We start from the raw sequence: 55,650 nt of genomic DNA on the forward strand, positions 1-55,650 counted from the left end.
GGACAACCACTTCCAAGTGATCGGCAAGCAGGCCCAGGTGGAGGCGGCTGCCGTCATCCTCAAGCACCTCTATGTGGAAACCCAGCCCCTCAAGGGGAGCAAGGTGAGCGACATCACCCCCGAGATGGTGCACCTGGCGGTGCAGGAGTCCCGCGTGCTGGAGCAGGACGACGAACCTGCCCCTTCCCTGCCCTACGGCAAGGAGGTCACGGTCAAAACCAAGCGCGGTCTCATCAAGCCCCGCAGCCCGAACCAGGCCCAGTACATCGCCAATATCGTGCGCCACGACATCAGCTTCGGCATCGGGCCCGCCGGGACCGGCAAGACCTATCTCGCCGTGGCCGCCGCCGTGGATGCCCTGGAGCGCCAGGAGATCCGCCGCATCCTGCTGACCCGCCCGGCGGTGGAAGCCGGTGAGAAGCTCGGCTTTCTGCCCGGCGATCTTTCCCAGAAGGTGGACCCCTACCTGCGCCCCCTCTACGACGCCCTGTTCGAGATGCTGGGCTTCGAGCGGGTGGAGAAGCTGATGGAGCGCAACGTCATCGAGGTGGCGCCGCTTGCCTACATGCGCGGCCGCACCCTCAACGACGCCTTCATCATCCTGGACGAGGCCCAGAACACCACCACGGAACAGATGAAGATGTTCCTGACCCGCATCGGCTTCAACTCCAAGGCGGTGGTGACCGGCGACATCACCCAGGTGGACTTGCCCCGCAGCACCAAATCCGGTCTGCGCCACGCCCTGGAGGTGTTGCAGGGGGTCGATGGCCTCTCCTTCAACTTCTTCGAGTCCAAGGACGTGGTGCGCCATCCCGTGGTGGCCCGCATTGTGCAGGCCTACGAGGCATTCGATGCCCAGCAGGCGGCCGAGAAGAGCGCAGCCACTCCCCGCAACGAGAACACCAGCAAAGAGAGTGCCCAATGAGCGTGACCCTGGATCTGCAACTGGCCTGCGCCAGCCCGGACGGCCTGCCGACCGAGGCCCAGCTGCAAGGCTGGCTCGACGGCACCATTCTGGGCTTCCAGCCCGAGGCCGAGGTGACGGTGCGCCTGGTGGACGAGGCGGAGAGCCGCGAGCTCAACCACACCTATCGCGGCAAGGACAAGCCCACCAACGTGCTCTCCTTCCCCTTCGAGGCGCCACCGGGTCTCGAGCTGCCCCTGCTCGGGGATCTGGTGATCTGCCGCCAGGTGGTCGAGGCCGAAGCCGTCGAACAGGGCAAGCCCCTGATGGCCCACTGGGCTCACATGGTTGTGCATGGCAGTCTGCATCTGCTAGGTTATGACCATATCGAGGACGAGGAAGCCGAGGAGATGGAGCAGCTCGAGCGCGACATCATGCAGGAACTGGGCTTCGCCGATCCTTATCTGAACGACGAAGAGTAACGAACCGGATGGTCATCGTCTTGAAACAGCCGATGCCCATCCTCATATAGCCACAACGATTTCAAGTGTGTTCATACGAGTAACCAAGAGAGAAAATGACCGACGATCACCCTAGTACCGGCTCGCCGAAGAAAACCTGGCTCGACAAACTCAGCCAACTCTTCCAGGGCGAGCCAAAAGACCGCAATGATCTGGTAGAGGTCATCGCCGATGCCGAAGAGCGGGACCTCATCGATCAGGACACCAAGGACATGATCGAGGGCGTGCTCGAAATTGCCGAGCTGCGCGTGCGTGACATCATGATCCCCCGCTCCCAGATGGTGACCATCGAGAAGTCCCAGCCGGTGGACGAGTTCCTGCCGGTCATCATCGAATCCGGCCACTCCCGCTTCCCGGTGATCAACGAAGACAAGGATCACGTGGAGGGCATCTTGCTCGCCAAGGATCTGCTGCCGTTCGGTTTTGGCGGCCAGCATGCCAGCGAACCGCTCCAGCTGGAGAAGATCCTGCGTCCCACGGTGATCGTGCCGGAGAGCAAGCGGGTCGATCGCCTGCTCAAGGAGTTCCGGGAAGAGCGCTACCACATGGCCATCGTGGTGGACGAATTTGGCGGTGTCTCTGGCCTCGTGACCATCGAGGACATTCTGGAGCTCATCGTCGGCGAGATTGACGACGAGTTCGACGACATCGAGGACGAGCCGGAAGAGATCCGCCGCATCAGCAAGCGGGTCTTCTCGGTGAGCGCGCTGACAGAGATCGAGGACTTCAACGACTTCTTCGGCACCCAGTTCAGCGATGAAGAGGTGGACACCGTCGGCGGTCTGGTGATGCACGCCTTCAGCCACCTGCCCAAGAAGGGGGAAGAGATCGAACTCGACGGCTACCTGTTCAAGGTGATGCACGCCGATCGCCGTCGCCTGCAACAGTTGCAGGTGAAGATCCCCGAGCATCATGCGGCGGCGCAGCCGGAGTCCTGATCCCGCCCAGCACCACGCACATCCCGCGCCCCTCTCGTCAGGGGCGCTTTTTTTACCTCTCTCCCGCCGCGCGACCGCCCCTGGGCCCACGCCGACCGCGAGGCTCGCCGTTGACCCGGTTTGCGGTTAAGATGTCGGCCATTGTGTTTCCATTCAGTCCAATTCGAGCCCCGATCCCCCGTGAAATCGAAACTCCTGACCAGCCTGTTTGCCATTGCCAGCGGCGCCATCGCCGTGTTGGCCTTCTCCCCTTTCGGCTACTGGCCCCTGGTGATCCCCTCCCTGCTCGGCCTTTACGCCCTGCTGGACAAGGCCACCCCCAAACAGGCAGCCTGGCGAGGCTTCGGCTACGCCATGGGTCTGTTCCTGCCCGGGCAGTGGTGGATCCACGTCAGTATGACGGAGTTTGGCGGCATTCCGCTGCCAGCCGCCTTCGTGCTGCTGGCCGGGCTCTGCGCCTATCTCTCCCTCTATCCGACCCTGGCCTGCTGGCTCTTCGCCCGCTTCTTTGCCGGCCGCCACTGGAGCCGCTGGCTGCTCGCCTTCCCGGCGCTCTGGCTGATGGCCGACTGGTTGCGGGGCTGGGTGATGACAGGCTACCCCTGGCTCTGGTTCGGCTACACCCAGATAGACGGCCCCCTCAAGGGCTTCGCTCCCCTTCTCGGGGTGCAGGGCATCACCCTCGCCCTGCTGCTCACCGCCTCCGCCCTCTGGCTGGTATGGCAACACCGCAAGCCGGCCTGGCTGCTGCTCCCCGTCGCCCTGGTGGGCGCCGCCCAGGGGCTGATGCAGCTCAACTGGGTGACCCGGGGTGAACCGGTCAAGGTCGCGCTGGTGCAGGGCAACATCGAGCAGTCCCTCAAGTGGGATCCGGAGGCCCTGGTGCCGACCGTGCGCAAGTATCAGGATCTCAGCCGCGAGAACCAGGATGCCGACATCATCGTCTGGCCGGAGTCCGCCATCCCGGCCATCGAGAAGGAGATGGGTACCTATCTGGAGAGCCTGGACAAGGCGATGAAGGTGAACGACACCGGCCTGCTGGCGGGGATCATCCATTACGATCTGAAACAGCAGCGCTTCTTCAATACCGTGCTCGGCATGGGGGTACAGGATGCTGAGGGCAAGGAGTCCTACTACTACGAGCACAAGAACCGCTACTACAAGTACCACCTGCTGCCCATCGGCGAGTTCGTGCCCTTTGAAGATCTGCTGCGTCCCATCGCCCCCTTCTTCAACCTGCCCATGTCCTCCTTCAGCCGGGGTGACGAGGTGCAGCCGAACCTGATCGCCAAGGGGCTCAAGTTTGCCGCCGCCATCTGTTACGAGATCATCTTCCCGGACGAGGTGCGCCGCAACGTGCAGCCGGATACCGACTTCCTGCTGACCGTCTCCAACGACGCCTGGTTCGGCACCAGCATCGGCCCCTGGCAGCACATGGAGATCGCCCGCATGCGCGCCCTGGAGCTGGCCCGCCCGCTGCTGCGCGACACCAACACCGGCATCACCATCGTCACCGAAATAGACGGCAGCATCATCGCCCAGATCCCGCAGTTCGAGGCTGGAGTATTGCGTGCCGAGGTACGCCCCGCCCACGGCCAGACCCCCTATCTGCGTTTTGGCAGCTGGCCCATGTATGGCCTGGCCGCCGCCCTGCTGGGGCTGGCCCTGTGGCTGCGCCCCCGCGCCCACCCCTGGGCGCGCAAGGGCTAAGACCACACAACCCCGATAAACAAAAGAGGCGCCCTTGGGCGCCTCTTTTTATGGTTTGGCTTATGGCTTAGCACAGTCTGGCGGCTCAAGGAGACAGCGGCTCGCGATGATATTCATCGGCCCCGCACTCGGGGCAGGTGCCAAGCTGCTCCGGGTGCAGCACGGTATGGCGCCACTCGCAGTGATCGCACACCAGCACCCCGAGTCCCACCCAGTCCCCCGCCCGGTAGACCCCCTTGTGCTCCAGCTCGTCCGCCAACTCCTGCCACTCCACCTGGGTGCGGTCGGTCACGTCTGCCAGCCAGGACCAGGCGGTGTCCTTGAGCGCCAGCATGAAGGCAGACTCCTCCACCTGATCATCCTTGCGCCCTTCGTCATAGTTACCCAGATCCCGCTTCACATACTCGGCGATGAGCGCCAGCTCGTCCTGGGTCAGATCCCCGGCCGCCTCCAGATAGGCCTGCACCTTGGCGATCATCCGGTTGAGGCGCTCTCCCTGAAACGCTTCCGTCTCTTCCCACTGCTTCTTGAGCTGGGCGATAAAGGCTTCATACCCTTGTCGATGTTTGTCCATGGCCATCACTCCTCTGCTGAATCCCGATCGAGCCAGACCCTGACCTCGGGCTCGGCGGATACGGGCGGCGGTTGCCATTCTCACTTCATTGCGACTCTCGCGGCTCTGCAAATCCTCGCGGGTACCGGACCTGGCCCGAGACCGGGCGGATGCTGGCGGTTGTTGCCGCCGCAGGATATGGGTATTCTATCGGGATTTCCCAGCCGTTTTATCTATTCATTTCACAGATCCGGATGTCACCAATGCAAGAGCAATACGTTCCCCAATCCATAGAACCAGCAGTGCAGAAGCACTGGGATGCCAAGAAAACCTTCAAGGCGGTGGAGAAAGTAGACAAGGAAAAGTTCTACTGCCTCTCCATGTTCCCCTATCCGTCTGGTCGTCTACACATGGGGCACGTTCGCAACTACACCATAGGTGATGTGATCTCCCGTTATCAACGGCTCAATGGCAAGAACGTGCTGCAACCCATCGGTTGGGACGCCTTCGGCCTGCCGGCAGAAAACGCCGCCATCAAGAACAACACGGCGCCGGCTCCCTGGACCTACGAAAACATCGAATACATGAAGAACCAGCTGAAGATGCTGGGTCTGGGCTATGACTGGGATCGGGAGCTGGCCACCTGCAAGCCGGACTACTACCGCTGGGAGCAGTGGTTCTTTACCAAGCTCTACGAGAAGGGCCTGGTCTACAAGAAGACCTCCTCCGTCAACTGGTGCCCGAACGACATGACGGTGCTGGCCAACGAGCAGGTAGTGGACAACTGCTGCTGGCGCTGTGACACCCCGGTGGAGCAGAAAGAGATCCCCCAGTGGTTCATCAAGATCACCGACTACGCCGAAGAGCTGCTGAACGATATCGACAATCTGGAAGGCTGGCCGGAGATGGTCAAGACCATGCAGCGCAACTGGATTGGCCGCTCCGAAGGGGTCAACATCAGCTTCAATATCGACGGTCAGGCCGAGCACCTCGAGGTCTACACCACCCGTCCGGACACCTTCATGGGTGTGACCTATGTGGGCATCGCCGCCGGTCACCCGCTGGCGCTGCAAGCAGCCCAGAACAATCCGGAGCTGGCCGCCTTCATCGAAGAGTGCAAGAACACCAAGGTAGCCGAGGCTGAACTGGCCACCATGGAGAAGAAGGGCATGGCCACCGGCCTCTACGCCATTCACCCGCTGGATGGCCGCAAGGTGCCGGTCTGGGTCGCCAACTTCGTGCTGATGAACTACGGCACCGGCGCCGTGATGGCGGTACCGGGTCACGACCTGCGTGACCACGAATTCGCCACCAAGTACGGCCTCGAGATCAAGCCTGTCATCAAGCCGGTTGATGGTGACGTCGACGTGAGCGAAGCGGCTTATACCGAGAAGGGCGTGCTGTTCAACTCCGGCGAGTTCGACGGCCTCGACTTCCAGGGTGCCTTCGATGCCATCGCCAACAAGCTGGAAGGGCTCGGCAAGGGCAAGCGCACCGTCAACTACCGTCTGCGCGACTGGGGGGTTTCCCGTCAGCGCTACTGGGGTGCCCCCATCCCGATGCTGACCCTGGCTGACGGTACCGTGGTGCCGACCCCGGAAGATCAACTGCCGGTACTGCTGCCGGAAGACGTGGTGATGGATGGCATCCAGAGCCCGATCAAGGCCGACGCAGAGTGGGCCAAGACCACTTACAACGGCCAGGAAGCGTTCCGCGAGACCGATACCTTCGACACCTTCATGGAGTCCTCCTGGTACTACGCCCGCTACTGCTCCCCGGACTACGACAAGGGCATGCTGGATCCGGCGGCTGCCAACCACTGGCTGCCGGTGGATCAATACATCGGCGGCATCGAACACGCCTGTATGCACCTGCTCTATGCCCGCTTCTTCCACAAGCTGCTGCGTGATGCGGGCCTCGTGAACAGCGACGAGCCGTTCAAGCGCCTGCTCTGCCAGGGCATGGTGCTGGCCGACGCCTTCTACTACAAGGATGAGAAGGGCGGCAACGTCTGGGTCAGCCCCCTCGACGTCAAGGTGGAACGTGATGACAAGGGCCGCATCACCAAGGCGGTCGACCTCGAAGGCCGTGAAGTGATGCACTCCGGCATGACCAAGATGTCCAAGTCCAAGAACAACGGCATCGACCCGCAACTGATGGTGGAGCGTTACGGCGCCGATACCGTCCGTCTGTTCATGATGTTCGCCTCTCCGGCCGAGATGACCCTGGAGTGGTCCGACTCCGGCGTAGAGGGTGCCCAGCGCTTCCTGCGTCGCCTGTGGCGCATCACCTTCGAGCACGTATCCGGTGGCGCCGTTGCCGCACTGGACGTCGCCGCCCTCACCAGCGACCAGAAAGCCGTGCGCCGCGAGCTGCACAAGACCATCGCCAAGGTGAGCGACGACGTGGGTCGCCGTCAGACCTTCAACACCGCCATCGCTGCCATCATGGAGCTGATGAACAACCTGGCCAAACTGGGCAGTGACGCTCAGGATCGCGCCCTGATGCAGGAAGCGCTGGAAGCGGTCGTGGTCATGCTCTACCCCATCACCCCGCACATCGGCTTCGAGCTGTGGAAAATGCTGGGCAAGGAAGGGGACATCGATGTCGCGGCCTGGCCGGTGGCTGACGAAGCGGCCATGGTCGAGACCGAGAAGCTGGTGGTGGTGCAGATCAACGGCAAGATGCGCGGCAAGCTGACCGTGCCGGCCGAGATAAGCCAGGCCGACGTCGAGAAGCTGGCCATGGCCGATGCGTCCGTACAGAAGTTCACCGACGGTCTGACCGTGCGCAAAGTCGTGTACGTGCCGGGCAAACTGCTCAACATCGTGGCCAACTGATGACGCCTCCCCTGGCGGCGGCCGACGGTCCGGGCCAGGGGCTGACGACACACGGATGATGACGGCGGGCCCTGCGCCCGCCGCTCTTCCCTTCATGCAAAGAGGATTTTTTATGGGCACCATCTTCACGCGCTGGATGGCCATCGTGCTGGCAGGACTGTTGCTGCAGGCCTGCGGTTTTCAGATGCGGGGCACCGCCATTCCCCCCGAACTGATGACCATGAAAGTGGTCGGTGACAACAAGAGCGACTTCTACCGACTGGTCACCACCCGTCTCAAGGCCGCTGGCGTGCAGCTCGCCGACAAGGAGGGCATACCGGTGCTGACCCTGGCCGGGGTACGTAGCCGCAGCCAGGTCGCCTCCGTCGACTCCATCGGCCAGGACCGCGAATACCTGCTGAGTTACAGCACCCAGTTCACCGTGGTCATGCCGGGCAAACCGACCCAGGTCTTCCCCATCACCTTCAACCGCAGCTTCCTGAACAAGCCGGATGCGGCACTCGCCTCCTCCCGCGAGCAGGAGCAGCTGGGCAAGGAGATGCAGGAGCAGGCCGCCAACCTGGTTATTCGCCAGCTCAGTCAGGTCAAGTTCTGATGCGCGTATCTTGATGAGAGGGTGTTGATGAGAGTCTATCCCGAGCAGTTTGCGGATCATCTCAAGGCAGGGCTCAAGCCCTGCTATCTCATTTTTGGGGACGAGCCCCTGCTCAAGCTGGAAGCCGTCGACGCCGTGCGCCAGGTGGCACGCAAACAGGGCTTCGATGAACGCCACAGCTTCGTGGTGGAACAGGGGCTGGACTGGAACCAGGTCTACGATGCCTGCCAGGCCATGAGCCTGTTCTCGGCCCGCCAGATCATCGAGCTGGAGCTGCCCGCAAAGATCGACAAGGATCTCGCCGCCCGCATCAGCGACATTGGCAAGCAGCTCCACCCCGACCTGCTGCTGGTGCTCTCGGGCCCCCGCCTCAACCAGACCCAGATGAAGGCGGCCTGGTTCGACAAGCTGAGCCAGAGCGGCACCTATGTGCCGGTCAACCACCCCGAACCCCGCTTCTTCCCGCGCTGGATGAGCGCCCGCTTTCAGCGCTTCGGCCTCAAGGCGCTGCCGGATGCGGTCAACTTCATGTGCCACGCCTACGAGGGCAACCTGCTGGCCGCGAGCCAGGAGATCGAGAAGCTGACCCTGCTCTCGCCGCCCCAGCCCATCAGCGTCGCCTATCTGCAGGAGACCATCATCCGCCACGCCCACTTCACCCCCTTCCAGCTCGTCGATACCCTGCTGGAAGGAAAGGTGAACCGGGCCCAGCGCATCCTGCTGGCCCTGCGCGCCGAGGGCACCGAACCCGGCATGCTGGCCTGGACCCTGTGCCGCGAACTGGAGCAGCTCACCGAGCTGGCGCTGGCCGCCCGCGCCGGACAGCCCCTGGTGGAGCATTTCAGCCGCCTGCGCATCTGGCAGAGCCGTCAACAGCTCATCCAGCAGGCGCTGACCCGGCTTCCCTTCCCCAAGATCCGGCAGCTCTGGCAACTGATGGCCCAGCTGGACCATGCCCAGCGCCATTTCGACACCGAACAGGCCTGGCTGATGCTGCAAACCATCGCCCTCGGCTTTCGTGACGGAACCCCGCTCCCCCTGCTGGAGACGGAATCATGCTGACACCGCCCATCGGGATCCTCGGCGGCACCTTCGATCCCATTCACATCGGCCACCTGAGACCCGCCATCGAGGCCCGGGAGGCCCTGGGTCTGGCCGAGGTGCGCCTGCTCCCGAACCATATCCCGCCCCACCGGGCCAATCCGCTCTGCTCCAGCGAGCAGCGGCTCGCCATGGTCCGGCTCGCTGCGGCGGACAACCCGGGATTCGTGGTGGATGAGCGGGAGCTGAAACGCAACACTCCCTCCTGGACCATCGACACCCTTGTCGAGTTGAGGAGCGAGCTGCCGGACACCCCGCTCTGCTTTTTGATGGGGATGGATTCCCTGCTCGGCCTGCCGGGCTGGCACCGCTGGCAGGAGCTGCTCGATTACGCCCATCTGGTGGTGAGCTGCCGCCCAGGCTGGCAACCGGATTATCCCGTCCAGGTGGCCGAGCTGCTGGCCCGCCACCAGACCCGGGACATTCAGGATCTCCATCGCCAGCGCCACGGTCATGTCTGGCTTTGTGACAACCTGCCCGTCGAGCTGTCGGCCACACGCCTGCGTGCCCTGCTCGCGGCAGGCCAGGATCCCAAATACCTGCTGCCCAACCCGGTCGCCGACTATATCCGGCGCCACGGGCTCTACCGCTCATCGGCAACGCAGTAAACGGCGCCACGCAGGCGGGTCAGCCGACACGTCCGGGCGCACCGGGCCCGGCCCTGACTATTGCCAGGCCGGGTTGCACACTATAGTGATCGTCAAGGGGCCCCTCCCCCACGGGACGCCTCCCCGGGCGATGCTCCCTTTGCCAGGCTGGGAAACGGGAGTGACCATGATATAATCCGCCGCCCTCTGGCGCCGGAAGATAGGAGAAGACATTGCAAGGCCAAGAATTGCTCGCCTTTATCGTCGACAAGATCGATGACATGAAAGGCCGCGACATCATCACCCTCGATGTGCGCGGCAAATCCAGCATCACGGACACCATGATCATCTGCTCCGGCAACTCCAATCGTCACGTCAGTGCCATCGCCCACAACCTCGCCAGCGAGGTCCGTCATGCGGGGCTCGACCTGCTGAGCGTGGAGGGGGAACTCACCGGTGAGTGGGTGCTGGTGGACATGGGGTCGGTCATCGTCCACGTGATGCAGGATGAGTACCGCGACTTCTACCAGCTGGAAAAACTCTGGAGCGGCGCCGCCCAGGTCAATTCGCAATAAAGGGCGACAGCGTAACCAAAGATGAAGATCCAGTTGATTGCCGTGGGCACCAAGATGCCTGCCTGGGTAGAGCATGGCTTCGAAGAGTACCGTCGCCGCTTCCCCAAAGACATGCCGTTCGAGCTGGTCGAGATCGGCGCAGGCAAGCGCGGCAAGAATGCCGATATTCCCCGCATCCTGCAAAAGGAAGGGGAAGCCATGCTGGCCGCCGCCGGCCGCTCCCGCATCGTGACCCTGGACATTCCGGGCAAGCCCTGGACCACGGAGCAGCTCGCCGTGCAACTGGAAGCCTGGAAGCTGGATGGCCGGGACGTGGCACTGCTGGTGGGTGGCCCGGAGGGGCTCTCCCCCGAGTGCAAGGCTGCCGCGGAACAGAGCTGGTCGCTCTCGCCCCTGACCCTGCCCCATCCCCTGGTGCGGGTACTGGTGGCCGAGAGCCTCTACCGCGCCTGGAGCATCACCACCAATCACCCTTATCACAGAGAGTGACCCATGCCGACCCTGAGCATGCATTTCTCCTCTCTCACCCGCACGTCAGCCACAAGGTAACGGCATGCTGAAGAATCGCATTGAAATGCGCGATCACAGTGCCGAGGGACGTCTGTTCTTCCGGCGCACCCTGGTCGCCTACATCGGCATGGTCACCCTCATGCTGGTGCTGCTGGCTAACCTCTACTACCTGCAAGTAGAGTCTTACGAAACCTATCAGACCCGATCCAACGACAACCGCATCCGTGTGGTACCGGTGGCGCCGCCCCGTGGCCTCATCTACGACGCCAACGGTGTCCTGCTGGCGGAAAACCGCCCTGTCTACAGCCTGGAGATCGTGCCCGAAGAGACCGAGAACCTGGAGAAGACCGCGGACGACCTCATCACCCTGCTGGCCCTGCCGGAGGGGACCAAGGAGAAGTTCCTGGCCGAGGTCAAGCGTCAGCGCCGCTTCAAGCCCGTGCCCCTGTTCGAGAAGCTGACCGAATACCAGGTCGCCCTCTTCTCGGTCAACCAGCACAACTACCCGGGGGCCAGCATCGAGGCCTACCTCAAGCGCTACTACCCGTTCGGCGACACCCTGACCCATGCCCTGGGCTACGTGGCCAAGATCAACACCCGTGACGTGGAGCGCCTCGAGAAGGAGGAGAAGCTCGCCAACTATGCCGCCACCAAGGACATCGGCAAACAGGGGGTGGAGAAGTACTACGAGGATCAGCTGCACGGCGTGGCAGGTTATCAGGAGGTCGAGGTGAACAACCGCGGCCGGGTGGTGCGCACCCTGAAATTCCAGCCCCCCGAGCCCGGCAAGGACATCTACCTCAACATCGACATCCGCCTGCAGTTGAAGGCCCAGGAGCTGCTGGCCGGCCGCCGGGGCGCCATCGTGATGATGGAACCCAACACCGGCGCCATCCTGGCCATGGAGTCGAGCCCGAGCTACGACCCCAACCTGTTCGTGACCGGCATCTCCAGCGCCAACTACTCGGCGCTGCTCAACGATCCCGCCCGGCCGCTGGTGAACCGCACCACCCAGGGCATCTATGCCCCCGCCTCCACCGTCAAGCCCATGATGGCGGTGATGGGGCTCAACGAGGGGGCGATCACTCCCAATTACCGCTACTTCGGCGGGCCCAGCTTCTCCATCCCGGGCACCACCAAGAAGTTCCGGGACTGGCGCCGCTGGGGCCACGGCTGGCTCGACGTCTATCGCGCCATCGAGGTCTCGGCGGATACCTATTTCTACGATCTCGCCTACCGGGTCGGCATCGACAAGATCAACAGCTACATGACCAAGTTCGGCTTCGGCCAGTACAGCGGCGTGGACCTCTATGAAGAGACCCGGGGCGTCATGCCCTCCCGGGACTGGAAGATGGCCCGCTGGCGTCAACCCTGGTACCAGGGGGACACCATCTCCATCGGCATCGGCCAGGGCTACTGGAGCGCCACCCCGATCCAGCTCGCCAAGGCCATCAGCATCCTGACCCAGAACGGTCACGACGTGACGCCGCACCTGCTCAAGAGCACCGCCTCGTCCGATGGCGTGGTCAACGCCCCCATCAACCCGAACGTGGCCATCGCCGCCAAGAGCGATACCTACTGGCAGGTGGCCAAGGACGGCATGTGGCGCGTCATCAACGGCCACGAAGGGACGGGGCGCCGCGCCTTCGCCAATACCCCCTACAAGGCGGCGGGCAAGTCCGGCACCGCCCAGGTTGTGGGCCTGAAAGAGAACCAGGTCTACAACGCGGCCACCACCAAGGTGGAGCACCGCGACAACGCCCTGTTCGTCGCCTTCGCCCCCTTCGAGGCACCCAAGGCGGTGGTCGCCCTGGTGCTGGAGAACGCCGGGGGCGGCAGCGCCATGGCGGCACCGGTCGCCCGCCACATGCTGGATGCCTATCTGCTGCCGCCGGAACCCCAGTTGCCACCGGCACCGGAAAAGCCGTCCCAACCGAGTGAGGTCGTTTCCCAATGAGTAATTCTGCCCGCCAGCAGAGCATCTGGTACAAGCTGCACATCGACCTGCCGCTGCTGCTCGGCCTGCTGACCCTGATGGCCCTCTCCATGGTGGTGCTCTACTCCGCCTCGGGCCAGGATCTCGACTCCATCGTGCGCCAGCTGGTGCGCGGCGCCCTGGCCTTCGGTCTGATGATCGGCATGGCCCAGCTGCCGCCCTCCCTCTATGCCCGCTGGTCGGTGCCCCTGTTTGCGGTGGTGGTGCTGCTGCTCATCGCGGTGGACGTGTTCGGCCATATCGGCAAGGGGGCCCAGCGCTGGCTCGATCTCGGCTTCATGAAGTTCCAGCCCTCCGAAGTGATGAAACTCTCCATGCCCATCATGGTGGCCGCCTGGCTCAGCCGGCACTCCCTGCCGCCAAAGTTCAGCCATGTGATGATCGCCCTGGTGATGGTGCTGCTGCCCACCCTGCTGATCGCGGCCCAACCCGATCTCGGCACCTCCATCCTGGTAGCCGCTTCCGGCTTCTTCGTCATCTTCCTGGCGGGGATCAGCTGGTGGCTCATCGGGCTCGCGGTCTTGCTCATCTGCGCCTTCATGCCGGTACTCTGGTTCTTCCTGATGCACGACTACCAGCGCCAGCGGGTGCTGATGCTGCTGGACCCGGAGAAGGACCCGCTCGGTCGCGGCTATCACATCATCCAGTCCAAGATTGCGATCGGCTCCGGCGGCGTGTTCGGCAAGGGGTGGCTGCAAGGCACCCAGTCCCAGCTCGAATTCCTGCCAGAGCGCCACACCGACTTCATCTTCGCCGTCTTCAGCGAGGAGTTCGGTCTGGTGGGCGTGGCCCTCTTGCTGGTCATCTACCTCTACATCATCAGCCGCTGCCTGTTTATCTCCATGCAGGCCCAGAACAGCTTCGAACGCCTGCTGGGGGGCGCCCTGACCCTGACCTTCTTCGTCTATGTGTTCGTCAACATGGGCATGGTAAGCGGCATCCTGCCGGTGGTAGGGGTTCCCCTGCCACTGGTGAGCTACGGCGGCACCTCCATGGTAACCCTGATGGCGGGCTTCGGCGTTCTGATGTCCATCCAGACCCACAGGCGGCTGCTCGCCTGATGCGGCTCGGCTGGCTGGCTCTATCTCTGTGCACCTTGACGGCGGGTGCTGCCGTCTCGCCGGCCCGGCTCAGCCTGCTGGCCGAGCAGCAGCAGGTACCGCTGGCAGAGTTGCAGGCCGCCGCCGCCCAAGCCAGCCTGCGCCAGGAGGTGCTGGACACCATCCGCCGCCCCTGGGAAGCCAAGCCCTGGCACCGCTACAGGCCGCTGTTCGTCACCCCGGAGCGCATCCGGGACGGAGTGGGATTCTGGCAGCGCCATGCCGCCACCCTGGCACGGGCCGAGCAGACCTACCAGGTCCCCGCCTCCCTCATCGTCGCCATCATCGGCATCGAGACCTTTTACGGTCGACAGATGGGGCGCCACCCGGTGCTCGACAGCCTCTACACCCTGGGATTCCACTACCCCGAACGGGCGGATTTCTTCGCCAAGGAGTTTGCCCAGCTGGTGCTGCTTGCCCGGGAAGAGAAGTGGCCGCTCACCACCCTCAAGGGCTCCTATGCCGGTGCCATGGGCATGGGCCAGTTCATGCCCTCCAGCTACCGCCACTACGCGGTCGACTTCGACGGAGACGGCAAGCGGGATCTCTTCGCCAACCCGGCAGATGCCATCGGCAGCGTGGCCAACTACTTCGCCCTGCACCACTGGCGCTGGGGCGAGCCGGTGGTGGAGCCCGCCTTGATCGGATTGGCGCCAGTAGGTACCCTGCTTGCACCCGAGCCCGAGCTAAGACACCGCTGGGCAGATCTGGCCGCTGCGGGCATTGAAGTCGCCACACCGCCGTCACCCGAGACGCCGGTAAAACTGCTGGCGATGGAGCAGGCCGAAGGACCGGAATACTGGGTCGCGCGCCACAATTTTTACGTGATCACCCGCTACAATCGCAGCCCTCTCTATGCGATGGCGGTGCATCAACTCAGTCAAGCAATCCAGGACGCTTATGCATTACAGCCACAAACTTCTTCCCCTCAGCCTGACCTTGTTGCTGGCCGCCTGTAGCAGCCAACCCGAACCCCAGCCGCTGCCGCCAGAGCCCGTCCCCCAGGAGAAGCCCCAGGTCATCGAGATCCCCCAGGCGACCGGCGCCATTCCCCGCCCCGAACCCATGAGCGAGAGCGGCAACCGGGACTACTGGATCGGCAAGCAGAAGTTTGAGGTGTGGCGCGACGTCAAGCACTACAGCGAGGAAGGCACTGCCAGTTGGCTCTCCCGGGATCTGGACGGCAACAAGACTGCCAACGGTGACGTGCAGAACAGCACCCTGTTCAGCGCCGCCCACCGCAACCTGCCCCTGCCAAGCTACGTGCGGGTCACCAATCTGGACAACGGTCTGGAGACCATAGTTCGCGTCAATGATCGCGGCCCCTTCGGCAGCGATCGCCTCATCGATCTCTCCCACGCCGCCGCCGCGCAGCTGGAGATGGTGGAAGGGGGTGAGGCCCGGGTGCGCCTCGAACTCATCACCGATCAGCCGGATCAGATGGTGGAGATGGTGCCCATGACCCCGATGACGCCCATGGAGCCTGCGGCGCCAGCCGCCAATTCCTTCGTGAACGAGACGCCGGCCCCCACGGCACCGGCCAAGGCCGCCCCTGCTCCTGCTCCTGCCGCTACGGCGACCACCACCGTCTCCCCCCCCAAGGCCGGTGCGACCCAGGGCAAGATGATCCAGGTGCTCGCCAGCGGCTCGCAGGCGCGGGCTGAGGCCATGGGCAAGGTAATGACCCAGCGCTATGGCGTGCCGTACCAGGTGGTGGCACATGGCGCCGTCTTCCGCGTCCTGCTCGGGCCCGTGGCCAGCGACAAGCAGGCCCCCCTGCTCGAGCAGATACGCCAGGGCGGGTTGGAGCAGGCCTTCATCGTGCCCTGATACCCGCCCCGGCCTCGCGCCGGGATACGACGCGAGGTCGGGGGCCATCCCATAAAATCCCGTCCAGGTCGCATCTCGGACTATGACCGACACGCACATCTGGTATAGTGGGGCCCGCTTTTTTTCAACTTGGGTACATCCCATCCAGGCACCAGGAATTTCAAGATGTCCAAATTTGCCCGCTCCGTTATTCTGGCCTCCCTGTTAAGCGCCACCGCTCAGGCCAACCAGCCTGTTCCGACCCCGGATTCGGCCCTGCCGAGTGCCCAGCCGGTCCCCACTTTGAACAGCGCCCCCATGGTGGTGCCTGCCGCGCCCGAGATCTCCGCCAAGGCCCACATCCTGATCGACTACTTCTCCGGCCAGGTGCTGGCCGAGCAGAACGCCGACGAGCGTCTGCCCCCCGCCAGCCTGACCAAGATGATGACCTCCTACATCGTCGGCGACGAGCTGCACAAGGGGAACATCAAGGGCACCGACATGGTGACCATCAGCCAGAACGCCTGGTCCAAAAACTACTCCGACTCCTCCAAGATGTTCATCGAGGTGGGCAAGCAAGTCTCCGTCGATGATCTCAACAAGGGCATCATCATCCAGTCCGGCAACGACGCCTGCGTCGCCATGGCCGAGCACCTGGCGGGCAGCACCGACTCCTTCGCCAGCCTGATGAACGCCTGGGCCGCCAAGCTCGGCATGAAGGACTCCCAGTTCAAGAACCCCCACGGCCTGGATGAAGAGGGCCACTACAGTACCGCCCGCGACATGGCCCGCCTGGGTCAGGCTCTGATCCACGATCAGCCGGAGGAGTACAAGATCTACTCCCAGAAGTCCTTCGTGTTCAACGGCATCACCCAGCACAACCGCAACCGCCTGCTGTGGGACCAATCCCTGCAGGTTGACGGCATCAAGACAGGCCACGTCAGCCAGGTAGGCTACAACCTGGTCTCTTCCGCCACCAACAACGAAGGCATGCGCCTGATCGCCGTCGTCATGGGGGCCAACAGCGAGGCTTCTCGCGCCGCCGAGAGCAAGAAGCTGCTCACCTACGGCTTCCGCTTCTTCCAGAGCCTGACCCCCTACAAGGCGGGCACCGAACTGGTCACCCAGAAGATCTGGATGGGCGACAAGTCTGAAGTGAAGCTGGGGGTCGACAAGGACGTCTCCGTGCTGGTCACCCGTGGCCAGGGCAACAACCTCAAGGCGGACTTCCAGCTGGAGAGCGAGCTGAAGGCGCCCCTGGCCAAGGGCCAGCGCGTCGGCACTGTGTACCTCAAGCAAGGGGACAAGGAGATCAAGCAGGTTCCCCTGGTTGCCCTGGAAGAGGTGCAGGAAGGTGGCCTGATGAGCCGCCTGTGGGATTACCTGGTGATGCTGGTCTCCAGCTGGTTCAAGTAACAGACCCTTCCTCAAGCAGCGGCGCCAACAGGCGCCGCTGCTGTCTTTTGCGGTCTGTCCAGTCAATAACCCTGTAATCTGCAGGTTCCGCCGACTGACGATTTGTGGTAAAAAGCAGCATTTCCACGTCTTGCCACACCGCCGGGTCTTGATCCCGAGGCGGCTCATGCCCATATAGACTGGGAACTGTCCCCTGGGGGCAGATGAGGGGACCGTTTCGGCGGCCCTCAAAGACGTAAAGATGACGTCGCTTCCCGGCGACCCAGAAAGGTGAAGTAGATGAATACCAAGTTTGATGAACTGCTGGAGTTCCCCTGCAAGTTCCCGTTCAAGGTGCTTGGCGTGGCCGATCCCGCCCTGCCCGACATGGTGGTGGAAGTGCTGCAGCAACATGCTCCCGGCACCTACAGCCCGACCGTTCAACCGAGCTCCAAGGGCAACTATCACTCGGTACGGGTGACGGTCACCGCCCAGAGCAAGGAACACATCGAGGCCATGTATACCGCCCTTGGCAAGATCGAGCTGGTTCGTTACGTCCTGTAAGTTGCCTCTCTCGCCCCGCCACCGGGGCGACTGATTATTTGCCGCCCGGTCGCAGCGGCGACCGTACCGACACCGCGCCGCCAGTGAGGAAAGATGTCACTCGAAACGCCCGCCGAGCCACAACCGTCAGCCGGCCAACTGCTCGTCAGACAGCTGGGCCGTCGCCCCTACCAGCCGGTGTGGGACGCCATGAAGGCGTTCACCGACAATCGCACCCCCGACACCCCGGACGAGTTCTGGGTAGTGGAGCATGACCCCGTCTACACCCAGGGTCAGGCCGGCAAGGCCGAACACCTGCTCGCCCCCGGCAACATCCCGGTGGTGCAGAGTGATCGCGGCGGCCAGGTGACCTATCACGGCCCGGGCCAGCTGGTGCTCTACGTTCTGGTGGATGTGCGCCGCAGCAAGCTCTCTGTACGGGAGCTGGTGACCTGCCTCGAAACCGCCATCATCAACACGCTCGCCAAAAGCCATATCGAGGCCTACGCCAAGGCCGATGCCCCGGGCGTCTACGTGAAGAGCGATCTGGGTATGGAAGCCAAGCTGGCGTCCCTGGGTTTGCGCATTCGCAAGGGGTGCTCGTTCCACGGGTTGGCCCTCAACGTCAACATGGACATGACTCCCTTCCTGCGCATCAATCCGTGCGGCTATGCGGGCATGGCCATGACCCAGACCAGCGCCCTGGGCGGCCCGCAGAGCGTCGCCGAGGCACAGTCCCTGCTGGTGACGGAGCTGGCCCGCCTGATTGGCTACCAAGAGATCACGAATACCGAAGAGGCGGCATGAGCAACCCCATGCCCCGTGGTCACGAGGGAGCCGCAAGGCCCCTGGTGACCGTCAACCAGACAATAACAAACACCGAGAGTGAATCATGAGCAAACCCGTTCGTATGGAGCCGGGCGTCAAGCTGCGCGATGGCGACAAGATGGCCCTGATCCCGGTGAAATTCATGCCGGATCCCAACGAGGAAGTGCTGCGCAAGCCGGAGTGGATGCGGATCAAGCTGCCGCCGTCGAGCCAGAAGATCGAGCACATCAAGAGCACCCTGCGCAAAAACAAGCTGCACTCTGTGTGTGAGGAGGCCTCCTGCCCCAACCTGGCGGAGTGCTTCAACCACGGCACCGCGACCTTCATGATCATGGGCGCCATCTGCACCCGTCGATGCCCCTTCTGCGACGTGGCCCACGGCCGCCCGCTGGCGCTCGATCCGGACGAGCCGAAGAAGCTGGCGCTGACCATCAAGGAGATGGGGCTGAAATACGTGGTGATCACCTCGGTGGACCGCGACGATCTGCGGGACGGCGGTGCCCAGCACTTCGCCGACTGCATCAAGCAGATCCGCGAGCACAGCCCGCAGACCCGCATCGAGATCCTGACCCCGGACTTCCGTGGCCGGATGGAGCAGGCGCTGGAAGTGTTCCGCGAGACCCCGCCTGACGTGTTCAACCACAACCTGGAAACCGCCCCGCGCATGTACCGGGTCGCCCGGCCGGGTGCCGACTACAAGTGGTCGCTGGAGCTGCTGCGCCGCATCAAGGAGATGCACCCCCATGTGCCGACTAAGTCCGGCGTCATGATGGGTCTGGGCGAAACCAACGAAGAGATCGTGCAGGTACTCAAGGACTTGCGCGAGCACGGCGTCAACATGCTGACCCTGGGCCAGTATCTGCAGCCGAGCCGCCACCACCTGCCGGTGAAGCGTTATGTGCCGCCCGCAGAGTTCGACGAACTCAAGGATGTGGCCATGGATCTCGGCTTCAGCCACGCCGCCTGCGGTCCCTTCGTGCGTTCCTCCTACCACGCAGACCTGCAAGCCAAGGGGGAAGAGGTCAAATAAGCCTCTTTTCCTGCTGGCAGAAAAAAGAGCGCCCCTGGGCGCTCTTTTTTTATCGCCGTCACCTCGCAGGCAGCGGTTGTCCCTTTGTGATTGACGCCGTTCTGGCGTAACGTGGCCACTCCCCTTCTCTGGAGTGCTGTGCCGGATGCCGACTCTCACCGTTCGCCTGATCCCCCTGCGTGACGCAGACTTTCCCGCCTATCGCGACTACTTCATCGAGGATTACGCCCAGGATCTTGCCAGCAACCACGGGATGGCACTGCCTGACGCCCACCGTCAGGCCGACGCCTCGTTGCAGCAGCTCCTGCCCACTGGGTGTCGCCACCCCGGGTCATCACCTGCTCGCCATGGTACCTGAAGCCCCGAACGCGCCGGGCGAGCCTCTGGGCTATCTCTGGCACGCCATCGACGGCGCCGCCGGCACCACCTTCATCTACGACTTCTATGTGACACCGCCCCATCGTGGTCGCGGCCTCGGCAAGGCAGCCATGGCCGCCCTGGAAGCGCAGCTCGCCCCCCTAGGCATCCACCAGATCAAGCTGAGGGTGGCCCATGACAACCCGAGGGCACTGGCGCTCTATCAGGCGCTGGGCTTCACCATCACCGGCTACAACATGGCAAAGCGTCTGGATTGAGCACCTTCATTGGGCCACCACCCGGCCCATGGCTCAGAGCGAGATGCCGGAAAAGGACATGAAGCCGAGGGACATCAGCCCGGCCACGATGAAGGTAATGCCGATACCCCGCAGCCCCTCGGGCACATCCGAATACTTCATCTTCTGGCGCAACCCCGCAATGGCGACGATGGCCAGCAACCAGCCCAGCCCTGAGCCCGCCCCGTAGACCACGGATTCGATGAAGTCGTAATCCCGCTGGGCCATGAACATTACCCCGCCGAAGATGGCGCAATGCACCGTCAGCAGCGGCAGATAGATGCCGAGCGCGTGATGGAGCGCCGGGAAATGTTTGTCCAGCACCATCTCCATCACCTGCACCAGGGCCGCCAGCACCCCGATATAGACGATGAAATCGAGAAAGCCCAGATCAAACTCCCCGAGGAAGGTACTCTCGGGACGCAGGATATGGCGGTAGATCAGGTTGTTGAGGGGGATGGCGATCACTATGACCGCCAGCACCGTCATGCCCAAACCGAAGGCGGTATTGATGTTTTTCGAGACGGCCAGAAAGGTGCACATGCCAAGGAAGAAGGCCAGCGCCAGGTTTTCCACAAAGATCGACTGGATGAAGAGATTGACGTAATAGTCCATGAATGAGTTCACCACTTGGTTGCAATAAGAGCACGTCCGCGCCCGGCCAACGGCCAGTCGCGAAGATGACGTCACGGATGACGTTTACAGAGAGAGCTGGCGCAGCACCCGGTAATGACCACGGCAGCCGCCAGACTGCCGAGCAGCCCGGTCAGCGGTACTCAATGACGGGGATCAAACGGGCGGGCGCCCGGCTGGTGAACCTAGTCGCCCTGGCAGAAGCGATATTGCAGGTGGTGGCAGCGAAGCCGCCGTGTGTGCAGAGCGCCGAAGTAGTCGGGCCGCTGCCTGAGATAGATGAGAGGCAGGAAAAACAGCAGGCCGCAGAGCAGGCCGAGGATCTCGTGCTGGAACCAGGCCAGCAGCATCTGGTAGAGCTCGGCATGAGCGGCCCCTTCCAGTCGCCGTCCCTGTTCGAAACCGAGCCGCCACTGGGAGGCGGGCGGCAGGCTGACGTTGTCGGCAAGCCCCGGGTTCGCTGGCTCATGGAACAGCATCGGCCGCTCCTGCCCTTGCGTCTCCATTCCCGGCGTTGCAACGACCCCTGCCGCCGCCGCAGCGGCAAGCCAGAGAAGGCAGGCGATGGCAAGCACCATCGGCCATGACGAGGGGCGGCGAGAGGATGACAAGGGGGCGGTCCGTCAAGAAAAATTACAGGTGGAATATATCACAATACCGTCACTTATTGCATTTTCCACCATGAGATATCAGAAAGGTTGATATTAAACACCGCCCCATTCCCTAAAACCGACAAGGTTGCACCACCTTGAGAAAGCGACTTTCATCTTCCTCAAGGTGAGGGCTCACCCCTGCTCGAAGGCCTGGTGGTAGCGCACTTCACCACTGGGCATGGCAGCGCCGAACAAGCGGGCCATGAAGTACTCGGGCGGCACGCCGGGCAGCGTCAACCCCGGCTCGGGCACGAAACCGAAACGGCCGTAGAAGCCGGGATCCCCCAGCACCACGCAGCCGGCCGCCCCCATCCCCTTGAGCTCGGCCAGACCCGCGTCCATCAGCCGTGACCCCAGCCCCTTGCCGTGCAGCGCAGGGGAGACCGAAATGGGGCCAAGACCATACCAGTGCGGGCTGCCATCGCTGATGGTGACCGGCGAGAAGCAGAGGTGGCCGACCACTTGCCCCGCCAGCTCCGCCACCAGCGACAGGCTGAGTGCCCCGGCCTGGCGCAGGTCACGCACGATCAACTGCTCGTTGTGATCGGTATGGGGGGCATTGAGGAACGCGGCCACGGTCAGCGCTTCAATGGCGTCGTGATCGGCGCCTGCTTCGGGCCGAATGATGATGTTCATTGGTTTTCTCCGTTTGTTATCTTGCAATGGATGGCCTGATCAGACTGCCTGCAGGCAGCAGATCACATAGCCGTAGCTGCCCAGGTATTGGCGGTGGATGGCCACTTCCCGGCTCAAGTCCTGCCAGGCTGGGCTATCCCCCAGCTCGGCACTGTGGCGCGCCAGATTGCGCTCGATGGGATCCAGATAGTTGTGCCAGGCCCTTTGCGGCAACTCGGTGTGCCACAGGCAGCGATAACCCGCCTCCTGCACCGCTTTGAGCAGGCCCGCCAGGGTCTGCATGGCGGGATAATCCCGCTGCCAGAACGCCAGCGCCTCCTCTGGGGGCGTGTCCGTCAGCCACACCAGGTCGCTCAGCACCAGGCAGGCATTAGGATCGGCAAGGTACGCCCGCCAGGCTTTGAGCGCATTGGCCACCCCTATGGTGTACGCGCTCCCCTCGGCCCAGATGAGATCGGCGGGGGCAAGATCTGCCGGCAGCGCCGCCATGTTGGCGCACAGAGTAGTGACCTGACTCAGCCCCGCCGCGCTGGCCGATCTCGCCACGGCGGCCAGCGCCTCCTCGTCCAGATCGATGGCCACGATGGTGGCGTCCGTCACCTGTGCCAGCGCCAGAGTGGCGGCGCCGCGCCCACAGCCCATGTCGAGGATCCGGCGAGGCTGGCTGGGCAGCGCGGCAAATTGCTGCTGGGTGAAGAGGCTATCGCCCGGCCCCCAATAGCTCATGCCATCCAGCAGCAGCTTGAAATCCCGGATGTAGCGCTCATGTTCATTCATGTCTTTGCTGAGCCACTGCAGGTGGTAACGCGCTTTTTCACTGAATCCCTGCTTCATCACCCAGGCAAAGTAAGCCTGCGGGGCTTGATGCTGCAGTTGCCGCTGCCAGGCCTTGAACTCGTCGCCGGAGTGCGCACGCAAACCGGCGAGATCCGCCAGCAGATCCCGGGCGCGTTGCATCCGCGCCAGCTCTTCATCCAGCTCCCTGACCCGGGTTTCCAGCGTTGCCTGCTCCAGCTCGCCCGCCAGACAGGCGAGGCACTGCTTGAGGCTGAGCCCGCCGGCCTGCAGGGCCTGTACCATCCGCAGACGCTGCAGATCGTCATCGTCGTAGTGGCGATAGCCGTTGGCGGCCCTCGTGCCCGCAATCACCCCCAGCTTCTCGTAATAGAGCAGGGTGGAGCGGGCCAGGCCGCAGCGCCGGGCCAGTTCAGATATTTTCATGACAACCACTCGCTGAGGGGTCCGTGACCCGATGAAGGGAAGCTTAAACTGTGAAGCAATAGACGGGTCAACGACAACATCCGGGTTCACACCATAAAAAAACGGCCACCCTGAGGTGGCCGTCATCGACAGCAAGAGAGACTCGCGGGATCAGAGGCCGGCGGCTTCCAGATGCTCCACCAACAACTGCACGCTGCGGTTGCCACGCCACTCGTTGACGTCGAGCCGGTAGACCAGTCGCACCCGCTTCACCGAGGCATCGGGCCAGCGCTGCAAGTCGACGCCAAAGGCGATGGCATCCACCGCGTGGCCGGAATCCGTGGTCAGCATCATCTTGAGGTGCTTCTCCCCCACCAGCCGCTGCTGCACCAGCACGAATTCCCCGTCAAACAGCGGCTCGGGAAAGGCCTGGCCCCAGGGGCCGGAGGCGCGAATAAGCTCCGCCAGCTCGAGGGTGAGCTCGTCCGGCAGCAGCTCGCCATCGGTGAGCAGCACCCCGGTCAAGAGCTCAGGGGTCACCAGCTCGCCGATGACCGCCTCGAAGGCCCGGCCGAAGGCCTCGATATTGGCCTTGGGCAGGGTCAACCCGGCCGCCATGGCGTGGCCGCCAAACTTGCCCATCAAGCCGGGGTGGCGGGTATCGAGTAGTTCCAGCGCATCGCGCAGGTGCACCCCCGGGATGGAGCGCCCGGAGCCCTTGAGCTCGGTCTCGCTGCTCTCGGCAAAGGCGATGACCGGGCGGTAGTACTTCTCCTTCACCTTGGAGGCCACCAGCCCCACCACCCCCTGATGCCACTCGTTTCGGTGCAGCACGATGCCGGAGGGCACCTCGCCGTCACGAAAACGGATCTGCTCCAAAGTGGCGAGCGCCTCCTGCTGCATCCCCTGCTCGATCTCCTTGCGCTCCTGGTTGAGGCTGTCCATTTCGGAGGCGAACTGGCGCGCCAGGTTGATGTCGTCACAGAGCAGACAGGCGACCCCGAGGGACATGTCATCGAGCCGGCCCACCGCGTTGAGGCGCGGCCCCAGCGCAAAGCCGAGATCGGCGGCGCACAGGCGACGACCGTCGCGGCCCGACACATCCACCAGCGCCTGGATGCCGGGGCGACAACGGCCGGCCCGGATCCGCTGCAACCCCTGATGAACCAGGATGCGGTTGTTGCCATCGAGCGCCACCACGTCGGCCACGGTGCCGAGGGCCACCAGATCCAGGTAATCCGCCACGTTGGGGGCGCGCAGCCCCTGGCGCTCATACCAGCCGCTCTGGCGCAGATGGGTGTTGAGGGCCGCCATCAGATAGAAGGCGACCCCGACCCCGGCCAGGGACTTGGAGGGGAAGTCGCAGCCATGCTGGTTGGGGTTCACTATCGCGTCGGCGTCAGGCAGCTCCTGACCCGGCAAATGGTGATCGGTAACCAGTACCTGCATGCCTGCCGCCTTGGCCGCCGCCACCCCGGCGATGCTGGAGATCCCGTTGTCCACCGTGATCAGGAACTCGGCGCCGCGGGCCACCGCCAGCTCGACGATCTCCGGGGTGAGGCCATAACCGAACTCGAATCGGTTGGGCACCAGAAAATCGATGTGGTGCCCCCCCATGGCGCGCAAGGCCAGCACGCACAGGGCCGAGCTGGTGGCGCCGTCGCAGTCGAAGTCACCGACGATGAGAATGCGTTTTTGCGCCGTCAGCGCCTCGGCCAGCAGCGGCACCGCCTGCGCCATGCCGAACAGACGCTGGGGCGGCAGCAGCTGGTTGGCGCTGCGCTCCAGCAGGGCAGGGTCTTCTACCCCGCGGCTGGCGAAGATCTGGCGAAGCAGCGGGTGCAGGGTGGCGGGCAGATGGGAATCATCAACTCGCGGACGACGACGGATTTGCAGGGGCATTGATGTGATCCAGTATCTTGAGCAGTTGTTCGGGGCTCTGGTAACCGCGCACCAGGTCGCCATTGGGCAGGACCCAGCTCGGTGACGCCTTGATCCCGAGCCACTGGCTCAGGCCGATATGATGGGCAAGGATCGCATTACAGCCGCTCTCAGGCAAACGATCGCTGAAGTTGAGTTCGCGCAGCAGCCCGGGATCGCACCAGCTAGCCTGATCCGAGGCGGCGACAGGCGCAGGCAGCAGTTGTACGCTCACGCCCCTCGCCTGCAAGCGGGGCAACTCCTCCAGCGCGATGCGGCAAGGACCGCAGGCGAGATCGGTAAACAGGGTGAGGCGGTGGCGTTCAGGGGTGGCCTTGAGCCAGAGCCGGGCCTCCCCTATCTGGGAGAGCGCCAGCCTGCGTTGCTGCTGCTGGCTGAGCCGGGTGAGGTTTCTCATCTCGTGGGCCAGATCCAGCATGGAGCCCTGCAGCACATAGTCTCCCCTGGCATCGCTGTAGAGCAGTCCCTGGGCCGTGCCCAGCAGATAGAGGCCCGGCATGGGGGTCTCGTCCACCAGGTAGACCTGCACACCGAGGCGCTGCTCTATGGTCTGTTTCAACACATGGGGGTCCATCCCCGCGCTGGCCGCAAAAGCGCACAGCAGCATCATTCCCAGCAGTAAATATCGCATTAGCTCATTCACTTGGCATGATTGAAGGGTCTCATAAGGTAACCCAGACAATTCCCTCTCACAAAGACCTTAATTAGTGATCGATTAATAACGTCCGCAAGAAAAAATCACGGGATGACAGGTTGCCAATCGGGCTTGAGCCCCGCAAGCTAATCAGGACGACGGGAGACATCTTTAGTCATCCCTCTGTTTTGCTGATGTTTTATTATTCAAATCGACGTGCGCTCAGGTGGCACTTCGTCCATTTATAGGGGGAAAAATGAGTCTGATTCAAGAGTTCAAGGCCTTTGCATCCAGGGGCAATGTGATCGACATGGCGGTCGGTATCATCATAGGTGCCGCCTTTGGCAAGATTGTCTCCTCCTTCGTGGGAGACGTGATCATGCCCCCCATCGGGCTGATCCTGGGGGGCGTGGATTTCAGCGATCTCGCCGTGACCCTGAAGGCCGCCGAAGGGGATGCCCCTGCCGTGGTCATCGCCTACGGCAAGTTCATCCAGACCTGTATCGACTTCCTGATCATCTCCTTCGCCATCTTCATGGGGCTCAAGGCCATCAACACCCTGAAGAAGAAGCAGGAAGAGGAAGCCGCCGCCCCGGCCGGCCCCACCAAGGATCAGGAGCTGCTGACCGAGATCCGCGACTTGCTGAAATCCCAGCAGGGGAAATAACCGTTTCCTCCCTGTCGTGTGCTCAAAAAAACCGCCTTCGGGCGGTTTTTTGTTGCAAGGCCGATGAGGCGATCAGGCTCTGGGGTGGTGCTGGCCGTGCAGTGCCTTGAGCCGCTCGTTGGCCACGTGGGTATAGATCTGGGTGGTGGAGAGATCCGCGTGGCCCAGCAGCATCTGCACCACCCGCAAGTCGGCGCCGTGATTGAGCAGGTGGGTGGCGAAGGCGTGACGCAGGGTGTGGGGGGAGAGTTCCCCCCTGATGCCGGCTCTCAGGGCATAGAGTTTGATGCGGTGCCAGAAGGTCTGGCGGGTCATCATCCGGGCCCGCTTGGAGGGGAACATCACGTCCGAGCTGGTGCCACCCAGCAGCAGGGTGCGCCCCTCCCGGTAGTAGCGCTCCAGCCAGTGCACCGCCTCCTCCCCCATGGGGACCAGGCGCTCCTTGTTGCCCTTGCCCACCACTCGCACCAGCCCCTGGCGCAGGCTGACGTGTTCGGCGGTCAGCCCCACCAGCTCGGACACCCGCAGCCCGGTAGCATAGAGCAGCTCGAGCATCGCCTTGTCCCGCAGCTCCAGCGGGTCGTCCACCAGGGGCGCTTGCAGTAGCGCCTCCACCTCGGCTTCGCTCAGATCCGATGGCAGCTTTTTGGGGAGCTTTGGCCCCTCCAGCAGCACGGTGGGATCGTCGCTGCGCAGCTTCTCGCGATTGAGGTACTGGTAGAAGCGGCGCAGGGCCGAGAGGAAACGGGCCGTGCTGCTGGCCGCGAACTGATGGTCCACCCGCCAGGCGAGGTAGTGCTGGATGTCGTCCAGCCCCGCCAGCAGCAGGGAACCGCCTTGCTCATCGAGCCAGAGGGCAAATTTTTCCAGGTCGGTGCGATAGGAGCTGACCGTGTTGTCGGAGAGCCCACGCTCCAGCCAGAGGGCGTCGAGAAACGGCTCGATCAGGGGATGGGATTCTGCTTTGCTCATGGTGCGCCGCGCTCAGGGAAACAGGTCGCCATTGTAACGTGCCGACCCACCCGGGCCGCAAGGCAAGGCTGCACATCCCCTCAGGCGGTGAAGAGCCCGGCGCAATCTGCTAGACTGGCGCCCTCCCCCCGGGCGCCGGCGCCGCTGTGCCGGTCACGCCCCTTGCCGACTGCGATCAAGAGAAGAGCGATGAAGATAGGTTTGTTTTATGGCTCCACCACCTGCTACACCGAGATGGCCGCCGAGAAGATCCGCGCCCTCATCGGCCCCGAGCTGGTCGATCTCCACAACATCAAGGATGTGCCCCTCGCCCGCATGCAGGAGTACGACATCCTGATCCTGGGCATCTCCACCTGGGACTTCGGCGAGCTGCAGGAGGACTGGGAATCCCGCTGGGAAGACATCGCCGACCTGCATCTGGAGGGACGCATCATCGCCCTGTTTGGCATGGGCGATCAGCTGGGCTATGGGGAGTGGTATCAGGATGCCCTCGGCCTGCTGCACGATCAGCTGGTCCCCAAGGGGGTCAAGCTGGTGGGCTACTGGCCCAACGAGGGGTACGAGTTTGACGCCTCCAAGGCGCTCATCGACGATGGCCGCCACTTCGTCGGGCTGGCCCTCGATGACGCCAACCAGTACGACCAGACCGAGTCCCGTATCGAGCAGTGGGTCGACCAGATCCTGAGCGAGATCCACGAACTGCTCTGACCCTGGCCGCCTGGATGTTCGACGACGCCAGCCAATGGACGACCAGACCGACCCCGCATCGAGCAGTGGGTCGACCAGATCCTGAGCGAGATCCACGAACTGCTCTGATCCTGATCGCCTGGATGTTCAACGACACCGGCCAATGGGCGACCAGACCGACCCCGTATCGAGCAGTGGGTCAACCAGATCCTGAGCGAGATCCACGAACTGCTCTGACCCTGACCGCCTGGATGTTCGACGACGCCAGCCAATGGACGACCAGATCGACCCCGTATCGAGCTGTGGGTCGACCAGATCCTGAGCGAGATCCACGAACTCCTCTGACCCTGATCGCCTGGATGTTCGACGACGCCAGCCAATGGACGACCAGATCGACCCCGTATCGAGCAGTGGGTCGACCTCATATCAAGCGAGCGCCATGAGCGGCGCCAACCTCCCCTGCCGGTAGCCTGCGCTCGGGCTACCGGGCGCATAAATCGCACCGATTTTCTCGTTTGGTATCATCGGCTGACGCTATAGCGACTTTTTGCTTCTGGTCTGCAACAATGAGGTCGACACCCCATAACAACACAACGCCGGGTGTCGGAAGCAAACGGACAGACCAGAAAAGGATATTCTATGACTTCATTCTCCCTGTTGGCCCCCGCCATCGCCCGCGACGTGCTCGATCACGCGCTGGCGCTGGGTGCCGACTTCGCCGAGCTGTTTGTGGAGCGCAAGCGCCGCAGCCAGCTCAGCCTGCTCTCCAGCCAGATAGAGAACATCAGCGGTGGTCTCGACTTCGGTATCGGCGTTCGCCTGTGCTACGGCCACAAGGTGCTCTACGGCTACACCAATCTGGCCGATCGCAACGAGCTCTTGCGCATCGTTACCCTGCTGGCGGCCAAGGACAGGCGTGACCCCGTAGTCACCGCCACTGCCTTTGACTTCACCCCCCTGACCGACCGCAACCCGATCGCTCTGCCGCTGTCGGCCGACAAGCTGCTGGAGCAGAAGATCGCCTACCTGCATGCCATGGACGCTGCGGCCCGCGCCGAGAGCGACAAGGTGAGCCAGTTCTCGGGCAACGTGCTCGGCTGGGAGCAGGAGTTAGAGATCTTCAACAGCGAAGGAGTCCAGGTGAGCGATCGCCGCCACTACAACCGCATCATGGCCCAGACCATCGCCCTGGACGGGGGCGAGCAGAGCGTAGGTTATGAAGCCCCGGGTGCCATGAAGGGATGGGAGCATGCCGAGAGCATCGATCCCCGCGAGCTGGCTCTCACCGCCACCCGCCAGGCACTGGTGAAGCTGGGAGCCGCCCCCTGCCCGAGCGGCAAGCTGCCGGTCATCATGGAGAGCGGCTTTGGCGGCGTCATCTTCCACGAGGCGTGCGGTCACCTGCTGGAGACCACCTCGGTGGCCAAGAAGGCATCCGTGTTCCACGACAAGATGGGCCAGCTCATCGCCAACCCCGCGGTCAGCGCGGTGGACGAGGGCTTGCAGGGCAACGCCTGGGGCTCCATCAACGTCGATGACGAGGGGATGGCGACCCAGCACACCCAGCTCATCAAGGACGGCGTGCTGACCGGCTTCCTGGTGGACAGAATGGGGGCCCTTCGCACCGGCTACGCCCGCACCGGTTCCGGGCGCCGGGAATCCTACAAGTTCGCCCCTGCCTCCCGCATGCGCAACACCTATATCGAACCGGGCAACTACAGCCTCGACGACATGCTGGCAACCGTGGAACACGGCATCTATGCCAAGCGGATGGGGGGTGGCTCTGTGCAGCCCGGTACCGGCGAGTTCAACTTCAACGTGCAGGAGGCCTACCTCATCGAGGGGGGCAGGATCACCCGGCCCCTCAAGTCGGCCACCCTGATCGGCACCGGCCCGCAGGTATTGAAGGAGATCTCCATGGTGGGGCGCGATCTGGCCCTCTCCGCCGGCATGTGCGGCTCGGTCTCCGGATCCATTCCCGCCTCGGTCGGCCAGCCGCCGCTCAAGGTTGACAGCATTCTGGTCGGAGGGAACGCCTGATGAGCCAGCTCGACATGAACCAACTGCTTGCCCGTCTGCTGGACCAGGTCGCCGATCTGGGTGCCGAGGCAGACGTCATCGCCAATCAGGAGAAGGCCTTCTCCCTCAAGGCCGACAAGGGCGAACTCAGTGAATACAAGGTCACCAGCAGCCAGCAGATCGGCATTCGCCTCATCAAGGAAGGCCGGGTCGGCATCGCCTATTCCGAGTCCCTCGACGCGTCGGCCCTGGCCGCCATGGTGCAGGATGCGCTGGATGCCAGCCGCTTCGCCAAGGTGGACCCGGATCAGCGCATCACAGTGCAGCAGAGCAGGCTCATCACCGACTGCGCCGAGATACATCAGGCCGACACCACGGCGGTGGAAGAGAAGATCGCCCTGACCCTGCGCCTCGAGTCCGACATGCTGGCCCTGCCGGACGTGACCGGCGCCCCCTACAACGGCTTCTTCGAGGGGGAGAGCCGCCTCTGGCTTGCCAACAGCCAGGGCAGCCTCTGCGAACATCAGGAATTCAGCGTCGGCTGCCACAGCTCCGCTCTCATCGAGCGGGAGGGCCGCCAGTCCATGCACTACCAGGGACAGTACGCACGGCGCTTCGACGAGTTGGAGAGCCAACCTCTCATCCGCCAGATCCACGCCGTGGCCGATGGCCTGCTGATGGGTGAGGCGGTGCCGAGCGGTCGCTACAGCGTCATCTTCAGCACCCACTGCTTTGCCAGCCTGTTTGGCTGCTTCCAGTCCGCCCTGTCTGGCAAGTGGGCCCAGCAGGGGATCAACCCCTGGCGCGACAAGCTGGGCCAAAGCGTGGCTTCTCGCTGGCTCACCCTGGAGAGTCGTGCCTATATGCCGGGGGGCATGAAGATCAAGGCGTTTGACGGCGAAGGGGCCGCCACTTCGGATCTCCTGCTCATCGGCGAGGGGGAGCTCAAGACCCTGCTGCACAACAGCGCCACCGCCCGCCACTTCGGCGTGACGAGCAACGGTGCAGCCGCCCGCAGTGCCCGCAGTGCCCTGGACGTGGCCCCTCGTCACCTGGTGTTCGGGCTCGGCCCCCACGGCGAGGCCGAGGTACAAAGCGGTGAGTACCTGGAGCTGGTCAAGCTGGACGGCCTGCACTCCGGGGCCGATGCGGTGAGCGGCGACTTCTCGTTCGGCGCCTCCGGCTTCCTCTGCCGCAATGGCGAGCGCGTGGCGCCGGTACGCGGCATCACAGTGGCGGGCAACTTCTATCGTCTGCTCGGGGAACTGGAAGCGGTCGGCAACCAGCTGCACCACGACGATGGCAAGGACTTCTATGCGCCGCTCATTCGCTTTGGCGGGCTCAGCATTGCCGGCAAATAAGAGGGGGAGCCTTACTCGGCTCCTCTCCCTTCAAGCGGCGCCATCAGGCGCCGCTTTTTTTATCCATGGCGCTCCCCGACAGCCACTTCTAACCTCAAAGAGCCACCGACCGCGTTGGCCGGGAACTCTGGAGAATACGACGATGGACAACACCCTGGTCTGGGCCGATATTCCGACACGGGATCTGGATCGCGCCATGGACTTCTACTCGGCCCTGCTCGATGTGCAGGTCACCCCCATCCAGGAAGAGACCATGCGCTTTGCCATGCTGCGCCACGACGGCAACAACGCGGCGGCCTGTCTCGGCCCCATGGACAAATATCACCAGCCCGGCGGTGCCGGTCCCCTCATCTATCTCTCCCTCGGTGACAGGCTGCAGGAGGCGGAGCTGCTGGTCCCACGGCTCGGCGGGCGGGTGCTCGAACCCCTGCACAGCATCGGCAGTGGTCATGGGTCCAGGGTCATCATCGAGGATACCGAAGGCAACTGGCTGGCCCTCTATGCCCCACCAGCCAGCTGACGTCCGGATACGCACAAACAACAACGGCGACCTGATGGTCGCCGTTGTTGTTTAACTGCACTGCCGGCCATTACGCCTCTGGATTGAGGCGGGTCGGGATGCCGGTACGCTGTTCCAGCACCTGCTTGACCACGTTGGAATCGCTGTCAGCGTGGGCGATGAAGCGGGTGGTCGCCGGGGTCATGGGCAGCGGCACGGAGGCGGTGGAGTTGAACTCTTCCTCGGTGCGCGACAGCGGCTCGTGCACTTCCATGTAGCGACCGCCATCCGGCTCGACCGTGGTCTTGACCGGCTGGTTGACGAACTGGACGCGGGTGCCGACCGGCACGTGATCGAACAGGTACTTGATGTCGTCGGCGCGCAGGCGCACGCAGCCGCTGCTCACCCGCAGACCGATGCCGAAGGTGGCGTTGGTGCCGTGGATGGCGTACAGGTTGCCGATGTAGAGCGCGTGCAGGCCCATGGGGTTGTCCGGGCCGGCCGGCCAGACCGCGGGCAGGGTCTTGCCCTGAGCGGCGTAGCGGCGACGGATATTCTCGGTCGGGGTCCAGGTCGGGTTGGCACGCTTGCGCTCAACCTTGGTGATCCAGTTCTCCGGGGTGTTGACCCCGAGCTGGCCGATGCCGATGGGCAGCACATGCACCACGTTCTTGCCCTTCGGGTAGTAATAGAGACGCATCTCCGCCACGTTGATGACGATCCCTTCGCGGGGAGCGTTGGGCAGGATCAGCTGATGGGGAATGATCAGCGTGCTGCCCGCCTTGGGCAGGTAGGGGTCGACGCCCGGGTTGGCTTCCATGATGTTGGTCAGACCCAGCTGGAAGTCAGAGGCGATCTGCTCCAGCGGACGGTTGTCTGCGGGCACCACGTATTCCTGGTTCTCACCGATCAGGCGGCTGTTGGCTGCAGGCAGCTGGTATTCAACGGCGGCGGCCTGCTGGCTGACCAGCGCCAGCGTACATAAAAGAGCCGAAGCGGCAATGCGAAGGGGATTCATAAAATTCCTGTATGGTTTCCTGTTCCTGTGGGCCTTTGCCCTGCTCATCATCGGTCTCTTGTGGGCCCGTCACCGGGGACCAACAACCGAGCGCGCATTCTTTCCCGAGCAGGGCAAAATTTCAACTTGGAGATGGTCTTTTTCGCCGAAAAGATCCATTTCACAGCCAACTCAGGGGCATCTTTCACCCCTTGCACTCTAGCAACCCCAGTCTGAGCGTAAAATGAACATGGCGCAGGCATGCCAAGGCCGTCCCAAATTGCATGACGAGGCGGTCACGAGTACAATCTCGCACCCCGTATATCCGGAGTATCGAGTCACCTCCTGCTCCGATGTACCCCCATCGGATGGCCGTGCGTCGAAGACGGTCGCGCCACCGATGAACCCACACGACGCCATCAGGTGGCGCCGTCCTGATTTGCAATCAGATAAAAGAGTCCAACATGTTCAGACCAGAATTGCTCTCCCCTGCCGGGACCCTCAAGAACATGCGCTACGCCTATGCCTATGGCGCAGACGCCGTCTATGCGGGCCAGCCGCGCTACAGCCTGCGGGTACGCAACAACGAATTCGATCACGAGAATCTGCAGCTCGGCATCAACGAGGCCCATGCCCTCGGCAAGCAGTTCTATGTGGTGGCCAACATTCAGCCCCACAACTCCAAGCTCAAGACCTTCATCCGTGACATGCGCCCCGTGGTGGATATGAAGCCGGATGCACTCATCATGTCCGATCCCGGCCTCATCATGATGATGCGCGAAGCCTTCCCCGACATGCCTATCCACCTCTCGGTGCAGGCCAACGCGGTCAACTGGGCCACGGTGAAGTTCTGGCATCAGATGGGCCTGACCCGTGCCATCCTCTCCCGCGAGCTGTCTCTCGACGAGATCGAGGAGATCCGCATGCAGGTGCCGGAGATGGAACTGGAAGTCTTCGTCCACGGGGCGCTGTGCATGGCCTACTCCGGCCGCTGCCTGCTCTCCGGCTACATCAACAAGCGTGACCCCAATCAGGGCACCTGCACCAACTCCTGCCGCTGGGAGTACAAGGTGCACGAGGGCAAGGAAGATGACGTGGGCCAGATCGTCCACCGCCAGGAGCCCATCGCCGTGCAAAAGGTGGATCCGACTCTGGGCGCAGGCAAGCCAACCGATGCCCTGGTGCTGCTGGAAGAGTCCAACCGTCCGGGCGAGTTCATGACTGCGTTTGAAGACGAGCACGGCACCTACATCATGAACTCCAAGGATCTGCGCGCCGTCGAGCACGTTGAGCGCCTGACCAAAATGGGCGTTCATTCCCTGAAAATCGAAGGCCGTACCAAGTCCTTCTACTACTGCGCCCGTACCGCCCAGGTCTATCGCAAGGCCATCGACGATGCAGTGGCTGGCCGTCCGTTCGATCCGACCCTGATGGGCACCCTCGAGAACCTGGCCCACCGCGGCTACACCGAGGGCTTCCTGCGCCGTCACAACCACAGCGAATACCAGAACTACGACTACGGTTACTCCGTCTCCGACACCCAGCAGTTCGTCGGCGAGATCACCGGTCGCAACGGTGACATGGTCGAAGTCGAGGTGAAGAACAAGTTCCTGCTGGGCAACAGCCTGGAGCTGATGACCCCCCAGGGCAACCTCAGCTTCAACCTGGAGCAGATGCAGAACCGCAAGGGCGAGCTCATCGACACCGCACCGGGCAACGGCCACGTGGTCTACGTGCCGGTTCCCAAGGAGATCGACGTGAATTACGGCATCCTGCTGCGCAATCTCGGCGAGCGAGAGGATACCCGTCAACCTCACTCGGCGGCCTGAGATGGCACTGCTCATCACCGACAAGTGCATCAACTGTGACATGTGCGATCCGGAGTGTCCGAACCAGGCCATCACCCTGGGGAGCAAGATCTACGAGATAGACCCGGATCGCTGCACCGAATGCGTCGGCCACTATGAGAAGCCGACCTGCATCAGCGTCTGCCCCATCGATTGCATCATCTGGGATCCCGCCCACGTGGAGACCGAAGATCAGTTGATGGAAAAGTTCGTGCGGATGCACAGGCAGTAGCTGTAGCACCGGCACCTGCATCAGCGTCTGCGCCCCATGGACGGCATCCTCCGGGATCCCGCCCACGTGGAGACCGAAGATCAGCTGATGGAAAAGTTCGTGCGGATGCACAGGCAGTAACGCCTGCATCAGCGTCTGTGCCCCATGTGCGGCATCCTCCGGGATCCCGTCCATAGGGTGGAAACCGAAGATCAGCTGATGGAGACGTTTGTGCGGATGCACAGGCAGTCAGGGTCTGACACTCGTGGTGTGCATTATCCAGAAATAGAAAAAGCCGGGCATGCCCGGCTTTTTCTATTGCACTGCCCTTCCCTCAGGGTTTGACCAGTTTTTGCAGCGCCTCGAGTTCGCGCTGGGCTTCCAGCAACTCGGCCTGGGACTCCTCCAGCTTGGACTGCTTCTTGGCAATCTTGTCCGGCTTGCCCGATACCCGTGCGCTCTGCAACTCGGCCAGCCGCTCTTCCACTTCTTCCCTCTGCTTGACCACCTTGCGTTGCTGCTCCTCAAGGAGCCCGGCATCGGTACAATGGGCCTCCAGGTTGCGCAGTGCCCGCTCAAGGCCGGCTACCTGCTCCTGGTTGTTGTGCGCCCTGGCGAACGCAAGCTGATCCGTCACGGCCTGCTGTCTGGCCTTGCAGCCGATGTTTTCACTACCATAGGCTTGTCCGGCCAACAACAATAAGCCTATTCCAGCGATCTTCCACATAACAACCTCTTTGTTCTGTCATACTGGATGGCCGTCCATGAGACCTGACTCCCTGTGTGAGGTCAAGACACACGGGGCCGGGCTACGACAGAGTGTGCTCTGCATCATGCCGGGCCGCTTTCGCCGAGGCTACAATGGCCCTTTCAATCAGGAGAGCCACATGACCCAACACATTCTCATCATTGCCAACGGCGCCCCCTATGGCAGCGAGTCCCTGTTCAATGCCCTGCGCCTCGGCATCGCCCTCAAAGAGGAGGGAAAGGTAGACCTCAACCTCTTCCTGATGTCGGATGCCGTCACTGCGGCCCTCGCCGGGCAGGCTCCGGCCGAGGGCTACAACCTGCGCCAGATGCTGGAGATACTGCTGGCTCAGGGCACCCGGATCCGGCTTTGCAAGAGCTGCACCGATGCGCGCGGCATCACCCCGCTACCCCTTGTCGAGGGCATAGAGATAGGCACCCTCCCCTTGCTGGCCCAATGGACTCTGGCCGCCGACAAGGTGCTGACCTTCTAGCCGTCAGGGCCCGGCCCGGACCAGCGCAGGGCGCGAGGTCCGGGTACTCAGACCATAGAGCATCAGGATCACCAGGCAGAGCAGCGCCATCAGGGCGTAAAGCCAGCTCCCGCCCCAGTGGGCCAGCACCCAGCCTCCCAGCAAGGCCCCCATGGCCACCCCGAGTCCGGAGATGGAGGCCGCCCCGAAATAGCTCCCCTTCAAATGACCAGGCGCCATCTGATCGATCAGCACATTGAGCAAGGGGAAGAGGATGCACTCCCCGACGCTCAGGAGGATCACCGCCACTATCCAGTGCCACCAGATGGCGGTATCCCCCAGCGCAAACTGCAACTGGGCGCCGAGAAAGAGCGCCACCCCGAGTTGCAGCTTGCGCCGCGTGGACCAGCGGGCAGTCAGGTGCAGCAGGGGGAACTGCAGCATCACTATGGTCAGCGCGTTGGTCGTCACCAGCCAGCCGATGAGCCGCTCCACCTCCGGCGTCCCCGCGCGGGTCAGATACTGGATGAGGGGCGACTCGAACTGGGCGTAGACCAGCATCAGCAGCAGATTGGCCATGATCAGCAGCAGAAACCCCCTGTCCTGCCAGAGCACCCGCAGCACGGCACGCATGCCGGGCCCGGCCGCCTGGCTGGTGTGGCAACCCGCCAGCCTGAACCCGATGACAAAGACGATGCCAAGCAGCAGATAGCTGGCACTGAGCAACAGGAAGGTCTCCTGACGCGCACTCAGGCCATAGGTGACGCCGAGCAGAGGACCGATGGCCGCCCCCAGGTTGAGCAGGAAATAACGCAGGTGCAGCGCCAGCTCACGGGCTTTGGGCTCGGCCAGATTGTCGGCCATCAGTGCCTTGCCCGGTGAGTCGATGAGCCCGTAGGAGAGTCCGCTGCCGATCACCCCGAGTGCCAGCCAGCCCACCTGGTGGGAGAGGCCGAGCAGGGCCACGCTGGCGGCGGAAACCAGGCAGCCGAACAGCAGGATGTTGCGCCGCCCCCATTTGTCCGAGAGCCAGCCGCCATAGAAGCTGACGAGAGTGGAAAGCGCCGCCGTGGCCCCCAGGATGGAGCCTATCAGGGTCGCCGAAAGTCCGTAGTCACGGTAGAGCAGGATGGAGAGAAAGGGCCAGACCATGAAGAAGGTGGTACGCACCATGAAAGTGCCCAGGATGACGATCCAGACCAGGGAAGGAAACTGCCTGAGGTAGGCCCATGACATGCTGCAATTCCTTTTGCCAACGAAGCGGGGTCGTCCCTTATATCAAGGGGCGCCAAAAGGAACAAGGAGACAATCTGCGCCATGCCGGGCGACAGGCACAAAAAAGCCGACCCAAGGGTCGGCTCTTTCACATACGGCAGCCTTATTCGGCAGCCGGCTCTTCGACGGCAACGGCAGCAGGAGCAGCAGCCGCTTCGGTCGGTGCGTTCGCTTCCTTGATGGAGAGACGCACACGGCCCTGACGGTCCACTTCCAGTACCTTCACCTTCACCACGTCGCCGATTTTCAGGAAGTCGGCCACGTTCTGCACGCGGGCATCGGTGATCTGGGAGATGTGCACCAGACCGTCTTTACCCGGCAGGATGTTGACGAAGGCGCCGAAGTCAGCCAGGCGCACGACCTTGCCTTCGTAGATGCGGTTCACTTCGATCTCGGCGGTGATGGCCTCGATGCGACGGATCGCTTCCATGGCGGCTTCGTTGGCCACGGCGGAGATGCGAACGGTACCGTCATCATCCAGCTCGATGTTGGTGCCGGTCTCTTCGGTCAGTGCGCGGATCACGGAACCACCCTTGCCGATCACGTCCTTGATCTTTTCAGGATTGATCTTGATGGTGTGGATGCGCGGTGCGAAATCGGAGATCTGAGCACGGGGAGCCTGGATAGCTTCGTCCATCACCTTCAGGATGTGCAGACGAGCGCCACGAGCTTGCTTCAGGGCAATCTCCATGATCTCTTTGGTGATGCCTTCGATCTTGATGTCCATCTGCAGCGCGGTCACACCTTCGCTGGTACCGGCTACCTTGAAGTCCATGTCGCCCAGGTGATCTTCGTCACCCAGGATGTCGGACAGCACGACGAAACCTTCTTCTTCCTTCACCAGACCCATGGCGATACCGGCAACGGAGGCCTTGATCGGCACACCGGCATCCATCAGCGCCAGGGAGGAACCACAGACAGACGCCATGGAGGAGGAACCGTTGGATTCGGTGATTTCAGAGACCACGCGCACCACGTACGGGAACTCGGCGGCGCTCGGCATCACGGCAGCAACGCCGCGCTTGGCCAGACGACCGTGACCGATTTCACGACGCTTCGGGCTGCCCATCATGCCGGTCTCGCCGACGCAGTAGGGCGGGAAGTTGTAGTGCAGCATGAAGCGATCGGCGCGATTGCCGGTCAGCTCGTCGATGTTCTGGGCGTCACGCTCGGTACCCAGAGTGGCCACCACGATGGCCTGGGTTTCACCACGGGTGAACAGGGCAGAGCCGTGGGCACGGGGCAGGATGCCGGTACCGACGGAGAGGGCGCGGATCATTTCCGGATCGCGACCGTCGATACGCGGCTCACCACGTACGACGCGACCACGGACGATGCGGCTCTCCAGGCTGTGGAACTCTTCGCCGATCTTCTTGGCATCTTCTTCCACGCCGGATGCGATGACTTGCTCGACCACGCGGCCCTTGATGGCTGCGATGGTTTCGTAACGAACAGCCTTCTCGGTGATGCGGTAGGCTTCACCCAGTTCAGCTGTGGCCAGTTCGGCAACTTTGGCTTTCAGCGCTTCGTTGACGGCAGGAGGGGTCCAGTCCCAGGGCTTGGTACCGACGTCGGCAGCGAATTCGTTGATGGCGTTGATCACGGTCTGCATCTGCTCGTGACCGTAGACCACGGCGCCCAGCATCACCTCCTCGGAGAGGATGGCCGCTTCGGATTCCACCATCAGCACCGCATTGGCAGTACCGGCAACCACCAGATCCAGATCGCTCTGGGGCAGTTCGGTGGTGGTCGGGTTCAGCACGTACTGGCCGTTCATGTAACCCACGCGGGCTGCACCGATCGGGCCGCCGAACGGGATGCCGGAGATGGCCAGGGCCGCGGAGGCACCGATCATGGCAACGATGTCGGGAGAAACGGCCGGGTTCACGGACATGACGGTGGCAACCACCTGAACCTCATTGAGGAAGCCTTCCGGGAACAGCGGACGGATGGGACGGTCGATCAGACGGGAGATGAGGGTCTCACCCTCGCTCGGACGGCCTTCACGACGGAAGAAACCACCCGGGATACGACCAGCAGCATAGGTACGCTCCTGATAGTTGACGGTCAGCGGGAAGAAATCACGGCCGTGATCGGCCTCTTTCTTGCCAACGACAGTCACGAAGACACAGGTATCGTCCATGCTGACCATGACGGCCGCAGTGGCTTGACGGGCCATCACACCGGTTTCCAGTGTGACGGTGTGTTGACCGTACTGGAATGACTTTACAATAGGATTCACGTGAATTTCCTTTTAACAATTTGGCGCTTTAAATTCGCGTGCAAGTATACTTGATTCGCATCAAAAGGTAAGCGCGGACGTCAATTCTGTGAGGCAGGCAACGGCCTGCATCCTGTTTGAAACGGGCAATAAAAAAGGGGAACCTCGCGGTTCCCCTTTTTTGCGAAATCTGATGGTCGATTAACGACGCAGACCCAGCTTGGCGATCAGAGCAGCGTAACGCTGAACGTCTTTACGCTTCAGGTAGTCCAGCAGCTTACGACGCTGGGAAACCATGCGCAGCAGACCGCGACGACCGTGGTGATCCTTGGCGTGCTCCTTGAAGTGACCTTGCAGATGGTTGATCTGGGCAGTCAGCAGGGCAACTTGCACTTCGGGGGAACCGGTGTCGTTGGCGCCACGAGCGTTGTCGGCAACGATTTGAGCTTTGATCTCAGCATTTAGAGACATGGTATTACTCCAGTAGAGTGTTTAAAGGTTCACAGCCAATCTCTAATTCAGCCGTGAAATGAGGGCGGTATCATAATCGTCCCCGCCCCTTTTCGCAACGGGAAAGACGCGTGACAGACCGATACCGCCTGAGGATCACTCCTCGTCGTGGTAGCGAACCAGACGCTTGGGCGCCACGCGCCCCTCGTCATCGATCTCGCCAACCCCGATGAATTCGCGCTCCGGGCCAACCGTCATGCGGACCTGGCCACTTTGGGGGCTACCTGCCACCTGCACGGCCTGACCCTGGTTCACATAGGCGGCCACGGCGACCAGCATGTTTACCTCGGGCAGGGAGGCCACGGCGGTGTCCATCGGCAGCAGCAGGGGATCTAGCTGCTCCCGTGGCGGAATGCTTTCGGCCTTGGCCTGCTCGAAGATACACTCGAGCTGCTCCAGGGTCAGCATCCGCTCGTAGGGGTAGCTCGCCACCTGGGTGCGACGCAACTGGGTGACGTGAGCGCCACAGCCCAGCACTTCACCGAGATCGTCCACCAGGGAACGGATATAGGTACCCTTGCTGCAATGCACTTCCAGCTTCACCTCGTTCCCCTCGAAGCCGAGCAGCTTGAGTTCGAAGATGGTGATGGGACGGGCTTCCCGCTCGATCTCGATCCCTTCACGGGCATATTCGTAGAGCGGACGGCCGTTGTGCTTGAGGGCGGAGTACATGGACGGCACCTGCATGATGGGGCCGCGGAACTGGTCCAGCGCCTCGATCAGGGTACCCACGGCCACGTTCACCGGACGGGTGGAGACCACCTCGCCGTCGGAGTCGCTGGTATTGGTGCGCTCGCCCAGCTTGGCGGTCACTTCATAGCGCTTGTCCGCTTCCAGCAGATACTGGGAGAACTTGGTGGCCTCCCCGAGGCAGATCGGCAACATGCCGGTGGCCAGGGGGTCCAGGGCGCCGGTATGGCCGGCCTTGGCGGCGTTGTAGATCCGCTTGACCTTCTGCAACACATCGTTGGAAGTCAGGCCGGTCGGTTTGTCCAGCAGCAGGATGCCGTGTACGTCACGGCCTTTGAAACGACGTCTACGAGACATCTCAGGCGTTATCCTCAGTCGTGTCATCCGGTGCGGATTGCTCTTCGTCACGACCGGCTTCAGTCATGCGACGCTTGTCTTCACGCACAGTGTTGGTCACCAGGTTGGAGAGGCGCATCCCCTCGACCAGGGTCTGGTCGTAGTAGAAACGCAGCTCGGGCACCACCCGCAGACGCATGGCGCTGCCCAGCAGGCTGCGGATGTAACCGGCAGCCTCGGTCAGGCCCTTGAGCCCTTCCTTGATGCGCTCGGCGTCATTCTCCAGTTGCAAGAAGGTGACATAAACCTTGGCATAGTTGAGGTCCTTGGAGACCTCCACGTCGGAGACGGTCACCATGCCGATGCGCGGGTCTTTCACCTCGCGCTGCAGGATCAGCGCGATTTCACGCTGGATCTGCTGCCCGACCCGACGGGTCCGGCTGAATTCTCTGGCCATATTCTATCCTGCGATAAAAGGGGGCCGCGGCCCCCTATTTTGTCTAACGCTCGGCTTACAGAGTCCGCTGAATTTCAACGGTCTCGTACACCTCGATCTGGTCGCCTTCACGCACGTCGTTGTAGTTCTTGACCGCGATACCACACTCGTAGCCGTTGCGAACTTCGTTGACGTCATCCTTGAAGCGGCGCAGGGATTCCAGCTCGCCTTCATAGATAACCACGTTGTCACGCAGAACGCGAATGCGGTTGGAACGCTTGACCACACCTTCGGTAACCATACAGCCGGCAACGGCGCCGAACTTCGGCGACTTGAAGACGCTACGCACTTCAGCCAGACCGATGATCTCCTGACGATACTCAGGAGCCAGCTTGCCGCTCATGGCCTGCTTCACTTCGTCGATCAGGTCATAGATGACGGAGTAGTAACGCAGATCCAGGCTCTCGGATTCGATGACCTTGCGCGCAGAAGCGTCGGCACGGACGTTGAAGCCCACCAGGATGGCGCTGGAAGCCGCGGCCAGGGTCGCGTCGGTTTCGGTGATGCCACCTACGCCGGAACCCACGATCTTCACCTTCACTTCGTCGGTGGAGAGTTTGACCAGCGCATCGCAGATCGCTTCCACAGAGCCTTGTACATCGGCCTTGATCACCACGTTCACTTCGGACACTTCGCCCTCGGTCATGTTGGCGAACATGTTTTCCAGCTTGGCCTTCTGCTGGCGAGCCAGCTTGACTTCGCGGAACTTGCCCTGACGGTAGAGCGCCACTTCACGGGCTTTCTTCTCGTCACGCACGACCGTGGCTTCGTCACCGGCAGAGGGAACACCGGACAGGCCGAGGATTTCCACCGGCAGGGACGGACCCGCTTCCTTGATCTCGCGACCCAGTTCGTCACGCATGGCGCGCACCCGGCCGTATTCGAGACCGCACAGCACGATGTCGCCCTGACGCAGAGTACCTTCCTGTACCAGCACGGTGGCAACCGGACCACGACCTTTATCCAGGAAGGATTCGATCACGACGCCGTTGGCCATGCCGTCAACCACCGCTTTCAGCTCCAGCACTTCGGCCTGGATCAGGATGGCTTCCAGCAGGTCGTCGATGCCTTCGCCAGACTTGGCGGAGACGTGCACGAACTGGCAATCGCCACCCCAGTCTTCGGACATGACGTTGTAACGGGCCAGCTCGGTCTTGACGCGATCCGGATCCGCTTCAGGCTTGTCGATCTTGTTCACCGCAACAACCAGCGGCACACCGGCCGCCTTGGCGTGCTGGATAGCTTCGATGGTTTGCGGCATCACGCCGTCGTCAGCTGCAACAACCAGCACAACGATGTCGGTCGCCTTGGCACCACGAGCACGCATGGAGGTAAACGCCGCGTGACCCGGGGTATCCAGGAAGGTGATCATCCCGCTGTCGGTCTGGACGTGGTACGCACCGATGTGCTGGGTAATGCCACCGGCTTCGCCCGCCGCGACCTTGGCTTTACGGATGTAGTCCAGCAGCGAGGTCTTGCCGTGGTCGACGTGACCCATGATGGTCACGACCGGCGCACGCGGCTTGGCTTCGGAGGTCTCGTCACGATCGCTAAGTACCGCCTCTTCCAGCTCGTTCTCACGGCGCAGCACTACCTTGTGACCCATCTCCTCGGCGACCAGCTGAGCGGTCTCCTGGTCGATCACCTGGTTGATGGTGGCCATGGCACCCATCTTCATCATCACCTTGATGACTTCAACGCCCTTGACGGCCATCTTGTTGGCGAGCTCCGCCACGGTGATGGTCTCGCCGATGACGACGTCACGGTTGACCACGGCAGCCGGCTTGTTGAAGCCGTGTTTCATGGCGTTCGGCATGGCCATCTTGCCACGCTTGCCTTTGCGGGCACGGGGATCGCGGGAGTTGCGGTCATTGCGGTCGTCTTCGCGACGGCCGACTTTCTTCGGCGCCTTGGCAGCGGCAGCCGTGCGACGGCTGGTCTCTTCCTTACGATCCAACTCATCTTCGGCCGCTTGCGCGTGCTTGTTGGTGGTCAGATGGTAATCGCTGCTCTCTTTGGCGCGAGCCGCTTCTTCTTCAGCCCAGCGGGCCGCATTCTGTTCCGCCATGATGCGAGCCTCTTCGGCTTTCTTCGCGGCGAGTTCTTCAGCTTTTTGCAAAGCTGTCTGTTCCTGTTGGCGCTTCAGTTCTTCTGCTTCGCGCTTGGCCATCTTTTCTGCCTCTTGCTGAGCTGTGCTAACGGCTGCTTTGGCGGGCTGTTGAGCCTGTCGAGCCTTCTGTTGTGCCTCGATCCGCGCCTTTTCCTCAGCTTCACGACGAGCCTGCTCAGCCTCACGGCGAGCCTTCTCTTCAGCGTCGAGGCGGGCCTTCTCTTCGGCCTCGCGACGAGCTTTTTCTTCTGCTTCCAAACGCGCTGTTTCCTCGGCTTCCGCCTGGCGCTGTTCATCTTCCAGCGCCGAGCGTCTTACATAGGTGCGAGACTTGCGCACTTCTACCTGCACTTCCTTGTTCTTGCCACCAGTCCCCTGAACACTCAGGGTGCTCTTGGTCTTGCGCTGCAAGGTCATGCGAGCAGGTGCGGTGACCTCGTCACCTCCATGCTGTTTCTTCAGATGTGCCAGCAGAGTCTGTTTCTCAGACTCGCTGACCATGTCGTCGGCCTTGCTCTTCACGATGCCGGCATCGACAAACTGCTGGAGAAGACGATCAACCGGCGTGTCGATGTCAGTGGCAAGTTGCTTAACTGATACTTCTGCCATTCATTTTCCTCCGTTTGACCTTATTCAGACTGCTCTTCTCCGAACCAACAGATATTGCGAGCAGCCATAATGAGCTCACCTGCCTTCTCGGCGGTCAACTCTTCGATGTCGGCAAGGTCATCGATACCTTGCTCTGCCAAATCTTCCAGGGTGCCGACACCGCGAGCGGCCAGGGCATAGGCCATTTCACGGCCGAGGCCGGAGAGATTGAGCAGTTCTTCGGAAGGCTCGACGCCTTCAAAGGATTCTTCTTTGGCCAGGGCCTTGGTGGTCAGGGCATCCTTGGCACGCTTGCGCAGCTCTTCGACCATGTCTTCATCCAGACCGTCGATGGCCAGCAGCTCGTTGACCGGGACGAAGGCAATCTCTTCCAGGGTGGAGAAGCCCTCTTCCATCAGCAGGCCGGCGAAATCGTCGTCGATATCGAGGGTGCTGGTGAACAGGTTCATGATGCGGTCGTTCTCGGCCTGGTGCTTGGCACGCATGTCCTCGACGGTCATCACGTTCAGTTCCCAACCGGTCAGCTGGGAGGCCAGACGCACGTTCTGACCGTTGCGGCCGATGGCCTGGGCCAGGTTGGCGGCTTCCACGGCGATGTCCATGGTGTGGTTGTCTTCATCGACGATGATGGAGGCCACATCGGCTGGCGCCATGGCGTTGATCACGTATTGGGCCGGGTTGTCATCGTACAGCACGATGTCGGCACGCTCACCGCTCAGCTCGGCGGAGACGGCCTGAACGCGGGCACCACGCATGCCGATACAGGCACCGATCGGGTCGATACGACGATCGTTGGTCTTCACCGCGATCTTGGCGCGGGAACCCGGATCACGGGCAGCGCCCATGATTTCAATCATCTCTTCGCCGATTTCCGGCACTTCGATGCGGAACAGCTCTTTCAGGAAGTCCGGGCTGGAGCGGCTGACGAACAGCTGGGAACCACGGGCTTCCGGACGCACGGCGTAGAGCAGGCCACGGATGCGGTCGCCGGGACGGAAGGTCTCACGGGGCAACATGTCGTCACGGAAGATCACGGCTTCGGCATTGCTGCCCAGATCCAGGATCACGTTGTCGCGGTTGCTCTTCTTGACCACGCCGCTGATGATGGTGCCTTCCTTGTCCTTGAACTGGTCAACGACCTGGGAACGCTCGGCCTCGCGCACTTTCTGCACGATGACCTGCTTGGCGGTCTGGGTGGTGATACGGTCGAAGGTCACAGAGTCAATCTGGTCTTCAACATAGTCGCCGATCTGGATATCCGGCTGCTCGATCTGAGCGGCTTCGAGAGTGATTTCCCCGTACGGGTTCTCCATGGAAGCCTGATCGGCCACCACGACCCAACGGCGATAGGTGTCATAGTCACCGGTCTTGCGATCGATCTCGACACGCACTTCAATCTCGCCTTCGTATTTTTTCTTGGTCGCAGTCGCCAGCGCAGTCTCCAGAGCCTGGAAAATCTTCTCGCGTGGGACAGCCTTCTCGTTGGACACAGCGTCAACGACCAGCAAAATCTCTTTATTCATATCCGATAGCCTCGTTAACCAAAGTTCGGCACTATGTTCGCTTTTTGGATATTGGTGAAAGCCAACACCTCGTCCTTACCATCTACCGTCAGAGTGATCATGTCCCCCTGCACGGCTTTGATTACGCCTTTGAACTTGCGGCGGTTGTTTGTTGCCATCCGAAGCGTTACCGCCGCCTCCTGGCCAACGTATTTTTCGAACTGGGCGACCTTGAACAGTGGACGATCCAGACCCGGGGAAGACACCTCAAGGTAGTACTCCTCGGTGATGGGATCTTCGACATCCATGATGGCGCCGACCTGGCGGCTCACCTCGGCACAGTCTTCCACCGTCACGCCTTGCTCCGAGTCGATGAAAACGCGCAAGGTCGAGTGCTTACCCGCACGGATAAACTCGATACCCCACAGTTCAAAACCCAAGGCAACGACCGGAGCCTCGAGCAGATCGGTCAAACGTTGTTCCAACGTAGCCAAAGTCACCCTCCGAAAAACGAAAAAAGGGCATATAGCCCAGATAGAAATAGATTCAGAGTAAATTGCACATAACAAAAAGCCCCGATGTCAAATCGGGGCTTGGCGCTTTACCCTGATTGTCGCCTCGCAGCGACCGCCTTCCTGAGCGTAGGAAATGCGTGAAATTTGGTTGCGGGGGCCGGATTTGAACCGACGACCTTCGGGTTATGAGCCCGACGAGCTACCATGCTGCTCCACCCCGCGTCCGAAATCGTGCGAGATTATAGCCACTTCACTCTCGTGAGACAAGACTCAGCGGCTATAACATCCCGGTTACCCGGGTTCACTGCTTAATTGGTGCCGTGGGCGGGACTCGAACCCGCACACCCTAGAGCACTACCCCCTCAAGATAGCGTGTCTACCAATTCCACCACCACGGCAAAACTCTTATTCGGGAACGTCAGTATCTTTCTTTACTGGCGCTTTGCTCTGCTCAACTTGTTGAGTCTGTTGCAGATTTTCCCATTCACTACCCTGTTTTACCTTGTTGCTGGACATGGAACCCAGAACCAGACTGATCAAGAAAAACAGAGTAGCCAAAATCGCTGTTGTGCGGGTCAGGAAACTGCCTGAACCACCGGAGCCGAATACAGTATTCGATGCCCCTGCGCCGAAGGAGGCGCCCATATCAGCCCCTTTACCTTGCTGAATCATCACCAGACCAATCAGAGCCAGCGATACCAGCAGATAAACGACCAAAAGAATCTCGTACATTTAACTTGCACCCTTTGCCGCTTCAACTATTCCTAAAAACGCATCGCCATCAAGACTTGCCCTGCCTATCAGACCGCCATCAATATCGGGCTGCGCAAACAAATCTTGTGCATTGGCTGGTGTCACGCTCCCACCATAGATGATTCTGACTTTCTCACCTATTACCGGAGTATCCTCCGCCAAGCGACTGCGAATAAAGGAATGAACCTCTTGTGCCTGCTCGGGTGTGGCGCATTTACCTGTACCTACAGCCCAGATTGGCTCGTAGGCGATGATAGCATTATCGAAAGCCATCGCGCCATTTTTCTCTATGACGATGTCCAGTTCCTCGGCAATCACCTCGAAGGTTCTTCTTGCCTGCCTCGCTGCTCCTGACTCACCCAGACAAAGCATGGGTATCAGACCTGCTGCTCTGACTGCCGCAAACTTCTCTGCGACGATAAAACTGGTCTCACCAAAGAGACGCCTGCGCTCGGAGTGGCCAACAAGTACATATCGGCAACCTGCCTCGACCAGCATCTCACACGAAACTTCACCCGTATAAGCGCCCTGTCTGTGCTGGCTTACGTTCTGAGCCCCCAGCTTCACTCTTCCCTGCTCACCGAGCAGTTCGGCCGTGAAACCGAGATGCACATGGGATGGACATAAGACCACATCTACGTCTTCATCAATGCGCTCTGTGCAGTGATTCGTAAACTGCTCTAACTGCGACCTACTACCGTGTAACTTCCAGTTGGCTGCTACAAACGGCTTGCGATGTCCCATCGGCAACTCCCTTGCGAAAGCGGGGCTGATAATATCCAGAGGATGCTCAGCTGACAAGTGCTATTTTCAAATTTTCGAATCGTTTGAACAAGATACAACCAAGGCGACTAAAAAACCGCCTTGGCTGTTCATTAAAACGCCGACTCGACCTGTTTGGCGATGCGCTCTGCCATATCGCGCACCTGCTGTTCGTGTTCACCTTCGACCATGACCCGGATCAGGGGCTCGGTGCCAGATTTGCGCAACAGCACCCGGCCACGGCCGGCCAGTTCCTGCTCCACTGCCGCCACTTCCTGCTGAACGGCACTGGAGGTCAGCGGATCCTTGCCTTCGGCGAAGCGCACATTGACCAGCACTTGCGGGAACTTGCTCATGCCCGAACGCAATTTGGCAAGCGGCATCTCGGCACTGCGCATGGCCGTCAGCACCTGCAGGGCGGCGACGATACCATCCCCCGTGGTGGTCTGATCCAGGCAGATGATGTGACCGGAGTTTTCGCCCCCGATGCGCCAGCCCTTCTCGTTCATCATCTCAAGCACGTAGCGGTCACCTACCTTGGCACGGGCAAAGGGGATGCCCAGGGTCTGAAGCGCCAGCTCCAGCCCCATGTTGGCCATCAGGGTGCCCACCACACCGCCCTTGAGGCGGCCATGGCGCAGGGCGTCCCGGGCGATGATGTAGAGGATCTCATCTCCGTCGATGATGTAACCTGTGCTATCCACCATCACCAGACGGTCGCCGTCACCGTCGAAGGCAACGCCGAGATCGGCCTTGCATTCCTGGACCTTGGCGGCCAGCGCCTCCGGTGCGGTGGAACCGACGCCGTCATTGATGTTGAGCCCATCCGGGCTGCAGCCGATGGCGATGACTTCGGCACCCAGTTCGCGGAAGACGGAAGGGGCGATGTGGTAGGTGGCACCATGACCGCAATCCACCACCATTTTCAGCCCTTCCAGGCTCAGATTGGAGGGGAAGGTGCTCTTGCAGAATTCGATGTAGCGACCAGCCGCATCATCGATGCGTTGCGCCTTGCCAAGCTCCGCGGACTCCACGCACTTGAGTTCGTTGTCGAGCTCGGCTTCGATGGCCAGCTCGACATCATCGGGCAGCTTGGTGCCGTCGGCGGAGAAGAACTTGATGCCGTTGTCGTAATAGGGGTTGTGGGATGCACTGATGACGATGCCGGCTTCGGCACGGAAGGTGCGAGTCAGGTAGGCAACCGCAGGGGTGGGCATGGGTCCCATCAATATGGCTTTGAGACCGGCGGCGGAGAGCCCCGCCTCCAATGCCGACTCCAGCATGTAACCGGAGATACGGGTATCCTTGCCGATCAGCACCTTCTTGGTCCCTTTCTTGGAGAGCACCTTGCCGGCGGCCCAGCCCAGTTTCATGACGAAATCCGGGGTGATCGGGTATTCACCCACCTTGCCGCGCACGCCGTCGGTGCCGAAGTACTTTCTGGTCATTGTCTGTTTCTCGTTTTTCTATTTGGATATGAAATCTTGTCCCGTCATGGTCATCCAGCCTGTACGCAAGACATCCATGGTGGCCCGCACGTCGTGCACCCGGATGATCCTGGCGCCATGTTGCAACCCGATCAGGGCACAGGCCAGACTACCAGCCAACCGCTCGGCTACCGGGCGGTCAAGCAGGTTGCCTATCATAGACTTTCGTGACATGCCCACCAAGAGCGGAAGTTGGTAATCGAGCAGTGACGCCTGCTGGGCCAGCAGCTGATAGTTGTGCACCAGCGTCTTGCCAAAGCCATAGCCTGGATCCAGTACCAGATGCTCACGCGGGATACCGGCCCCCAGACAAGCGGCAATCCGCTCGTCAAAGAAGGCTCTCACCTCCCCCACCAGATCGTCATAGCGCGGCTCCACCTGCATGGTACGGGGCTGCCCCTGCATGTGCATGAGGCATATCGGCACACCAGCCTCGGCCGCCGCGCCCAGCGCTCCCGGCTCTTGCAGGGCGCGGACATCATTGATGAGGTGACCACCTGCAGCACAACCCTCCCGCATGACAATCGCCTTGGAGGTATCGAGGGAGATCATCACATCCAGCTCGGCGACCATGCGCTCCACCACGGGGATGACCCTGTCCAGCTCCTCCTGCTCGCTCACGTCGGGGGCGCCCGGGCGGGTCGACTCGCCACCTATATCGATAAGGGTGGCCCCATCGGCCACCATGTCGCGGGCATGACCCAACGCCAGATCGATCTGCTTGAAGCGGCCACCATCTGAAAAGGAGTCCGGCGTCACATTGAGAATGCCCATGACATGGGGACGGTCGAGAGAAAGGGAACGTCCCTTGCTGATTAACTGCATTGCTTCAACTACCTCCGACAAGAGCGGCAAACTCTTCGTGCAAAGAAAAACCCCGGGCAAGCCCGGGGTTTGTATCATGGTAACTTATTTGGCCGGGACATCGTTCGCCTTGTCGATGTCACTCAGAGGTGCACTGCCCTCTTCAGCCGGCGCCTTGGCCTCCGGCCCGTTGTTCACGCTGGCACCACCTTGCGGGGTGTCACCGTGCTCATCATGCCAGTTGCTGGGTGCACGCACTTCGCGGCGAGCCATCAGATCGTCGATCTGCTTGGCATCGATGGTTTCGTATTTCATCAGCGCATCTTTCATGGTGTGCAGCACATCCATGTTGTCCAGCAGGATCTGCTTGGCACGATCGTAGTTGCGATCGATGACCTGCTTGACCTCTGCATCGATGATGCGGGCGGTATCGTCAGACATGTGCTTGGCCTTGGCCATGCTGCGGCCGAGGAAGACTTCACCGTCCTCTTCTGCGTAAAGCATGGGGCCGAGACGCTCGGACATGCCCCACTGGGTCACCATCTTGCGGGCGATGTCGGTGGCACGTTCGATGTCGTTGGATGCACCGGTCGATACCTTCTCGGCACCGTAGATCAGCTCTTCCGCCAGACGACCGCCATACAGGCTGGAGATCATGGACTCCAGATGCTGCTTGGAGTGGCTCCAGCGGTCCTGTTCCGGCAGGTACATGGTCACACCCAGCGCACGGCCGCGCGGAATGATGGAGACTTTGTAGACAGGGTCATGATCCGGCACCACGCGACCAATGATGGCGTGACCCGCTTCGTGATAGGCCGTCATCTCCTTCTCGGACTCTTTCATCACCATGGAGCGACGTTCCGCCCCCATCATGATCTTGTCCTTCGCCTTTTCGAACTCCAGCATGGAGACCACTCGGCGGCTCTCGCGAGCAGAGAAGAGGGCAGCCTCGTTCACCAGGTTGGCCAGATCGGCACCGGAGAAACCAGGGGTACCACGGGCAATCAGCGCCGGATTGACGTCATCCGCCAGCGGTACCTTGCGCATATGCACTTTCAGGATCTGCTCACGACCGCGAACATCCGGCAAGCCGACCACGACCTGGCGGTCGAAACGACCCGGACGCAGCAGCGCAGGATCCAGTACGTCGGGACGGTTGGTGGCGGCGATGACGATGATGCCTTCGTTGCCTTCAAAACCATCCATTTCAACCAGCATCTGGTTCAGGGTCTGCTCGCGTTCGTCGTGACCACCACCCAGACCGGCGCCACGCTGGCGACCGACCGCATCGATCTCATCAATGAAGATAATGCAGGGGGAGGATTTCTTGGCCTGTTCGAACATATCACGCACCCGGGAGGCACCGACACCCACGAACATTTCCACGAAGTCCGAACCTGAAATGGTGAAGAACGGCACCTTGGCCTCGCCTGCAATGGCCTTGGCCAGCAAGGTCTTACCGGTACCGGGAGGACCTACCAGCAGGACGCCGGTCGGGATCTTGCCACCCAGCTTCTGGAATTTGGTCGGGTCACGCAGATAGTCGACCAGCTCCTTGACCTCTTCCTTTGCCTCGTCACAACCGGCTACGTCGGCAAAGGTAGTCTTGATCTGATCTTCGCTCATCAGGCGAGCCTTGCTCTTGCCGAACGACATGGCACCCTTGCCGCCACCGCCCTGCATCTGACGCATGAAGAAGACCCAGACACCGATCAATAACAGCATCGGGAACCAGGAGATGAAGATGGACGTGATCAGGGACGGTTCTTCCGGCTTCTCACCCATCACCTTGACGTTATGGTTGAGCATGTCGTTGAGCAGTTGGGGATCCGGCGCAGGAATGATGGTGGTGAAACGTTCACCGGTGCGCTTGACGCCATTGATGACCTTGCCATCCATCCGCACTTCACGGATCTGCTCCTGGGTCACTTCTTTCACGAAGCTGGAATAGTCCAGCTGGCGACTGGTGGTATCGCTGGGGCTGAAGCTATTGAACACCGACATCAGCACGACGGCGATGACCAGCCACAGGATTAGGTTTTTCGCCATGTCACTCAAATCAATGACCTCGCAGACTGACAGTTAACGATGAGGGTTAGGGTACTACAGTTTAAAACCGGTAGCCACAATGTAGACTTCTCGTGAACGGGCACGGGACGAGTCTGGTTTTCGAATCTTGACGACAGAGAAAAGTCTACGTATTTCATTGAGATAGGCATCAAACCCCTCCCCCTGGAACACCTTGACTACAAAACTGCCATTACTGCTCAGGACCTGATTGCACATGTCCAGCGCCAGTTCCACCAGGTACATGGCACGGGCCTGATCCACCTGCTGGGTGCCGCTCATGTTGGGTGCCATGTCCGACATGACGACATCCACCTTGTCGGGGCCGACTCGCTCCAGCAAGGCGCCGAGTACAGTTTCCTCCCGAAAGTCCCCTTGCAGGAAATCGACACCGGCAATGGAATCCATCGGCAAAATATCGCACGCAATGACGCGCCCCTTGTCACCAACCTGGTCGATGGCAAATTGGGACCAGCCACCGGGAGCAGCCCCCAGGTCCACTACCGTCATCCCCGGCTTGAGCAGCCGGTCTTTGCCCTGGATCTCATCGATCTTGAAAACGGCGCGAGAGCGCAGTCCCAACTTCTGGGCTTTCTTGACGTATTGGTCGTCGAAATGTTCTTTTAACCAGCGGGTTGAACTGGGGGAACGTTTTTTCTGGGTCATGATTGTCGACTTTAAAAAACCACAAGGGTTATTAGTATTAAGGGCTAAGTGGGGGTAGAATACGCCCCTTTCAACCCTGACTTATGAAGAAATTGCCATGATTCTCAACAATAAACAGAAACAGTATCTCAAGGGCTTGGCCCACAGTCTGAAGCCGGTCGTCCTGCTGGGACAACACGGTCTGACCGAAGGGGTGCTGGCCGAGATCGATCTGGCCCTGAACCACCACGAGCTGATTAAGGTTAAGGTTGCGTCTGAAGATCGTGAGATGAAACAGCTGGTGATGGATGCCATCGTTCGCGAGACCGGCGCCATCAAGGTACAGAGCATGGGCCATGTACTGACCATCTACCGTCAGGCCAAAGAGCCCAAGATCCAGTTGCCGCGCAAGTAACAGGAAAGAGCATTCGCTCTTTCCTTCATTTCCCTTCTTCCCAAGTCGCTTGCCAAAATAGTGGTCAGGCCCTTAACCTGCGATGAATAGTCGCGGACACCCACTATGGACAAGCATCAGCTCCTCACCGATGAAGAACTGGCCATGCTGCGGGACCTGGGAAACGATGAAGACATTGCCACCAGCCAATACCTGCGCGGCACCCTGCCCCTTCCTCTCCAAAGCCTGTTGCAGCGAGCCAAGCCTCTGACACTCGAAGCCCGCATCGCCGGCTACCAATTGCGTTTCCCGCTCCACTGCACCCAGGCAGAGGAGGGCCACACCGAGCTGCGCATCGCCGCGCCGACCATTACCGAGCTGGGTTCGCCCCATCTGCGCGCCTGGCGACTCGACGAAAAGGCCGTGCTCTGCACCGAAGACGCGGAGTACGAGGTATACAGCCTCTCCCTTGGCGGTCTCATCGTGGCCGACTTGCCGGACGCCTTTGCCAAGGGAGATCCACTTGGCGGATACCTTCGCATCGAGGATCTCCCTCCCCTGGCCATGACAGGCACCCTCATCAGGCACGTGGATGCCAATCAACATCACCATGACTGGGCCGTCCAGTTCCGACTGGGCAAGGAGGATCAGGAACAATTGCGGGACTGGCTCTTCCAGCGCCACCAGGACGCCTTCGTCCAGGCCTATCAGGGCGACTAAAGACAACAGGGGAGCCCGGCTCCCCTGTCTCTTTCCCCGACGTTCAATCAGAGATAGGCAACTTCCAGGATCTCGTACTCCACATCGCCACCCGGCGTCTTAACGATGGCAACGTCATCCACTTCCTTGCCGATCAGGGCGCGGGCAATGGGGGAGTTCACGGAGATCATGTTCTGCTTGATGTCCGCCTCGTCGTCTCCCACGATGCGGTAGACCACTTCCTCTTCCGTTTCACTTTTGAGCAGGGTCACGGTTGCGCCGAAGATGACGCGGCCATTGTTGGCAATCTTGGTGACATCGATAATCTGGGCATTGGAGAGCTTGCCTTCGATTTCCTGAATGCGGCCTTCACAGAAACCCTGCTGCTCGCGGGCGGCATGGTATTCGGCATTTTCTTTCAGATCGCCATGTTCACGGGCATCAGCAATCGCTTCGATAATCTGGGGACGCAGCTCGGTCTTGAGATAATCGAGCTCTTGACGCAGCTTTTCAGCGCCGCGAACAGTCATCGGAGTATGATTCATAGTCGAAACCTGGGTTGCTTTATAAAGAGAAGCTGCGGCAATCAAAAGAGAGCCGCAGCTGTCGGTTCGGATGGGGCATCTTAATATGAAGCCGCCACAAAATCCATGTCAGCCCCTGCGAGCGGGATCCCGCTTTGGGCCAGCGTTACTTGGATTCCGAGACGCCAAGCGGGGCCGACACCGTCGGTTTGCCCTGCATGATGGCGATCTCGACACGTCGGTTCATGCGCCGATTCTCCGGGCTGTTGTTGGGCACCAGCGGCTGGGAATCCGCCATCCCTTGCACCACCAGACGATTGCCGTCAAAACCGGGCACCTTGATCATCTGGTGGGCAACCGCCACCGCCCGCTGGGATGAAAGCTCCCAGTTGGACTGGAACAACTCGTCCTCGGTGGCCACATTGTCGGTGTGGCCGGAGACGGTGATCTCCCCCGGCACATCCTTGAGCAGCGCAGCCACCTTGCGGATCACCGGCCAGAACTGGGGTTGCAGGAAGGCGGATCCCGCCGGGAACGCCGCTTTCTCGCGAATGCGAATGATGATCTGCTGGCCCAGCGCCTCTATCTCGATGGCCCCATCCTGGATCTGGGCCTGCATCTGCTCCGCCAGAGCCTTGGCTAGAGTGTTGGACTGTTCCTGCGCCTTCTGGGCTTCCTGGGCGGTATCGCCACCGCTCTGCTGGCCTTCGGTCTTGTCATGTCCACCCGCCTTGTCCGCATCCCCAGGCTGGAAATCCAGCTCGGTCTGGGTCATGTCGATGGTCTGCTGCATGATGGTGTCAATAGGCGTCGGCTCGGGGCGACCAGGACGAAACTCCTGGGCGATGACCGAGGTTCCCTTGGGGATATCCTTGACCTCCAGGAT

Annotated in this window: 56 protein-coding genes, 2 tRNA genes and 1 pseudogene (2 of these 59 cut by a window edge); 31 read left to right on the forward strand and 28 right to left on the reverse strand. The window is 61.6% G+C overall.

Features of this window, described 5'->3' with window-relative positions:
• The 4 genes from I6L48_RS19590 to lnt all read left to right on the forward strand — a co-directional run.
• Positions 1 to 925 carry the 3' portion of a PhoH family protein gene (locus I6L48_RS19590; RefSeq protein WP_113068855.1) on the forward strand. Its footprint begins 134 nt before the window's first position, so the window shows 925 of its 1,059 coding nt (coding positions 135-1,059); its start codon lies off the left edge, out of view; its stop codon occupies positions 923 to 925.
• Positions 922 to 1,386 carry an rRNA maturation RNase YbeY gene (ybeY, locus tag I6L48_RS19595; protein ID WP_039041101.1) on the forward strand — a complete coding sequence of 155 codons (465 nt, stop codon included), beginning with the start codon at positions 922 to 924 and terminating at the stop codon, positions 1,384 to 1,386. The genes I6L48_RS19590 and ybeY overlap by 4 nt, the downstream gene beginning before the upstream one ends.
• A gap of 95 nt (positions 1,387 to 1,481) precedes the next feature.
• Positions 1,482 to 2,363: a CNNM family magnesium/cobalt transport protein CorC gene (gene corC / locus I6L48_RS19600; RefSeq protein WP_010673769.1), complete on the forward strand. Its 882-nt coding sequence runs from the start codon at positions 1,482 to 1,484 to the stop codon at positions 2,361 to 2,363.
• A 180-nt stretch (positions 2,364 to 2,543) separates the two neighbouring features.
• On the forward strand, positions 2,544 to 4,073 hold the full coding sequence (lnt, locus tag I6L48_RS19605) for an apolipoprotein N-acyltransferase (RefSeq protein ID WP_042014505.1): 1,530 nt from the start codon (positions 2,544 to 2,546) through the stop codon (positions 4,071 to 4,073).
• Positions 4,074 to 4,158: 85 nt separating this feature from the next.
• On the opposite strand, the gene I6L48_RS19610 is transcribed toward lnt, so the two are convergent.
• Positions 4,159 to 4,647, reverse strand: a complete 489-nt coding sequence (locus I6L48_RS19610; RefSeq protein WP_216987623.1) for a zinc ribbon-containing protein — start codon at positions 4,645 to 4,647, stop codon at positions 4,159 to 4,161.
• Between the two features lie 242 nt (positions 4,648 to 4,889).
• Here I6L48_RS19610 and leuS point away from each other — a divergent pair, with 242 nt between their 5' ends.
• The 16 genes from leuS to I6L48_RS20845 all read left to right on the forward strand — a co-directional run bounded on the left by leuS (position 4,890) and on the right by I6L48_RS20845 (position 20,170).
• Complete coding sequence (gene leuS / locus I6L48_RS19615; protein ID WP_052816023.1) at positions 4,890 to 7,466, forward strand: leucine--tRNA ligase; 2,577 nt, start codon at positions 4,890 to 4,892, stop codon at positions 7,464 to 7,466.
• A 112-nt stretch (positions 7,467 to 7,578) separates the two neighbouring features.
• Positions 7,579 to 8,061 carry an LPS assembly lipoprotein LptE gene (lptE, locus tag I6L48_RS19620; protein ID WP_010673765.1) on the forward strand — a complete coding sequence of 161 codons (483 nt, stop codon included), beginning with the start codon at positions 7,579 to 7,581 and terminating at the stop codon, positions 8,059 to 8,061.
• A gap of 27 nt (positions 8,062 to 8,088) precedes the next feature.
• A complete protein-coding gene (gene holA, locus I6L48_RS19625; protein ID WP_010673764.1) occupies positions 8,089 to 9,123 on the forward strand; it encodes a DNA polymerase III subunit delta in 1,035 nt (344 codons plus the stop codon).
• Entirely contained in the window at positions 9,117 to 9,770 is a 654-nt protein-coding gene (gene nadD / locus I6L48_RS19630; protein WP_113068857.1) for a nicotinate-nucleotide adenylyltransferase, read from the forward strand. Before holA ends, nadD begins: the two co-directional genes overlap by 7 nt.
• A 212-nt stretch (positions 9,771 to 9,982) precedes the next feature.
• Positions 9,983 to 10,324 (forward strand): ribosome silencing factor, encoded by a 342-nt coding sequence (rsfS, locus tag I6L48_RS19635; protein ID WP_113068858.1) that lies wholly within the window; start codon positions 9,983 to 9,985, stop codon positions 10,322 to 10,324.
• A gap of 21 nt (positions 10,325 to 10,345) precedes the next feature.
• Complete coding sequence (gene rlmH, locus I6L48_RS19640) at positions 10,346 to 10,813, forward strand: 23S rRNA (pseudouridine(1915)-N(3))-methyltransferase RlmH (protein ID WP_005298242.1); 468 nt, start codon at positions 10,346 to 10,348, stop codon at positions 10,811 to 10,813.
• A gap of 64 nt (positions 10,814 to 10,877) precedes the next feature.
• Complete coding sequence (gene mrdA, locus I6L48_RS19645) at positions 10,878 to 12,791, forward strand: penicillin-binding protein 2 (protein ID WP_010673761.1); 1,914 nt, start codon at positions 10,878 to 10,880, stop codon at positions 12,789 to 12,791.
• Positions 12,788 to 13,891: a rod shape-determining protein RodA gene (gene rodA, locus I6L48_RS19650; RefSeq protein WP_010673760.1), complete on the forward strand. Its 1,104-nt coding sequence runs from the start codon at positions 12,788 to 12,790 to the stop codon at positions 13,889 to 13,891. The genes mrdA and rodA overlap by 4 nt, the downstream gene beginning before the upstream one ends.
• A complete protein-coding gene (mltB, locus tag I6L48_RS19655) occupies positions 13,891 to 14,889 on the forward strand; it encodes a lytic murein transglycosylase B (protein WP_048207098.1) in 999 nt (332 codons plus the stop codon). Before rodA ends, mltB begins: the two co-directional genes overlap by 1 nt.
• A complete protein-coding gene (locus I6L48_RS19660; protein WP_216987624.1) occupies positions 14,831 to 15,760 on the forward strand; it encodes a septal ring lytic transglycosylase RlpA family protein in 930 nt (309 codons plus the stop codon). The genes mltB and I6L48_RS19660 overlap by 59 nt, the downstream gene beginning before the upstream one ends.
• A 165-nt stretch (positions 15,761 to 15,925) precedes the next feature.
• On the forward strand, positions 15,926 to 17,155 hold the full coding sequence (locus tag I6L48_RS19665) for a D-alanyl-D-alanine carboxypeptidase family protein (protein ID WP_039041110.1): 1,230 nt from the start codon (positions 15,926 to 15,928) through the stop codon (positions 17,153 to 17,155).
• A 279-nt stretch (positions 17,156 to 17,434) separates the two neighbouring features.
• Positions 17,435 to 17,698 (forward strand): DUF493 family protein YbeD, encoded by a 264-nt coding sequence (gene ybeD, locus I6L48_RS19670; protein ID WP_010673756.1) that lies wholly within the window; start codon positions 17,435 to 17,437, stop codon positions 17,696 to 17,698.
• 93 nt (positions 17,699 to 17,791) lie between these two features.
• On the forward strand, positions 17,792 to 18,484 hold the full coding sequence (gene lipB, locus I6L48_RS19675; protein WP_216987625.1) for a lipoyl(octanoyl) transferase LipB: 693 nt from the start codon (positions 17,792 to 17,794) through the stop codon (positions 18,482 to 18,484).
• An 85-nt stretch (positions 18,485 to 18,569) separates the two neighbouring features.
• Positions 18,570 to 19,535, forward strand: a complete 966-nt coding sequence (gene lipA, locus I6L48_RS19680; protein WP_202042852.1) for a lipoyl synthase — start codon at positions 18,570 to 18,572, stop codon at positions 19,533 to 19,535.
• Between the two features lie 145 nt (positions 19,536 to 19,680).
• Positions 19,681 to 19,893 carry a hypothetical protein gene (locus tag I6L48_RS20840; RefSeq protein ID WP_254203225.1) on the forward strand — a complete coding sequence of 71 codons (213 nt, stop codon included), beginning with the start codon at positions 19,681 to 19,683 and terminating at the stop codon, positions 19,891 to 19,893.
• Entirely contained in the window at positions 19,883 to 20,170 is a 288-nt protein-coding gene (locus I6L48_RS20845) for an N-acetyltransferase (protein ID WP_254203226.1), read from the forward strand. Before I6L48_RS20840 ends, I6L48_RS20845 begins: the two co-directional genes overlap by 11 nt.
• A 33-nt stretch (positions 20,171 to 20,203) precedes the next feature.
• On the opposite strand, the gene nqrE is transcribed toward I6L48_RS20845, so the two are convergent.
• From nqrE to I6L48_RS19715, 6 genes are all read right to left on the reverse strand, one after another.
• Positions 20,204 to 20,803 carry an NADH:ubiquinone reductase (Na(+)-transporting) subunit E gene (nqrE, locus tag I6L48_RS19690; protein WP_216987626.1) on the reverse strand — a complete coding sequence of 200 codons (600 nt, stop codon included), beginning with the start codon at positions 20,801 to 20,803 and terminating at the stop codon, positions 20,204 to 20,206.
• Positions 20,804 to 21,006: 203 nt separating this feature from the next.
• On the reverse strand, positions 21,007 to 21,300 hold the full coding sequence (locus tag I6L48_RS19695; RefSeq protein WP_010673751.1) for a hypothetical protein: 294 nt from the start codon (positions 21,298 to 21,300) through the stop codon (positions 21,007 to 21,009).
• Between the two features lie 306 nt (positions 21,301 to 21,606).
• The gene (locus I6L48_RS19700) at positions 21,607 to 22,110 is read right to left on the reverse strand and encodes a GNAT family N-acetyltransferase (RefSeq protein WP_216987627.1); all 504 of its coding nucleotides are present in this window, start codon (positions 22,108 to 22,110) and stop codon (positions 21,607 to 21,609) included.
• Between the two features lie 39 nt (positions 22,111 to 22,149).
• Positions 22,150 to 23,331: a MerR family transcriptional regulator gene (locus I6L48_RS19705; RefSeq protein WP_216987628.1), complete on the reverse strand. Its 1,182-nt coding sequence runs from the start codon at positions 23,329 to 23,331 to the stop codon at positions 22,150 to 22,152.
• Between the two features lie 150 nt (positions 23,332 to 23,481).
• Positions 23,482 to 25,212: a single-stranded-DNA-specific exonuclease RecJ gene (gene recJ / locus I6L48_RS19710; protein ID WP_010673748.1), complete on the reverse strand. Its 1,731-nt coding sequence runs from the start codon at positions 25,210 to 25,212 to the stop codon at positions 23,482 to 23,484.
• The gene (locus I6L48_RS19715) at positions 25,178 to 25,882 is read right to left on the reverse strand and encodes a disulfide isomerase DsbC N-terminal domain-containing protein (RefSeq protein ID WP_042014491.1); all 705 of its coding nucleotides are present in this window, start codon (positions 25,880 to 25,882) and stop codon (positions 25,178 to 25,180) included. Before I6L48_RS19715 ends, recJ begins: the two co-directional genes overlap by 35 nt.
• Positions 25,883 to 26,141: 259 nt before the next feature.
• On the opposite strand from I6L48_RS19715, the gene mscL reads away from it, so the two are divergent.
• Positions 26,142 to 26,552, forward strand: coding sequence for a large-conductance mechanosensitive channel protein MscL (mscL, locus tag I6L48_RS19720; RefSeq protein WP_010673746.1), 411 nt, complete (start codon positions 26,142 to 26,144; stop codon positions 26,550 to 26,552).
• A 72-nt stretch (positions 26,553 to 26,624) separates the two neighbouring features.
• Here the strand turns inward: mscL and xerD are convergent, their stop codons facing one another.
• Complete coding sequence (gene xerD / locus I6L48_RS19725; protein ID WP_216987629.1) at positions 26,625 to 27,524, reverse strand: site-specific tyrosine recombinase XerD; 900 nt, start codon at positions 27,522 to 27,524, stop codon at positions 26,625 to 26,627.
• Between the two features lie 189 nt (positions 27,525 to 27,713).
• On the opposite strand from xerD, the gene fldB reads away from it, so the two are divergent.
• The 4 genes from fldB to I6L48_RS19745 all read left to right on the forward strand — a co-directional run bounded on the left by fldB (position 27,714) and on the right by I6L48_RS19745 (position 32,111).
• Positions 27,714 to 28,232, forward strand: a complete 519-nt coding sequence (gene fldB, locus I6L48_RS19730; protein ID WP_041212516.1) for a flavodoxin FldB — start codon at positions 27,714 to 27,716, stop codon at positions 28,230 to 28,232.
• Between the two features lie 618 nt (positions 28,233 to 28,850).
• The gene (locus I6L48_RS19735; RefSeq protein ID WP_216987630.1) at positions 28,851 to 30,251 is read left to right on the forward strand and encodes a TldD/PmbA family protein; all 1,401 of its coding nucleotides are present in this window, start codon (positions 28,851 to 28,853) and stop codon (positions 30,249 to 30,251) included.
• Complete coding sequence (locus I6L48_RS19740; protein ID WP_216987631.1) at positions 30,251 to 31,591, forward strand: TldD/PmbA family protein; 1,341 nt, start codon at positions 30,251 to 30,253, stop codon at positions 31,589 to 31,591. Before I6L48_RS19735 ends, I6L48_RS19740 begins: the two co-directional genes overlap by 1 nt.
• Before the next feature lie 142 nt (positions 31,592 to 31,733).
• Positions 31,734 to 32,111, forward strand: a complete 378-nt coding sequence (locus I6L48_RS19745; RefSeq protein WP_216987632.1) for a VOC family protein — start codon at positions 31,734 to 31,736, stop codon at positions 32,109 to 32,111.
• Between the two features lie 70 nt (positions 32,112 to 32,181).
• Here the strand turns inward: I6L48_RS19745 and I6L48_RS19750 are convergent, their stop codons facing one another.
• Entirely contained in the window at positions 32,182 to 33,108 is a 927-nt protein-coding gene (locus I6L48_RS19750) for a L,D-transpeptidase family protein (RefSeq protein WP_041212511.1), read from the reverse strand.
• Positions 33,109 to 33,551: 443 nt separating this feature from the next.
• Here I6L48_RS19750 and yegQ point away from each other — a divergent pair, with 443 nt between their 5' ends.
• The 3 genes and pseudogenes from yegQ to I6L48_RS20850 all read left to right on the forward strand — a co-directional run.
• A complete protein-coding gene (gene yegQ, locus I6L48_RS19755) occupies positions 33,552 to 34,916 on the forward strand; it encodes a tRNA 5-hydroxyuridine modification protein YegQ (RefSeq protein WP_010675357.1) in 1,365 nt (454 codons plus the stop codon).
• Between the two features lies 1 nt (position 34,917).
• Complete coding sequence (locus tag I6L48_RS19760; RefSeq protein WP_010675358.1) at positions 34,918 to 35,166, forward strand: YfhL family 4Fe-4S dicluster ferredoxin; 249 nt, start codon at positions 34,918 to 34,920, stop codon at positions 35,164 to 35,166.
• Positions 35,167 to 35,182: 16 nt separating this feature from the next.
• Positions 35,183 to 35,286 (forward strand): annotated as a pseudogene (locus I6L48_RS20850) (ferredoxin); the annotation flags it as partial.
• Between the two features lie 193 nt (positions 35,287 to 35,479).
• On the opposite strand, the gene I6L48_RS19765 reads toward I6L48_RS20850, so the two are convergent.
• Positions 35,480 to 35,872 carry a DUF1090 domain-containing protein gene (locus I6L48_RS19765; RefSeq protein WP_039041125.1) on the reverse strand — a complete coding sequence of 131 codons (393 nt, stop codon included), beginning with the start codon at positions 35,870 to 35,872 and terminating at the stop codon, positions 35,480 to 35,482.
• Between the two features lie 160 nt (positions 35,873 to 36,032).
• On the opposite strand from I6L48_RS19765, the gene I6L48_RS19770 reads away from it, so the two are divergent.
• The gene (locus tag I6L48_RS19770) at positions 36,033 to 36,386 is read left to right on the forward strand and encodes a DsrE/DsrF/TusD sulfur relay family protein (protein ID WP_010675361.1); all 354 of its coding nucleotides are present in this window, start codon (positions 36,033 to 36,035) and stop codon (positions 36,384 to 36,386) included.
• A 3-nt stretch (positions 36,387 to 36,389) separates the two neighbouring features.
• On the opposite strand, the gene I6L48_RS19775 is transcribed toward I6L48_RS19770, so the two are convergent.
• The 16 genes from I6L48_RS19775 to rlmE all read right to left on the reverse strand — a co-directional run bounded on the left by I6L48_RS19775 (position 36,390) and on the right by rlmE (position 53,168).
• Positions 36,390 to 37,601 (reverse strand): MFS transporter, encoded by a 1,212-nt coding sequence (locus I6L48_RS19775; RefSeq protein ID WP_216987633.1) that lies wholly within the window; start codon positions 37,599 to 37,601, stop codon positions 36,390 to 36,392.
• A 142-nt stretch (positions 37,602 to 37,743) separates the two neighbouring features.
• Complete coding sequence (gene pnp, locus I6L48_RS19780; protein WP_029314766.1) at positions 37,744 to 39,882, reverse strand: polyribonucleotide nucleotidyltransferase; 2,139 nt, start codon at positions 39,880 to 39,882, stop codon at positions 37,744 to 37,746.
• Between the two features lie 180 nt (positions 39,883 to 40,062).
• Positions 40,063 to 40,332 (reverse strand): 30S ribosomal protein S15, encoded by a 270-nt coding sequence (rpsO, locus tag I6L48_RS19785; protein WP_010675364.1) that lies wholly within the window; start codon positions 40,330 to 40,332, stop codon positions 40,063 to 40,065.
• Positions 40,333 to 40,467: 135 nt separating this feature from the next.
• Positions 40,468 to 41,418 carry a tRNA pseudouridine(55) synthase TruB gene (gene truB / locus I6L48_RS19790; protein ID WP_041215670.1) on the reverse strand — a complete coding sequence of 317 codons (951 nt, stop codon included), beginning with the start codon at positions 41,416 to 41,418 and terminating at the stop codon, positions 40,468 to 40,470.
• Between the two features lies 1 nt (position 41,419).
• A complete protein-coding gene (rbfA, locus tag I6L48_RS19795; RefSeq protein ID WP_010675366.1) occupies positions 41,420 to 41,854 on the reverse strand; it encodes a 30S ribosome-binding factor RbfA in 435 nt (144 codons plus the stop codon).
• A 55-nt stretch (positions 41,855 to 41,909) separates the two neighbouring features.
• Positions 41,910 to 44,612 (reverse strand): translation initiation factor IF-2, encoded by a 2,703-nt coding sequence (gene infB, locus I6L48_RS19800; protein ID WP_041212506.1) that lies wholly within the window; start codon positions 44,610 to 44,612, stop codon positions 41,910 to 41,912.
• A gap of 20 nt (positions 44,613 to 44,632) precedes the next feature.
• Complete coding sequence (nusA, locus tag I6L48_RS19805; RefSeq protein WP_010675369.1) at positions 44,633 to 46,135, reverse strand: transcription termination factor NusA; 1,503 nt, start codon at positions 46,133 to 46,135, stop codon at positions 44,633 to 44,635.
• A 14-nt stretch (positions 46,136 to 46,149) separates the two neighbouring features.
• Positions 46,150 to 46,608, reverse strand: a complete 459-nt coding sequence (rimP, locus tag I6L48_RS19810; protein WP_010675370.1) for a ribosome maturation factor RimP — start codon at positions 46,606 to 46,608, stop codon at positions 46,150 to 46,152.
• Between the two features lie 166 nt (positions 46,609 to 46,774).
• Positions 46,775 to 46,851: transfer RNA gene (locus I6L48_RS19815), tRNA-Met, on the reverse strand.
• Positions 46,852 to 46,942: 91 nt separating this feature from the next.
• Positions 46,943 to 47,027, reverse strand: a tRNA-Leu gene (locus I6L48_RS19820).
• A 7-nt stretch (positions 47,028 to 47,034) separates the two neighbouring features.
• Positions 47,035 to 47,361: a preprotein translocase subunit SecG gene (gene secG, locus I6L48_RS19825; protein WP_010633113.1), complete on the reverse strand. Its 327-nt coding sequence runs from the start codon at positions 47,359 to 47,361 to the stop codon at positions 47,035 to 47,037.
• Positions 47,362 to 48,126: a triose-phosphate isomerase gene (gene tpiA / locus I6L48_RS19830; protein ID WP_216987634.1), complete on the reverse strand. Its 765-nt coding sequence runs from the start codon at positions 48,124 to 48,126 to the stop codon at positions 47,362 to 47,364. It lies immediately after the preceding gene.
• 131 nt (positions 48,127 to 48,257) lie between these two features.
• The gene (gene glmM, locus I6L48_RS19835; protein ID WP_039040289.1) at positions 48,258 to 49,592 is read right to left on the reverse strand and encodes a phosphoglucosamine mutase; all 1,335 of its coding nucleotides are present in this window, start codon (positions 49,590 to 49,592) and stop codon (positions 48,258 to 48,260) included.
• Positions 49,593 to 49,610: 18 nt separating this feature from the next.
• The gene (folP, locus tag I6L48_RS19840; protein ID WP_216987635.1) at positions 49,611 to 50,456 is read right to left on the reverse strand and encodes a dihydropteroate synthase; all 846 of its coding nucleotides are present in this window, start codon (positions 50,454 to 50,456) and stop codon (positions 49,611 to 49,613) included.
• An 84-nt stretch (positions 50,457 to 50,540) separates the two neighbouring features.
• On the reverse strand, positions 50,541 to 52,493 hold the full coding sequence (ftsH, locus tag I6L48_RS19845) for an ATP-dependent zinc metalloprotease FtsH (protein WP_041212504.1): 1,953 nt from the start codon (positions 52,491 to 52,493) through the stop codon (positions 50,541 to 50,543).
• A 45-nt stretch (positions 52,494 to 52,538) separates the two neighbouring features.
• On the reverse strand, positions 52,539 to 53,168 hold the full coding sequence (gene rlmE / locus I6L48_RS19850; protein WP_010675375.1) for a 23S rRNA (uridine(2552)-2'-O)-methyltransferase RlmE: 630 nt from the start codon (positions 53,166 to 53,168) through the stop codon (positions 52,539 to 52,541).
• 97 nt (positions 53,169 to 53,265) lie between these two features.
• Between rlmE and yhbY the strand changes: the two genes are divergently transcribed.
• Together yhbY and I6L48_RS19860 are read left to right on the forward strand one after the other, a co-directional pair.
• Complete coding sequence (gene yhbY, locus I6L48_RS19855) at positions 53,266 to 53,562, forward strand: ribosome assembly RNA-binding protein YhbY (RefSeq protein WP_010675376.1); 297 nt, start codon at positions 53,266 to 53,268, stop codon at positions 53,560 to 53,562.
• Positions 53,563 to 53,667: 105 nt separating this feature from the next.
• A complete protein-coding gene (locus I6L48_RS19860; protein WP_113068869.1) occupies positions 53,668 to 54,261 on the forward strand; it encodes a PilZ domain-containing protein in 594 nt (197 codons plus the stop codon).
• 47 nt (positions 54,262 to 54,308) lie between these two features.
• Here the strand turns inward: I6L48_RS19860 and greA are convergent, their stop codons facing one another.
• Both greA and I6L48_RS19870 read right to left on the reverse strand, forming a co-directional pair.
• A complete protein-coding gene (gene greA, locus I6L48_RS19865; RefSeq protein ID WP_010675378.1) occupies positions 54,309 to 54,785 on the reverse strand; it encodes a transcription elongation factor GreA in 477 nt (158 codons plus the stop codon).
• Positions 54,786 to 54,930: 145 nt separating this feature from the next.
• A protein-coding gene (locus I6L48_RS19870; protein ID WP_042878323.1) for a flagellar motor protein MotB crosses the window boundary here: on the reverse strand, positions 54,931 to 55,650 show its 3' portion. Its footprint extends 174 nt past the window's final position; 720 of the gene's 894 nt are visible here — the last part of the coding sequence; its start codon lies beyond the right edge, outside the window; its stop codon occupies positions 54,931 to 54,933.

It is taken from the genome of Aeromonas sp. FDAARGOS 1418 (assembly GCF_019048585.1).
GTDB classification, from domain to species: domain Bacteria; phylum Pseudomonadota; class Gammaproteobacteria; order Enterobacterales; family Aeromonadaceae; genus Aeromonas; species Aeromonas caviae.

Excerpts from the sequence above, each read along its gene's own strand:
- folP (WP_216987635.1), bottom strand. The coding sequence starts at position 50,456 with ATGCAGTTAATCAGCAAGGGACGTTCCCTTTCTCTCGACCGTCCCCAT.
- I6L48_RS19665 (WP_039041110.1), top strand. The coding sequence starts at position 15,926 with ATGTCCAAATTTGCCCGCTCCGTTATTCTGGCCTCCCTGTTAAGCGCC.
- rpsO (WP_010675364.1), bottom strand. The coding sequence starts at position 40,332 with ATGTCTCTAAATGCTGAGATCAAAGCTCAAATCGTTGCCGACAACGCT.
- nusA (WP_010675369.1), bottom strand. The coding sequence starts at position 46,135 with ATGAATAAAGAGATTTTGCTGGTCGTTGACGCTGTGTCCAACGAGAAG.
- I6L48_RS19765 (WP_039041125.1), bottom strand. The coding sequence starts at position 35,872 with ATGTGGAAGATCGCTGGAATAGGCTTATTGTTGTTGGCCGGACAAGCC.
- I6L48_RS19760 (WP_010675358.1), top strand. The coding sequence starts at position 34,918 with ATGGCACTGCTCATCACCGACAAGTGCATCAACTGTGACATGTGCGAT.
- tpiA (WP_216987634.1), bottom strand. The coding sequence starts at position 48,126 with ATGGGACATCGCAAGCCGTTTGTAGCAGCCAACTGGAAGTTACACGGT.
- ybeD (WP_010673756.1), top strand. The coding sequence starts at position 17,435 with ATGAATACCAAGTTTGATGAACTGCTGGAGTTCCCCTGCAAGTTCCCG.
- I6L48_RS19735 (WP_216987630.1), top strand. The coding sequence starts at position 28,851 with ATGACTTCATTCTCCCTGTTGGCCCCCGCCATCGCCCGCGACGTGCTC.
- I6L48_RS19700 (WP_216987627.1), bottom strand. The coding sequence starts at position 22,110 with ATGAACATCATCATTCGGCCCGAAGCAGGCGCCGATCACGACGCCATT.
- secG (WP_010633113.1), bottom strand. The coding sequence starts at position 47,361 with ATGTACGAGATTCTTTTGGTCGTTTATCTGCTGGTATCGCTGGCTCTG.
- yhbY (WP_010675376.1), top strand. The coding sequence starts at position 53,266 with ATGATTCTCAACAATAAACAGAAACAGTATCTCAAGGGCTTGGCCCAC.
- rodA (WP_010673760.1), top strand. The coding sequence starts at position 12,788 with ATGAGTAATTCTGCCCGCCAGCAGAGCATCTGGTACAAGCTGCACATC.
- lipA (WP_202042852.1), top strand. The coding sequence starts at position 18,570 with ATGAGCAAACCCGTTCGTATGGAGCCGGGCGTCAAGCTGCGCGATGGC.
- corC (WP_010673769.1), top strand. The coding sequence starts at position 1,482 with ATGACCGACGATCACCCTAGTACCGGCTCGCCGAAGAAAACCTGGCTC.
- truB (WP_041215670.1), bottom strand. The coding sequence starts at position 41,418 with ATGTCTCGTAGACGTCGTTTCAAAGGCCGTGACGTACACGGCATCCTG.
- mrdA (WP_010673761.1), top strand. The coding sequence starts at position 10,878 with ATGCTGAAGAATCGCATTGAAATGCGCGATCACAGTGCCGAGGGACGT.
- I6L48_RS20840 (WP_254203225.1), top strand. The coding sequence starts at position 19,681 with ATGCCGACTCTCACCGTTCGCCTGATCCCCCTGCGTGACGCAGACTTT.
- fldB (WP_041212516.1), top strand. The coding sequence starts at position 27,714 with ATGAAGATAGGTTTGTTTTATGGCTCCACCACCTGCTACACCGAGATG.
- I6L48_RS19610 (WP_216987623.1), bottom strand. The coding sequence starts at position 4,647 with ATGGACAAACATCGACAAGGGTATGAAGCCTTTATCGCCCAGCTCAAG.
- I6L48_RS19660 (WP_216987624.1), top strand. The coding sequence starts at position 14,831 with ATGCATTACAGCCACAAACTTCTTCCCCTCAGCCTGACCTTGTTGCTG.
- xerD (WP_216987629.1), bottom strand. The coding sequence starts at position 27,524 with ATGAGCAAAGCAGAATCCCATCCCCTGATCGAGCCGTTTCTCGACGCC.
- infB (WP_041212506.1), bottom strand. The coding sequence starts at position 44,612 with ATGGCAGAAGTATCAGTTAAGCAACTTGCCACTGACATCGACACGCCG.
- I6L48_RS19745 (WP_216987632.1), top strand. The coding sequence starts at position 31,734 with ATGGACAACACCCTGGTCTGGGCCGATATTCCGACACGGGATCTGGAT.
- I6L48_RS19705 (WP_216987628.1), bottom strand. The coding sequence starts at position 23,331 with ATGAAAATATCTGAACTGGCCCGGCGCTGCGGCCTGGCCCGCTCCACC.
- I6L48_RS19715 (WP_042014491.1), bottom strand. The coding sequence starts at position 25,882 with ATGCGATATTTACTGCTGGGAATGATGCTGCTGTGCGCTTTTGCGGCC.
- leuS (WP_052816023.1), top strand. The coding sequence starts at position 4,890 with ATGCAAGAGCAATACGTTCCCCAATCCATAGAACCAGCAGTGCAGAAG.
- holA (WP_010673764.1), top strand. The coding sequence starts at position 8,089 with ATGAGAGTCTATCCCGAGCAGTTTGCGGATCATCTCAAGGCAGGGCTC.
- yegQ (WP_010675357.1), top strand. The coding sequence starts at position 33,552 with ATGTTCAGACCAGAATTGCTCTCCCCTGCCGGGACCCTCAAGAACATG.
- I6L48_RS19775 (WP_216987633.1), bottom strand. The coding sequence starts at position 37,601 with ATGTCATGGGCCTACCTCAGGCAGTTTCCTTCCCTGGTCTGGATCGTC.
- greA (WP_010675378.1), bottom strand. The coding sequence starts at position 54,785 with ATGAATCATACTCCGATGACTGTTCGCGGCGCTGAAAAGCTGCGTCAA.
- I6L48_RS19740 (WP_216987631.1), top strand. The coding sequence starts at position 30,251 with ATGAGCCAGCTCGACATGAACCAACTGCTTGCCCGTCTGCTGGACCAG.
- I6L48_RS19860 (WP_113068869.1), top strand. The coding sequence starts at position 53,668 with ATGGACAAGCATCAGCTCCTCACCGATGAAGAACTGGCCATGCTGCGG.
- I6L48_RS20845 (WP_254203226.1), top strand. The coding sequence starts at position 19,883 with ATGGTACCTGAAGCCCCGAACGCGCCGGGCGAGCCTCTGGGCTATCTC.
- lptE (WP_010673765.1), top strand. The coding sequence starts at position 7,579 with ATGGGCACCATCTTCACGCGCTGGATGGCCATCGTGCTGGCAGGACTG.
- I6L48_RS19750 (WP_041212511.1), bottom strand. The coding sequence starts at position 33,108 with ATGAATCCCCTTCGCATTGCCGCTTCGGCTCTTTTATGTACGCTGGCG.
- glmM (WP_039040289.1), bottom strand. The coding sequence starts at position 49,592 with ATGACCAGAAAGTACTTCGGCACCGACGGCGTGCGCGGCAAGGTGGGT.
- rlmH (WP_005298242.1), top strand. The coding sequence starts at position 10,346 with ATGAAGATCCAGTTGATTGCCGTGGGCACCAAGATGCCTGCCTGGGTA.
- nqrE (WP_216987626.1), bottom strand. The coding sequence starts at position 20,803 with ATGGACTATTACGTCAATCTCTTCATCCAGTCGATCTTTGTGGAAAAC.
- I6L48_RS19695 (WP_010673751.1), bottom strand. The coding sequence starts at position 21,300 with ATGCTGTTCCATGAGCCAGCGAACCCGGGGCTTGCCGACAACGTCAGC.
- lipB (WP_216987625.1), top strand. The coding sequence starts at position 17,792 with ATGTCACTCGAAACGCCCGCCGAGCCACAACCGTCAGCCGGCCAACTG.
- ybeY (WP_039041101.1), top strand. The coding sequence starts at position 922 with ATGAGCGTGACCCTGGATCTGCAACTGGCCTGCGCCAGCCCGGACGGC.
- rlmE (WP_010675375.1), bottom strand. The coding sequence starts at position 53,168 with ATGACCCAGAAAAAACGTTCCCCCAGTTCAACCCGCTGGTTAAAAGAA.
- mltB (WP_048207098.1), top strand. The coding sequence starts at position 13,891 with ATGCGGCTCGGCTGGCTGGCTCTATCTCTGTGCACCTTGACGGCGGGT.
- mscL (WP_010673746.1), top strand. The coding sequence starts at position 26,142 with ATGAGTCTGATTCAAGAGTTCAAGGCCTTTGCATCCAGGGGCAATGTG.
- nadD (WP_113068857.1), top strand. The coding sequence starts at position 9,117 with ATGCTGACACCGCCCATCGGGATCCTCGGCGGCACCTTCGATCCCATT.
- rbfA (WP_010675366.1), bottom strand. The coding sequence starts at position 41,854 with ATGGCCAGAGAATTCAGCCGGACCCGTCGGGTCGGGCAGCAGATCCAG.
- I6L48_RS19770 (WP_010675361.1), top strand. The coding sequence starts at position 36,033 with ATGACCCAACACATTCTCATCATTGCCAACGGCGCCCCCTATGGCAGC.
- recJ (WP_010673748.1), bottom strand. The coding sequence starts at position 25,212 with ATGCCCCTGCAAATCCGTCGTCGTCCGCGAGTTGATGATTCCCATCTG.